At 54.9% G+C, this 56,031-nt stretch carries 60 protein-coding genes (2 of these 60 running past the window's edge); 42 read left to right on the top strand and 18 right to left on the bottom strand.

The window, feature by feature from the left end; genetic code table 11:
* The 3 genes in view from EQG79_RS13515 to EQG79_RS13505 are tightly spaced (at most 3 nt apart) and all read right to left on the bottom strand, a layout consistent with a single transcriptional unit that may run on beyond the window.
* Positions 1-1,793, bottom strand: partial view of a right-handed parallel beta-helix repeat-containing protein gene (locus tag EQG79_RS13515; protein ID WP_129601824.1) — the 5' end (the start) only. Its footprint begins 2,431 nt before the window's first position; the window shows 1,793 of its 4,224 coding nt (coding positions 1-1,793); the start codon lies at positions 1,791-1,793; the stop codon falls past the left edge of the window.
* A 2-nt stretch (positions 1,794-1,795) separates the two neighbouring features.
* Positions 1,796-2,482, bottom strand: coding sequence for a hypothetical protein (locus tag EQG79_RS13510; RefSeq protein ID WP_129601822.1), 687 nt, complete (start codon positions 2,480-2,482; stop codon positions 1,796-1,798).
* A 3-nt stretch (positions 2,483-2,485) separates the two neighbouring features.
* Positions 2,486-3,163 (bottom strand): hypothetical protein, encoded by a 678-nt coding sequence (locus EQG79_RS13505; RefSeq protein ID WP_129601819.1) that lies wholly within the window; start codon positions 3,161-3,163, stop codon positions 2,486-2,488.
* A gap of 85 nt (positions 3,164-3,248) precedes the next feature.
* On the opposite strand from EQG79_RS13505, the gene EQG79_RS13500 reads away from it, so the two are divergent.
* Positions 3,249-3,671: a hypothetical protein gene (locus EQG79_RS13500; RefSeq protein WP_129601817.1), complete on the top strand. Its 423-nt coding sequence runs from the start codon at positions 3,249-3,251 to the stop codon at positions 3,669-3,671.
* Positions 3,672-3,888: 217 nt separating this feature from the next.
* Here the strand turns inward: EQG79_RS13500 and EQG79_RS13490 are convergent, their stop codons facing one another.
* The 7 genes from EQG79_RS13490 to EQG79_RS13460 all read right to left on the bottom strand — a co-directional run bounded on the left by EQG79_RS13490 (position 3,889) and on the right by EQG79_RS13460 (position 7,056).
* Entirely contained in the window at positions 3,889-4,245 is a 357-nt protein-coding gene (locus EQG79_RS13490; protein ID WP_129601813.1) for a hypothetical protein, read from the bottom strand.
* Positions 4,246-4,255: 10 nt separating this feature from the next.
* Positions 4,256-4,651 (bottom strand): WDGH domain-containing protein, encoded by a 396-nt coding sequence (locus EQG79_RS13485; protein WP_129601811.1) that lies wholly within the window; start codon positions 4,649-4,651, stop codon positions 4,256-4,258.
* Between the two features lie 11 nt (positions 4,652-4,662).
* Positions 4,663-4,932, bottom strand: a complete 270-nt coding sequence (locus EQG79_RS13480) for a hypothetical protein (protein WP_129601809.1) — start codon at positions 4,930-4,932, stop codon at positions 4,663-4,665.
* 80 nt (positions 4,933-5,012) lie between these two features.
* Entirely contained in the window at positions 5,013-5,258 is a 246-nt protein-coding gene (locus tag EQG79_RS13475) for a hypothetical protein (RefSeq protein WP_129601807.1), read from the bottom strand.
* A 174-nt stretch (positions 5,259-5,432) separates the two neighbouring features.
* Positions 5,433-5,711 carry a hypothetical protein gene (locus EQG79_RS13470; RefSeq protein ID WP_129601805.1) on the bottom strand — a complete coding sequence of 93 codons (279 nt, stop codon included), beginning with the start codon at positions 5,709-5,711 and terminating at the stop codon, positions 5,433-5,435.
* Positions 5,708-6,211 carry a hypothetical protein gene (locus EQG79_RS13465; RefSeq protein WP_129601803.1) on the bottom strand — a complete coding sequence of 168 codons (504 nt, stop codon included), beginning with the start codon at positions 6,209-6,211 and terminating at the stop codon, positions 5,708-5,710. The genes EQG79_RS13470 and EQG79_RS13465 overlap by 4 nt, the downstream gene beginning before the upstream one ends.
* Before the next feature lie 338 nt (positions 6,212-6,549).
* On the bottom strand, positions 6,550-7,056 hold the full coding sequence (locus EQG79_RS13460; protein ID WP_129601801.1) for a hypothetical protein: 507 nt from the start codon (positions 7,054-7,056) through the stop codon (positions 6,550-6,552).
* Positions 7,057-7,999: 943 nt separating this feature from the next.
* On the opposite strand from EQG79_RS13460, the gene EQG79_RS13455 reads away from it, so the two are divergent.
* The 7 genes from EQG79_RS13455 to EQG79_RS13425 all read left to right on the top strand — a co-directional run bounded on the left by EQG79_RS13455 (position 8,000) and on the right by EQG79_RS13425 (position 10,518).
* Positions 8,000-8,701 carry a hypothetical protein gene (locus tag EQG79_RS13455; RefSeq protein WP_129601800.1) on the top strand — a complete coding sequence of 234 codons (702 nt, stop codon included), beginning with the start codon at positions 8,000-8,002 and terminating at the stop codon, positions 8,699-8,701.
* 59 nt (positions 8,702-8,760) lie between these two features.
* On the top strand, positions 8,761-9,021 hold the full coding sequence (locus EQG79_RS13450) for a hypothetical protein (RefSeq protein ID WP_129601798.1): 261 nt from the start codon (positions 8,761-8,763) through the stop codon (positions 9,019-9,021).
* A 102-nt stretch (positions 9,022-9,123) separates the two neighbouring features.
* Positions 9,124-9,342: a hypothetical protein gene (locus EQG79_RS13445; protein ID WP_129601796.1), complete on the top strand. Its 219-nt coding sequence runs from the start codon at positions 9,124-9,126 to the stop codon at positions 9,340-9,342.
* 103 nt (positions 9,343-9,445) lie between these two features.
* Complete coding sequence (locus EQG79_RS13440; protein ID WP_129601794.1) at positions 9,446-9,712, top strand: hypothetical protein; 267 nt, start codon at positions 9,446-9,448, stop codon at positions 9,710-9,712.
* 4 nt (positions 9,713-9,716) lie between these two features.
* The gene (locus EQG79_RS13435) at positions 9,717-9,917 is read left to right on the top strand and encodes a hypothetical protein (RefSeq protein ID WP_129601792.1); all 201 of its coding nucleotides are present in this window, start codon (positions 9,717-9,719) and stop codon (positions 9,915-9,917) included.
* A 2-nt stretch (positions 9,918-9,919) separates the two neighbouring features.
* Positions 9,920-10,177, top strand: a complete 258-nt coding sequence (locus EQG79_RS13430; protein WP_129601791.1) for a hypothetical protein — start codon at positions 9,920-9,922, stop codon at positions 10,175-10,177.
* The gene (locus EQG79_RS13425; RefSeq protein ID WP_129601789.1) at positions 10,174-10,518 is read left to right on the top strand and encodes a hypothetical protein; all 345 of its coding nucleotides are present in this window, start codon (positions 10,174-10,176) and stop codon (positions 10,516-10,518) included. The genes EQG79_RS13430 and EQG79_RS13425 overlap by 4 nt, the downstream gene beginning before the upstream one ends.
* Before the next feature lie 18 nt (positions 10,519-10,536).
* On the opposite strand, the gene EQG79_RS13420 is transcribed toward EQG79_RS13425, so the two are convergent.
* Positions 10,537-10,959 carry a hypothetical protein gene (locus tag EQG79_RS13420; protein WP_129601787.1) on the bottom strand — a complete coding sequence of 141 codons (423 nt, stop codon included), beginning with the start codon at positions 10,957-10,959 and terminating at the stop codon, positions 10,537-10,539.
* Positions 10,960-11,095: 136 nt separating this feature from the next.
* On the opposite strand from EQG79_RS13420, the gene EQG79_RS13415 reads away from it, so the two are divergent.
* The 9 genes from EQG79_RS13415 (at position 11,096) to EQG79_RS30975 (ending at position 14,646) form a co-directional block, all read left to right on the top strand.
* On the top strand, positions 11,096-11,608 hold the full coding sequence (locus EQG79_RS13415) for a hypothetical protein (RefSeq protein WP_165358885.1): 513 nt from the start codon (positions 11,096-11,098) through the stop codon (positions 11,606-11,608).
* Complete coding sequence (locus EQG79_RS13410) at positions 11,605-11,859, top strand: hypothetical protein (RefSeq protein WP_129601783.1); 255 nt, start codon at positions 11,605-11,607, stop codon at positions 11,857-11,859. Before EQG79_RS13415 ends, EQG79_RS13410 begins: the two co-directional genes overlap by 4 nt.
* Positions 11,860-11,911: 52 nt before the next feature.
* On the top strand, positions 11,912-12,127 hold the full coding sequence (locus EQG79_RS13405; RefSeq protein WP_129601781.1) for a hypothetical protein: 216 nt from the start codon (positions 11,912-11,914) through the stop codon (positions 12,125-12,127).
* The gene (locus EQG79_RS30980; protein ID WP_165358884.1) at positions 12,124-12,261 is read left to right on the top strand and encodes a hypothetical protein; all 138 of its coding nucleotides are present in this window, start codon (positions 12,124-12,126) and stop codon (positions 12,259-12,261) included. Before EQG79_RS13405 ends, EQG79_RS30980 begins: the two co-directional genes overlap by 4 nt.
* An 11-nt stretch (positions 12,262-12,272) precedes the next feature.
* On the top strand, positions 12,273-12,908 hold the full coding sequence (locus EQG79_RS13400) for a hypothetical protein (protein WP_129601779.1): 636 nt from the start codon (positions 12,273-12,275) through the stop codon (positions 12,906-12,908).
* Between the two features lie 72 nt (positions 12,909-12,980).
* On the top strand, positions 12,981-13,223 hold the full coding sequence (locus tag EQG79_RS13395; RefSeq protein ID WP_129601777.1) for a hypothetical protein: 243 nt from the start codon (positions 12,981-12,983) through the stop codon (positions 13,221-13,223).
* Between the two features lie 46 nt (positions 13,224-13,269).
* A complete protein-coding gene (locus EQG79_RS13390; protein WP_129601775.1) occupies positions 13,270-13,938 on the top strand; it encodes a hypothetical protein in 669 nt (222 codons plus the stop codon).
* Between the two features lie 106 nt (positions 13,939-14,044).
* A complete protein-coding gene (locus tag EQG79_RS13385; RefSeq protein WP_129601773.1) occupies positions 14,045-14,494 on the top strand; it encodes a hypothetical protein in 450 nt (149 codons plus the stop codon).
* Entirely contained in the window at positions 14,491-14,646 is a 156-nt protein-coding gene (locus EQG79_RS30975) for a hypothetical protein (protein ID WP_165358883.1), read from the top strand. Before EQG79_RS13385 ends, EQG79_RS30975 begins: the two co-directional genes overlap by 4 nt.
* A gap of 80 nt (positions 14,647-14,726) precedes the next feature.
* Here the strand turns inward: EQG79_RS30975 and EQG79_RS13380 are convergent, their stop codons facing one another.
* A complete protein-coding gene (locus EQG79_RS13380) occupies positions 14,727-15,983 on the bottom strand; it encodes a site-specific integrase (RefSeq protein WP_129601771.1) in 1,257 nt (418 codons plus the stop codon).
* Between the two features lie 225 nt (positions 15,984-16,208).
* On the opposite strand from EQG79_RS13380, the gene EQG79_RS13375 reads away from it, so the two are divergent.
* The 14 genes from EQG79_RS13375 to metF all read left to right on the top strand — a co-directional run bounded on the left by EQG79_RS13375 (position 16,209) and on the right by metF (position 32,257).
* Positions 16,209-16,457 (top strand): 4a-hydroxytetrahydrobiopterin dehydratase, encoded by a 249-nt coding sequence (locus EQG79_RS13375; RefSeq protein ID WP_077919654.1) that lies wholly within the window; start codon positions 16,209-16,211, stop codon positions 16,455-16,457.
* A 61-nt stretch (positions 16,458-16,518) separates the two neighbouring features.
* The gene (gene rsmI, locus EQG79_RS13370; protein WP_129601769.1) at positions 16,519-17,247 is read left to right on the top strand and encodes a 16S rRNA (cytidine(1402)-2'-O)-methyltransferase; all 729 of its coding nucleotides are present in this window, start codon (positions 16,519-16,521) and stop codon (positions 17,245-17,247) included.
* On the top strand, positions 17,231-18,457 hold the full coding sequence (locus tag EQG79_RS13365) for an Lnb N-terminal periplasmic domain-containing protein (protein ID WP_129601767.1): 1,227 nt from the start codon (positions 17,231-17,233) through the stop codon (positions 18,455-18,457). The genes rsmI and EQG79_RS13365 overlap by 17 nt, the downstream gene beginning before the upstream one ends.
* A 98-nt stretch (positions 18,458-18,555) precedes the next feature.
* Entirely contained in the window at positions 18,556-19,842 is a 1,287-nt protein-coding gene (locus EQG79_RS13360) for an acetylxylan esterase (protein WP_129601765.1), read from the top strand.
* 122 nt (positions 19,843-19,964) lie between these two features.
* Complete coding sequence (locus EQG79_RS13355; protein WP_077919650.1) at positions 19,965-22,679, top strand: DNA gyrase/topoisomerase IV subunit A; 2,715 nt, start codon at positions 19,965-19,967, stop codon at positions 22,677-22,679.
* A gap of 23 nt (positions 22,680-22,702) precedes the next feature.
* Complete coding sequence (locus EQG79_RS13350; protein WP_077919649.1) at positions 22,703-23,398, top strand: SanA/YdcF family protein; 696 nt, start codon at positions 22,703-22,705, stop codon at positions 23,396-23,398.
* 88 nt (positions 23,399-23,486) lie between these two features.
* The gene (locus EQG79_RS13345; protein ID WP_077919648.1) at positions 23,487-24,182 is read left to right on the top strand and encodes a LytR/AlgR family response regulator transcription factor; all 696 of its coding nucleotides are present in this window, start codon (positions 23,487-23,489) and stop codon (positions 24,180-24,182) included.
* Positions 24,183-24,339: 157 nt separating this feature from the next.
* Entirely contained in the window at positions 24,340-24,897 is a 558-nt protein-coding gene (locus EQG79_RS13340; RefSeq protein WP_077919647.1) for an RNA polymerase sigma factor, read from the top strand.
* A gap of 70 nt (positions 24,898-24,967) precedes the next feature.
* Positions 24,968-25,195: a hypothetical protein gene (locus tag EQG79_RS13335; protein ID WP_077919646.1), complete on the top strand. Its 228-nt coding sequence runs from the start codon at positions 24,968-24,970 to the stop codon at positions 25,193-25,195.
* Between the two features lie 104 nt (positions 25,196-25,299).
* Positions 25,300-26,427 (top strand): histidinol-phosphate transaminase, encoded by a 1,128-nt coding sequence (gene hisC, locus EQG79_RS13330; RefSeq protein ID WP_129601763.1) that lies wholly within the window; start codon positions 25,300-25,302, stop codon positions 26,425-26,427.
* A gap of 26 nt (positions 26,428-26,453) precedes the next feature.
* Complete coding sequence (locus EQG79_RS13325; RefSeq protein WP_077919644.1) at positions 26,454-26,984, top strand: hypothetical protein; 531 nt, start codon at positions 26,454-26,456, stop codon at positions 26,982-26,984.
* A gap of 57 nt (positions 26,985-27,041) precedes the next feature.
* Positions 27,042-30,401 (top strand): UvrD-helicase domain-containing protein, encoded by a 3,360-nt coding sequence (locus tag EQG79_RS13320; protein ID WP_129601761.1) that lies wholly within the window; start codon positions 27,042-27,044, stop codon positions 30,399-30,401.
* A 22-nt stretch (positions 30,402-30,423) separates the two neighbouring features.
* Positions 30,424-31,284: a phosphatase PAP2 family protein gene (locus EQG79_RS13315; protein WP_129601759.1), complete on the top strand. Its 861-nt coding sequence runs from the start codon at positions 30,424-30,426 to the stop codon at positions 31,282-31,284.
* A gap of 13 nt (positions 31,285-31,297) precedes the next feature.
* Complete coding sequence (gene metF / locus EQG79_RS13310) at positions 31,298-32,257, top strand: methylenetetrahydrofolate reductase [NAD(P)H] (RefSeq protein WP_129601757.1); 960 nt, start codon at positions 31,298-31,300, stop codon at positions 32,255-32,257.
* A gap of 48 nt (positions 32,258-32,305) precedes the next feature.
* Here metF and EQG79_RS13305 read toward each other — a convergent pair whose 3' ends face one another.
* From EQG79_RS13305 to EQG79_RS13295, 3 genes are all read right to left on the bottom strand, one after another.
* Positions 32,306-32,860, bottom strand: coding sequence for a type 1 glutamine amidotransferase domain-containing protein (locus EQG79_RS13305; protein WP_077919640.1), 555 nt, complete (start codon positions 32,858-32,860; stop codon positions 32,306-32,308).
* A gap of 141 nt (positions 32,861-33,001) precedes the next feature.
* Positions 33,002-34,195 (bottom strand): formaldehyde dehydrogenase, glutathione-independent, encoded by a 1,194-nt coding sequence (fdhA, locus tag EQG79_RS13300; RefSeq protein WP_129601756.1) that lies wholly within the window; start codon positions 34,193-34,195, stop codon positions 33,002-33,004.
* Positions 34,196-34,271: 76 nt separating this feature from the next.
* A complete protein-coding gene (locus EQG79_RS13295; protein WP_077919638.1) occupies positions 34,272-34,673 on the bottom strand; it encodes a GlcG/HbpS family heme-binding protein in 402 nt (133 codons plus the stop codon).
* 266 nt (positions 34,674-34,939) lie between these two features.
* Here EQG79_RS13295 and EQG79_RS13290 point away from each other — a divergent pair, with 266 nt between their 5' ends.
* The 4 genes from EQG79_RS13290 (at position 34,940) to EQG79_RS13275 (ending at position 40,955) form a co-directional block, all read left to right on the top strand.
* A complete protein-coding gene (locus EQG79_RS13290) occupies positions 34,940-35,479 on the top strand; it encodes a hypothetical protein (protein ID WP_077919637.1) in 540 nt (179 codons plus the stop codon).
* Between the two features lie 373 nt (positions 35,480-35,852).
* Entirely contained in the window at positions 35,853-37,901 is a 2,049-nt protein-coding gene (tkt, locus tag EQG79_RS13285) for a transketolase (protein ID WP_129601754.1), read from the top strand.
* A gap of 88 nt (positions 37,902-37,989) precedes the next feature.
* Positions 37,990-39,372 carry a DUF4403 family protein gene (locus EQG79_RS13280; RefSeq protein WP_129601752.1) on the top strand — a complete coding sequence of 461 codons (1,383 nt, stop codon included), beginning with the start codon at positions 37,990-37,992 and terminating at the stop codon, positions 39,370-39,372.
* Between the two features lie 62 nt (positions 39,373-39,434).
* Positions 39,435-40,955, top strand: coding sequence for a GH3 family domain-containing protein (locus EQG79_RS13275; protein WP_129601750.1), 1,521 nt, complete (start codon positions 39,435-39,437; stop codon positions 40,953-40,955).
* Here the strand turns inward: EQG79_RS13275 and EQG79_RS13270 are convergent.
* On the bottom strand, positions 40,950-41,585 hold the full coding sequence (locus EQG79_RS13270; RefSeq protein WP_129601748.1) for a hypothetical protein: 636 nt from the start codon (positions 41,583-41,585) through the stop codon (positions 40,950-40,952). The genes EQG79_RS13275 and EQG79_RS13270 overlap by 6 nt on opposite strands.
* A gap of 313 nt (positions 41,586-41,898) precedes the next feature.
* Positions 41,899-43,617, bottom strand: a complete 1,719-nt coding sequence (locus EQG79_RS13265; RefSeq protein WP_129601746.1) for a glutamine--tRNA ligase/YqeY domain fusion protein — start codon at positions 43,615-43,617, stop codon at positions 41,899-41,901.
* A gap of 194 nt (positions 43,618-43,811) precedes the next feature.
* On the opposite strand from EQG79_RS13265, the gene EQG79_RS13260 reads away from it, so the two are divergent.
* The 7 genes from EQG79_RS13260 to treZ all read left to right on the top strand — a co-directional run bounded on the left by EQG79_RS13260 (position 43,812) and on the right by treZ (position 55,079).
* Positions 43,812-45,155 carry a TolC family protein gene (locus tag EQG79_RS13260; RefSeq protein ID WP_077919631.1) on the top strand — a complete coding sequence of 448 codons (1,344 nt, stop codon included), beginning with the start codon at positions 43,812-43,814 and terminating at the stop codon, positions 45,153-45,155.
* A gap of 13 nt (positions 45,156-45,168) precedes the next feature.
* On the top strand, positions 45,169-46,275 hold the full coding sequence (locus EQG79_RS13255; protein ID WP_077919630.1) for an efflux RND transporter periplasmic adaptor subunit: 1,107 nt from the start codon (positions 45,169-45,171) through the stop codon (positions 46,273-46,275).
* Positions 46,276-46,348: 73 nt separating this feature from the next.
* Positions 46,349-49,543 carry an efflux RND transporter permease subunit gene (locus EQG79_RS13250; protein WP_129601744.1) on the top strand — a complete coding sequence of 1,065 codons (3,195 nt, stop codon included), beginning with the start codon at positions 46,349-46,351 and terminating at the stop codon, positions 49,541-49,543.
* A 441-nt stretch (positions 49,544-49,984) separates the two neighbouring features.
* Entirely contained in the window at positions 49,985-50,887 is a 903-nt protein-coding gene (locus tag EQG79_RS13245) for an SDR family oxidoreductase (protein WP_129601743.1), read from the top strand.
* Between the two features lie 129 nt (positions 50,888-51,016).
* The gene (locus EQG79_RS13240; RefSeq protein ID WP_077923537.1) at positions 51,017-52,171 is read left to right on the top strand and encodes a zinc-dependent alcohol dehydrogenase; all 1,155 of its coding nucleotides are present in this window, start codon (positions 51,017-51,019) and stop codon (positions 52,169-52,171) included.
* A gap of 12 nt (positions 52,172-52,183) precedes the next feature.
* Entirely contained in the window at positions 52,184-52,678 is a 495-nt protein-coding gene (locus EQG79_RS13235) for a hypothetical protein (protein ID WP_077923538.1), read from the top strand.
* A 358-nt stretch (positions 52,679-53,036) separates the two neighbouring features.
* Complete coding sequence (gene treZ / locus EQG79_RS13230) at positions 53,037-55,079, top strand: malto-oligosyltrehalose trehalohydrolase (protein ID WP_129601742.1); 2,043 nt, start codon at positions 53,037-53,039, stop codon at positions 55,077-55,079.
* Between the two features lie 303 nt (positions 55,080-55,382).
* Here the strand turns inward: treZ and EQG79_RS13225 are convergent, their stop codons facing one another.
* A protein-coding gene (locus tag EQG79_RS13225) for a maleylpyruvate isomerase N-terminal domain-containing protein (protein WP_077923540.1) crosses the window boundary here: on the bottom strand, positions 55,383-56,031 show its 3' portion. It continues 194 nt past the right edge of the window; only the last 649 of its 843 coding nucleotides appear in the window; the start codon falls outside the window, past its right edge — the gene reads right to left on this strand; it ends in the stop codon at positions 55,383-55,385.

Here is a 56,031-nt window from a genome sequence, read left to right as displayed (position 1 = left end):
GCCCCGTCATAGCCACCGACCACCCGAAGGTTGGTCATAATATTGTTGTTAACTTCTACATTAGTGTGCGTGTCATACCGGGTAGGACCAACGGAGAAATTGTCTTCTAACCCGATTATATTCCCCCCTACATCGTCGAAGGTGTTGCCGTTTATTTTTATGTTGTTGTTGAGACGGGCGGCTACGGTAGCGCGAATAGAAACCCCGTTTTCGCCATGCAGAAAGCGGTTATTGGTAATCTCAATATTTTTTGACGTAGCCGCCAGATGCACGTATATGAAGTGATTAATCCCGTTCAGGAACGTGACGTTGTTGACCCGCCATCCATCCAGTGCAACGCCCATCGACTTAATAGCAGCCAACCGGGTGGTGTTGGAACTCATGTCCAGGGTTACATCTTCCAGCGCAACATTGTTGGCTGACATCGTTATCCAACCCGTTACCTGACTTGGATAACCAAAGTCAGGGTTAGCTTGTCCTACGATGCTGGCCGACGGGCGTAACACTGATTTACCAGGAACACCTCTCAATTTTTTTCCGGCCGGGATACTGAACTGGTTGGCTGTGTATGACTTGGCATCAAGCAACAAAACAGGGTCCGGCGAAGTCAGCGCGTTTACGATCTGCTCGGTATCGGTGGCACCGGGAAACCACTTCACCAGCGCATCTCCCGTATAGACTCGCTGGTAAAACGCACCACCAGCCCCAGCAACAATCGTGCCCCCGTTGGCCGAGAATGAGCCCGACTTGCGCACCCATTCGGAGCCGTCAAAGAAAACCTTTGACTCCGTTGCATAGGCAAACGCGTTAACGGAAGAGAGCGAGGTAACCTTCGTTGAGAGCTGATTGTCAATCTGCGCTTTGGAATAGACGTTTCCGATCTGCGCTGCTGCCTCTCCCGACAGCAGCGGCAGACTAATTCCCCAGTATGCATAGGGGTGGTAGGTTGTTTTGGTGACGAGGTAGGTGGCAATTCCGCCACCGGCACTGTTGAGTACGTGAACGATGTAGCCCTTACCTTCTTCCAGCGTAAGTTGGTAAGCAGCCAGTGCGTTCATGTCAGGAAGGGTAGGGATACCGGCATCGCCTTTGGGGCCGGGAGGGCCAGGAGGGCCGGGTAGTCCGGCGGCACCCTGATCACCTTTGGTGCCGGGTAGCGAAATGATGTTTCCAACGGTAGGCATAAGTCCTGTCTCTGGGGGTGAATAGGGTTCGGTATAGTGAAGACCGCCCGGCAGGCGCGACATGCGGTAGGCCAGCAGGTTTTCTTTCTGGGCCTGGGTCATCATCTGCACCCGCCCTCTGGTCCAGCCAATGAGCCGGTCGGCTTCGGCTTTCAGGGGCTGGTAGAGGTTGACGGTGCCCTGCGAACGGGTCTTTTTGTCCAGTCCCATCCGCCACGCCCAGCGGGCCATCCAGCTTTTCTGGATCGCGGCTTCGGCCATCTCGGGAATCATTAGCCGACCGGCTCCGTCGAGGGGCATGGAGTCGTAGCGGATGGTGATCTCTTTGTGGCCACGGGCGTAGATGCGCGATCTGGCCCGGTCGGGGCGGATGCTGGCGTCCATGCCGTAGTCGATGACCCGGACGCAGTCGGCGGGCATATCGGCGAAGCTGTCGATCACCGGCAGCTTTGTCTCCATGATGGTGCAGAAGGGCTCCATGCCAATTTCGGTCAGGGTGTCTATTGCCCAGCTCTGCAGCAGGGGCAGGTTCTCGTCGGGCATGGGGCCGTCGTCGCCGGGCCACTCCTCGCTGAAACGGTAGATGCTGTCGGTGATGGATAGATACATGGCTATGGGTTGGTGCCGTTATTGACGGGGTCTGGGGTTGTGGACAGTATGGCCTTGCCTTCTGCCGACAACAGCCGGAGTCTGATCTGACGTATCCACCGGGCCGGGATGGGCAGCGTCTGGTAGGACGGCACCATCTCCCAGGGTTTGGCGGGAATGTACTCGCCTTCGATCCGGTCGGGCAAGCCCATCTCGGGTGAGTAGGCGATCAGCAGCTTGCCGGTATTGGCCGTGTCCGCTTCGTAGCAGTAGGAGATGTGCCAGTCGCTGCCTTTCCAGCGGCCCCAGCCCGACTGGCCGATACCGGCGTAGAGTCGCTGGCGGGACGAGACGGCCGACAGAAAGGTGCCGGCTCCGTTGTGGAGGTCTTTGAGCCACACTTTGCCGGTCGCCGACAGGGGCTTGGGGATCACCCCTTCCGAGATGGCCACCCCGCCCTTGCCGAAGTTGATGGGCGTAAACTCGCTGACCGAGAAGGTCTGGTAGAGGTCGGGGTTGACATCCCGGTTCTGCTGAGCGGCCAGCAAGACTTCGCCGTCCATCAGCTCGGCGATGGCTGATCCGATCCAGAGCGACACCTGCCGGGTATCGACGGGCTCGTCGTCAGTTAGCTGACCACCCCCGCGCATCAGCAGCAGCAGGTCGTATATAAGCCCGTCCATCGAGTCGGGTGCCGGTATCTGTTCCATGCGCTATATGCTTTCGTAAAAGTCACGGGCTTTGGCCTGACGGACGTTGCCCTTCTTATCCTTACTGAGCCGGAAAATCTCGATGCGCAGCTCTTCGTACTCCTGTGCGTAGGCCTTCTGGGTGAGCAGCAGAGCCTTGAGCATGTCCGCCTGGTCCTTGCTGGTTACCAGCTTGGGCTCGTCGCTGGCATCTTCGGGAAACTCGTCGTCGTCCTCGAAGTCATCGTCTTCATCCTCGAACCGGCGACCGCGCTTCTTCTTGGTTTTCTTCCGCTTGAACATCTCGCCCAGGTCAAAGCAGACGGGCGTGTTCTTGATGGCCTGGGTGAACTCGTCCAGCTTGTCTTCGAGCATGATGAGCCGGTCCCACTTGGGGTCGAACTGCAACTCGCGGAATACCCGCTCGGCCTCTTTGAACACCGGCAGGTCGAGGTGACGCGCCATTGGTCGCAGGGTGCTGCTGGATGACCAGCGACGGGGGAAGTCCTCGATGACCTTTGCTTTGCGCTCGGCGTAGCTGATGCGGTTGTAGGGGGAGCGGTAGGCATTGAGCAGCACGACGACCAGGGCGTAGTCTTTATGCCCCAGTACGGTAGCCATCTGCTCGAACTCGGGCAGGCTCCACCAGGATCGGTCGATCACGGGCATACCCTTGTCGTCAAAATCTATCAACCGTACCATCGTATTACCAGCAGCAACTAATTATCTTTGGATCAAGGTATTCATAACCGATCAAAGATAGAAAGTCAACTAATGTAAACCAATTATGCAGAATAAAAAAAAGGGACCCCGGCTGGGCAAGGTGCCGCGCATCAACCCCACCATGATCACCAGGGCGATAGGAGATCGCTGCGATCCGCCCGTTCCGTTCACCGTTGTGTATCAGGTGCTCATCGCCACGGGGCAGGAGATCGTCTTCCGGCTGCTGTCGGGGCAGGGGGTGGTGGTGATACCCGGCATGGCCCGCTTCAAGCTGAGCCGGCAGCGGGGCAACAAGGGGCTATACGTCTGGGCGATCAGCAGCTGGTTCGGCACGAAGGTCACCAACCTGTTAAACCAGTTTCTGCCCCCCACCAAAGAGGAGGGGGTCGCCTATCAGAAGCAGCAGTACGCCAAAGCCGTCGAGGCATTTACCCAACTCAAGCGTGAGCAATCAGAGAAACGTCCGAAGAAAGAAACGCTGGGGTGATGACGACTTTACGCTCAAGCCAGACGTGGTGCACCCCTGCCAGAAGAAGACTTACGACAGCCGCGAGGCTGCCCAGCGTCACCTTAAAAAGATACTGGGTAGCCGGGGTCGAAACAAAAAGCCCTGCCGGTCCTACCGCTGCGAGTGCTGCGGACGCTGGCACCTGACCAGCCAGCCCCATTAAAAAAGCCCCGTCATCACTGGCGGGGCTTTTCGTTTAATCTCTCTCCGGGGTGGGCAAGAGGCCCAGAGCCTGTCTGACTTTTTCTTCGGCAATGTCGCGCAAAAAGCCTTCTTCGGATAATAGCTTTCTGGCCGTCCTGGCAACCATCTCTTTAAAGTTCAACTCCCTGAGTATGTCCTCAACGGCACTTTGAAACACGCTGTCGATGGCCCAGTTCAGTGACCGCTCAAACTGGGACTCCTGGTTTTTGAACAACGGTCGCTGAAAGAACTCTTTGACCGATGTTTCCATGTCTTCCTTTCTGGCTGACACCGATGACAGGATCGCCTTGCTGACAATGTCTTTGACTGTGGCGGCAATCTCTTCGGGTTTTATAACAATGGCTTCCATTGATAGGGATTTAAAGTAAACTGCTCAACTCTTTAATCCGGGCTAGTACATCGGATGAAGTGTGCCCATCGTACTCTGGTGCCTTTTCCAGTGTCCTAGCAAACGAACACTCGTCCCACTTTGACATGGGCAGGTGGTAGGTCATCTGCTTGCCGGGTTCGGTCATCAGGCCCAGAAGAAACCAGCCATCCCATTCGGAGCTGTCCGAGTGTGCTTTGCTGCGCCAGACAATGTGCTCGTAGCAGTATTCATCCCGGTCTTTTACTGTCTGGGCGATCTCGCACAGGGCGATCCACAGGCAGATGCGATGCTCATAGAGTTCGCCAAAGGTGTGGTATCCGTCTGACACCTGGTTGGAATCTACGAGCTTTATCTGCTCGTTAATCTGTTCGACTGTTGGTTGCATAATTGCTGGTTTTATAAGCTAAGTTCTTTCTTTACGTCTTCCGAAGTGATTCTGGTTTCGTCAGAGGATAGCCGCTCAAGGGCCAGTAGTCCATCCTCCTCGTCTTCGCGCCGTCGTTCTGCCGGCGTGGGCATTGGCGGGACTTTAGGCTCGACGGGCTTGTTGGCCGGCGAGGCAAAGCCAATGCGACGGGCTTCTTTCTGAACGGATTTGAGCGGGGCGTTGGCGTAGAGCTCAGCCAGCGTAGCCTCTTCGCCCGTCTGGTCTATATTGAGTGACATACGGATGCGGTCTGACTTAGAGCGAGAGAGTTTACCGAAGGTGTACTGTGCGATCAGGCGACCGGGGCGCACATGGCTGGCTACAGTAGGCTTGATAAGTATCGTTTGATGCTATAGTAGAGTCTGACGACGGCGAACCACAAGTCCTTCCTGGCCTCTTCTTTGAGTGATTTGTTGAGCGCATCCTCCATGATGTTGTAGCGACCCGTGTGTTCAAGGCTCCGGTTAAACGATATTTCGTAGGTGTAGCATTTGCTTCCATCGTCGTAGACCTCACGACGAACGAACTTGGTTGATCTGATACGAAACTCTTCTTCTGGATTCATTGTGCTGGTTGATTTAAGTTGTCTGACTTCATTGATCGTGGACTTCGGACGAAGGCCCAATCGGTAATGGTGTTGTCGTTATAGGCCCAGCCGGTCTGGTTCCATGTTTCAAAATGAATCTTGTCGCACTTCTCCCGGTAGACCAGATAGCGTCCATACACGGTGGGTCGAACGTCAGGGTATGGGTTCCATATTAAGACTGTCTCCATCTGTGTGCGGGCTTGGTAGTATGTCGTTGATCAATTCAGCTACGGTTTTGTAGTTCGGCGTGGAGAAGTTGAGCCCACATCCGTTAACGTGATAGGCTTTTCGCACGTATTTGATGTGAACCGTTCCCTTGCCGGCTACCTCAACCCTTGCTGTCCATGCGCTGATCTGCTGGCCAAAGCTGACTTCCGCTTTTATCGCCAGCAACAGAGGCATATGTTTGTCGTCTGGATTGTCTGTATTCATGGCTTGTCTGGTTGTGCGTGAACGGCGAGCCCCTGTTGTATCCATCCGTTACAGTCTACGGATATGGAGCGTAGGTAGTCGATGAGGCTGGCCCATGCAAGAGGAGCGTGCAACTCGCAAAGCTGATCGCTGTATTCCATTGACGACATCTCCCCGTTTTGGAATATGAGGTACGACATTTTTCCCGTTCGCTTGCCATCCTGATATGGAAGCGTAATCTGAGTACAGTTTGCATCACGATCTACGGTTATGCTATTACCGAAAAAGACTACCCACTCCTCATCTGTCACCTCAAGCGGTGTGCGAAGTACGGGGCGGACTTGGTGGTGGCGGAACGTGTGATAATTAAATACCTTTGTCCTGACGTATGCGTCAATGGCACTCACGCAGACCAACGCGCCGACCTGATCATGGACGGGGCTATATGGCACGTCCATCTGCACTGTTTTGTCTATGAAAGCCCCCAGTTGCTGCGGGGTGAGTTGTTTGATTTCGCTCATTGTATGATTTGTTTATATCGGCACTGATTTTAACACGCGGGCTTTGAGTCGCAGTACTGAAACGGGCATCCGTCCAGCGAGTTGGACGCTGGCGATCCGGTAGCTACCTGACTTCTGGGCTGTAGCTTTTCATCCGCTTTAGGGGCCGTAGCGTTTATGGCTATTTTCAGGCGTTCGAACAAGTGTTCTTTTCTCTCAGACCACCGCCTTTCCTGAATATCAGCTGATACACGATCTCCTGTGCCTACCCAGTCAACCGGTAAATCACTTATCAATTCTTCTAATTCTTCTAATATAGACATCTCCTCTCCCCGCTTACCGCCCGGTCGGCGTTGGGTTTACTGCTTTACGAGTTTGGTTCTGTCGCCATTAAAGAAGGCGTCAACGTTGATAAAGTAGGTGTGATCGTAGCCCCGCTTTCGGGCGATGAGCTTATGACTCAACAGGTCGGCGATGCCTTTGTAGTAGGGCATCTTACTGCGCTGCCCGTTCTCACTGATGCCGTAGTCGAAGTGATCCAGAAAACTGTCCACGACGATAGTAACTTCATCCCCCCCCGGCTTTAGCTTCATCATCATATAGACGAGTACCTTTAGCCCTGGCACCGTCAGGTCGCCCACGCTGGTCAGGGACTCCTGGAATAGTTTGATAAAGGCTTTGGGGTCGGTGATGCGTGTGACGGATTCATCAGCCACCCGCATGGTAACGACTTCGCCCGTCTCTTGATTGATAAACACCCGCTCGTCTTTCTGCCGGATAAACCGCTTCGACTCCATACCCGATGGTGAGTAGGGGTTCTGGTCATAGGTAGAGAAGTCGGTAATCCCCACTGATTGCTTTTTCATTTCCCGATAGTCTGTCGCAGGCCGCCCTGCCACTATAGTATCATTATGAATACCTGTATCAAAATTAGATAATATCCATGAGTCAACCAAAGTCAACCCAAAAATATCCTTTAAATATTCAGATAGAATTAAAAACGTATTGATTAAGAATATGAATTAGTGCTAGTAATCAGAGAGTTGTGGCGATCTATTCTTAGTACTTATTAGGACGGGTTTATTTGTTTGATTTGACACCACCTGCTGCTGCTCTCAGAGGTAGACAGGGGGCGGAAGGTGTGCTGATGTCGCATATCGTAATTGTGAGTATAGCCCCCCAATCTTCGACCCCTGCGTTTCCCTGGGCAACCCACCCCCGGCTACCTGTGATTTCTGGCCCAGCCTTTTTGTACCCCATACCCCTATACATATCAGTATTCTGTCTATACGTGTCGGTATATACGCTATCTATTTCCCCAATTTTCTACCCGTACCAATCTGCTTACATATCGGAATAATACAATTACCCGTTTGTCTACGTTGGGTACAGTTTTAGTCCGGTATAGTGGACGAATAGTTTATCATGTGTTATGTAAGTGACTGATAATCAATTCCTTTTCCTTTCTCACCTCAACACACGCGCCCGCGTAGATGCGTACACACACGTATGCGGTTCCTATGTTCGGCGAAGTAGTGTCCCGACATGCTGTCAACTATTTTTAAGCGAGTAGTTGTTTTTTAAAATATTACTCGTATCTTTGTCATGTTCTCAATCGGCAACGACAACAGAACGGACCTGACCACCAACGGTCTGACAGTATCGGCCCTGATAGACCGAAACAAACGGAACGGGTGTGACATACTCGTCAGCCGGCTTACAGTCAACGGAACCCGCACTATAGCGGTAGTACTGATAGGTAGGAGTCTGACCAATCATATTGGTGCGAAATGGCTCTGAACGGTGTAGATGAACGATAGGCAAGTCGGAGTTAGCCGGAATAAAAAACAACAATACTTTTTACCAGACCAGCAACGGCCCGCCGTTATTCGGATTCGTTATCCGACTGGTCGCCATTGTCCCGTTGGGACTTTTGTTTTCAACTTTTATCAACCTTTAAATTATACGATCATGGAATTTTTCAATGGAGTACGTCAAAACGGCGAAGCCGTAGAAATCAAAGTGAATGGCGCAATGGGCGTAACCTTGTCTAACGGCTATTCACGGCCAAAAGACGCCGGACGCTGGATCAAGGCCAATGCCAGTCTGCCCAAGTATCTGCAACTTTTGTTGGCCCTAAAGTCTGAGCCGAAAGTCTCGTCTGAACTGGCCTTTAAAGCGGCTACCAAATCATTCCTGGCAGATGAGAAAAGCCATGCCATTACCCGGCTCGTGCCTGAGGGCGCGTATAATGCGGCTGCTACACTCGCAGCTATTGACCAGGCATACAACGAACTGGCTGACGCCCGTAAAGTAGTCCGTGAAAAAGCCGGTGAAGTAGCCGGCCTTGTAGCGTATCGGGCCAAAAATGAAAAGCCCGCCAAACCCGTTCGGGAAAAGAAAATGACCAAAACAGAAGCCATGTCTTTGGTTCGCACCGAGCTGGCAGCTGGTCGCGTTCCTGCTGAATCTATCCTCAAAATCGCCGGCCTGACACCAGTAGCAAAGTAGACCATCAACCTTTGTCAAATAACCATTAACGCTGCGCTATCGGCATAACGGGCAAGTTTATGGTGATTCTAACAATGACTTCGGCTGAATATGGTGAAGAAACTTTCGAGTACGATACTGTTGACGATGCAGTCAACGGCCAAATGAGAATTGAAGAAAAATCCAGAGAGCTAAATGACGGGATACTCAGGACTTTTAAAATAACGGATGAAGTTGAACACGAATACCAACAGTATAAAGACGAGGTTAAAGACCCGGTTGAGTTTGAGGAGTTCACAAAATACTATAACAACGGTGAGCTATTTCTCATATGGGAGTAGTCAACCTTTGTCAAATAGCCTGCCTGATGAGCTCTAGTGAGAGCGAAACGACCTTTCGGGGTCGTAGTAGGATACCTACACAACCAAAAACCATCTATAGCCATGCTATCCGTAGATGAGCGCGTTGAGAAAATCCGCGCAATCCTGGACGAACATTATGAAGAGTCCGATGAGCAACCCGTACAGGCAGGCACAGACCTGCTCACCGATCTGATGCACTTTTTGTGGCGTCAGGGTGCTTCGTTTACCGAAGTCAAAGAAATGGCCCTCTACAGCTTCAATGAAGAGAGAGACAATGACAAACTCAATGGGGTCAACTAATGTCAAAGGAACTGCATAAGCTCAAAAAGCAGTCAGAGCTGGTGCTGCGGATCGCCACCACCCTGATTGCGCTGGCCCTGCTGGCCGCTATCCTGCTCAGCCAATGAATAAGCCCTGCCTGCCGGCCAGTATCAACACCCTGACCGACGTACACCTGATGATCGTACACTTATACGACATCGACCGTGTTTGTTTTCACCCCGACGATTCCTTTAAGGACACCGTGAGGGAAAACCAGCCCTTCTATACGCCCGAGATGGCCGGCCGGCTCGACGCCCTGATGGAACAGGCGTTTGAGCTGTGCCAGAGCCGCCGGGTAGACCTCTACGGTATGTGCCTGCTCGAATGGAATCTACGCTTTCAAGAGTAACCCCATGAAAACCGAAATCACAATCAAACTCTGCATCGTCTTTGACGGCGACATCAACGGCTATCGACTGCAAATAGCCCGAAACATACTGGGCGTACTGGATACCGAAGAAAATAAGGCCGCCATTGAGACGGGACACACCCTGGTTTCGTCCATCCACGTAACCGAGTTAATCTCTGACAGAACCCTATCAACCCTTGATTAGCCATGAAAAAAGCCATCCTTATCACCCTGTCCATGATTGGGCTCGGTGTGGCCGTGTATCAACGTCCCAACGCCCTTAAAGTGTGGCACCACGGACAAACCGAAGTCGTCCGGTGGCCCAACGCCCATGCCTTCAATGAAGGCGACATTATCTATATCCCACTCGAAAACGGGATGTACTGGCACGCTACCGTAATAGAACCCGTATCCGTCGATCAGCACCCCATTGACGACGAACCCATTTACTTTCCAGAGCCATGACCAACACACAGGAAATACTGCAAGCCTACAAGGCTTGCGAAGCCGTCACCAATGAGATGCTTGAGAAATCACTTGGGACATTAGATAAAAGCAAATGGTGGTATCACCAGTACAAGGAAGATAGCGAGGGTGTGGTCCTGCCAGACTCGCCGGACGATATACTCTATAACGGGATGCGAGTCAATGCCCAACCCATCGTGCGTATATTCTTTGACGGAGAGGAATGGGTTGCCGCAGAAATAAACAACGACCTGATCTACGTTGACGACCTCGACCTGCCCACCAAATGCGCCCTGATTGACCATATCAATTACGGTGCCTTTGCTACGACCAAACCATAGTTCTGTCCACGCTCAATGCTATTCCGGATCGGAAATCATGGAGACGGTCAGTAAGCCAGCGGCCACACTGAAAAGGACTGAGTACAACACTATCCATGTGTCATAACTATCCTGCATCGTCCAGATGCGGTGCACCATATAGAACAGGTTGAATAAAAGTCCCCATACACCGACGCCGGATAGTAACGGCCCATAGGTAAAGCCGGACAAGGCATACGTAAACGCCATCTCAGATGCGCGGACGTAGTAACGCCACAAGAGCCGGTAAAAAAGCACCGCTGTAGCGAAAGCCAGCAACGTGTTATACGCAGCCACATATAGAAAACCAGCCACTAAAACCTCAAAGAATATAAAATCAATCACCCAGAAAGCCAGAACCAACAACAAAAGAGAAGCAGCGGATTGGAAAACAATCTTAGCGACGGAGGCAAGGTCATGCATTGCAGGATACGGTTGATAGCAGGAACCAAAAATCACCCAGCGGCCAGCCTATACCCATAGAATTTACTATACGGTCATAAAAAAGCCCCGACAACTGCGTGAGACCAGTCGCCGAGGCAAAACAGCATAAAATACTATGCTAAACAAACCTACCCAGAAACCAGCAGGTTTCCAACCCCCAAAAGCGAACACCACCGCTTTTGAGCCATCGGCATCCATGCCGAACACCCCAGCCGGCAACGCGCTGCTCAAACTGTTCCTTCTGGCGTCCGAGTCCGACGACTTTGGCTCAATCTCCAAACAGGAACGCCTTGAGCTATCAAAGCTAATCCGGAAAACCGCGTTGGCCGATTCGGCGCACCGGACGGAGCTGGACCGCACATCAAAGGCAACGCCACAGAGCGTCCCGCTTCGACGGCCCGGCCATGAAATACGCTATACCATGCGTGAATACCTGGAAATGGTAGGCAAGCACGATTGGTTAGACAAAGTCAAAGAACTCGGCAAGATCGCCACAGGCAGAACCAAAGTTGCCGGCGACTATAAACTCATGTACGTAGAAGATGCTACATGGGGCAAACTCGGCCTGTATCCCGAGCCGGTACTTGATGAAATGTATAACCAAATCCTGACCAAACCCAAGCCATGACCCTGTCTATCAATATCTCCGCCTTCCGTGGTAAAAAGCAGTACAGCGAAGCTGAAATGATACTGGCCGCCATGAGCCACTACCGCGACCACCTCATCGACCTGATGAGACAGAACCGCACCAATGCCGACTACATCAATGAACTCTTCGAGCAGCAGCAGCAACTCGGGGAGTCTATTGACAACCTGCACGAAACCGCTCTCGCCCTGCTTAACCAACCAGCAGACCTGTTTGCAGTTCAACACAACTAGTCACATGCCGGAGCATACGTATGCTCCGGCATCAACTTAAATCAACCCTATAATGATCACGACGAGCAAGTTCCACGCAGTAGCGCAACGCTACCCAAACCTCATCCGTCAGGCCATGTTCATCGGCAAGATGACCCACTCCGAAGCCGCATCCGTAGTCTGGGCGGTCAAAAACAAAATCGACTCCCCGATAGCAGCCGATAAGGTCAGGCTCTTCGGCGGTGCCTGTGAACTGATCCAGACCGTAGCCAGATACCGAAACGTATGAGCACACTCCGAAAGCGAAAGTTTACCTGGCTCAACGCCCTGACCGTCTTGATCATCTTAGCCTTCTGCTTAGCATGGCTGTTTCTGATCGGCGGTCAGTTTATGATTCACGTCTACCCATTTCTTCACCAGTAACCCCTACAGTCATGCGTACCATCGAAGTATCGGTATTTACCGTCAATGAGTTGAGCGAAGAGGCTAGAGAGCAAGCTCACATGGACTATATCAAAGACGGCGACAACTACGGTTGGCATAGTGAAAACAAAGAGTCCCTCGAAGCCTTTGCCAAACTCTTTCCCATTAAGATCAAACACTGGGAGTACGACGAAAATGGGGGAGAGGTACGATACGGGTTCCATGATGAATGGCACCACGATGTTGACGATGTGGCCCACCTGTCCGGTCCACGACTCGCCGCCTGGCTCTGGAATAACCTGCGCGGCGACATCTACAAAGGCCGCTGGTATTCCAAATCGTTCAACCGTAAGACCAACACCCTGACGCCGGGCGTTGGCCGCGTAGAACGCCGGTCGCGCATCACCTTGGAAACGGGGGGCGTCCTGACGGGCTATTGCATCGACGATTCCCTGCTTGAACCCATCTATGCCTACATGAAGAAGCCCGACCCGTCTGTCACATTGGAAGACCTGCTTGACACCTGCTTTGAGGAGTGGGCGAAAGACTGCGCTGCCGACCTTGAACATGCCAACAGTATGGAAGCCTTTATCGAAGCCTGCGAAGCCAATAACTACGAGTTTGAGGCCGATGGCACCATGATTTAATCCGTCAACCGCTACGGCCGGTACCGGCTCCCCGGACGGGCCGGAGCGGGACCGTCTTAATCAACCACCACTATGTTTAGTCAAATCTTTTTCTTTCAGGGCGAAAAAGCCCAGGTGCTTATCAACATCCGCAATGCCATCGGCAACGCCAAACTGCTGCCCATTCTCATCGAAACCTTCGATGTGCATGACGAGTACGAAACGTCCGACACGCTCGGTAACGGCACCGAAGACGACATATACCATGTGGGCAAGTACTACATGGCATATAACGAGGGCCGTCAATACATCTCGCTCACCAGAAAAGACAACTAGTATAACCCAAACCTGCCGGGGCATAGGTCAACCGGCGTCAACTATCATGTCTGCATACACAGGTGACGTTAACAGTATCATCAACCAAGACATCAAAAGTAAATTCGTTGGCCGTGAAGTATTCTGCAATGTGAATACAATGGTTGACTACATCCTCAAAAAGAGCCACGAAGATGGCGACGCGCCCTTCTCTTACGACGACATCGAAAACTTGATCGGTCCCGAGACGGTAGCCGATAATCAATTTCGCTATACCATTGATCTTGATGAGCGCGGTGAGTTCAAGGCGCACTTCGACCGCATTAACGAGGACGGCGAGGACGGCGATACCATCCTTGAGATAACCAACGAAGAGGCTGCTTTCCTCTCTGACGAGGGCGTTGACATTCGGGATGGCGAAGCCGTAGCCGAGTATTATTTCGACCTCAAGGGTGAGGTGTTCGGCATTAAAAGCTGGGGCAGCATCACCATCCTGGACGCGACCGACGAGGTCAACATGGAGGCCGGCGAAGAGTACGAGGTTTACGAGTGGTGGGCCGTCTCCGGCTGGCTGTATCGCAAGCTAAAAGCTGCCGGCTATCCCGTCCTTGATGGCGGCAGTGTCTACCTGTGGGGCCGCACGACAACGGGCCAGGCTATCTTGCTCGACTCGGCAATCAGTCAGATTTGTATTGAGATGGGTATTCTGGAAGGCCAGTCAAACCAGTGGACATAGTCAACCTATGGCAACTCGCAAACGCTACCACCTGACCGCGCTATCTCCCTCACCGGGGAACAGAAACCAAACCGACAACTGTTCCCCGGTGGTCAGCCGACACCCTATGCAAGCAACCGATACCGACCCCCTGCTGCTGCTGCTTGCCAGTAGACAGCTCAAGCTCAAGGTTCTGGGAGAGAACCTGCGCTACCCGACCCTGCTCAATAACGTGGTCAACGGCTATAAGAAGCCCGACAAATACAAGAAGTACATCCTCGACGGCCAGACGCGCCACACGCTGCTGGCCTTTCTTGCTGGCATCGTCGCCGAGTTCCGCGCTCTGGGCAAACCCAGCGATACGGTAGCCTACGCCGATGAGCTGCGCCACTTTCTGGACCGGCCCGAGATGTCGGTCAAGACCCTGCTGCATGACCAGCTGAGCCCCTACGAATGGGGGCAGTGGCAGACCTACCAGTATAACGACCGCCCGGCACCACCCTACGAGGTAGTGTGCAAAGTGCATACCATCCTGGATAAGTTCGTTCAATCACTCGAAACAATTACCAAACCATGAAATCAATAACCTACTACGAAGGACTGGACGACGAACAGCGAAAGGCCATGATCGCGGAAGCAACAACCAAGGGTGGTGGCTACCCTGGCTGGCGTCCGTACTGCGCCAAGTGTAGCACCATGCGACGAATGGACGAAGAAAGCTATGGCTAGTGCTGCTCCAACTGTGGTAACATGATAGGGTGGGACTTGACGAGGGTGCAGGAGTCGCCATTAAACCACCAACCATACTCTCATCTACCCCGAAAGGCTGCAAACACCTCGTCCATCGCGGCATCAATGTCCTGCTGGCGCAGGTCGTCCAGATAGTTCTCCGTCTGGGCGAAACGGGTATGGCCCAGTGCCCCCGCAATCTTGCGCTTATCAGCAACCGTCTCGTCGGCCAGCCGGGCGAACGTATGCCGGGCGACGTGCGTAGTCAGATGCACCGTGAAGCCACACGCTTTGGCGATGTCCTTCAAGTCCTTGTTCACCCTGGCACTGGCCGACTCCACCGCTTTGTTGAGAAACTTACGATGCTCATTGGCCGACCATGTCGGATCGGCCGTGAAGCGCACCAGCGGCAGCAGAAATGGATAGCCCGGCGTATGCCTGGCCCGGTAGGATTGCAGCAGGGTAGTGGCCTCGGCGTGGAGCCGGATGGTACGCACCGCCCCGGTCTTCTGCTCAACAAAGCCGACCACCGCCCGACCCTCGCCATCGACGTGGCTGATGTTCGACGCCTGCAGCTGCAGCACGTCGCTGATCCTGGCCCCGTAGAGATAGTACTGCAAGAGAAAACAGTCGCGGCTCACCGCCAGCCGGTCGGGCAGGGACGCATCCCGTAAGACATCCAGCTGCGCCCTGGTGAGCCGGGGCTTTCGGGTTCTTACCTCGGCTACCTTACTGTCCGGACATGGCCAGACGCTGATGACACCCCGGCGATGCGCTGAATGTAACAGGGTCTTGATGAAGTCGAACCGCTTGGCGATGGTGTTGGGGCTGTTGCCGCGCTCACTCACCTCCCAGCGTCGCCAGCCCGTCACGAAGCTGTCGTCTACCTCATCCAGCGGGATGTCCTGCCGGTTGATGCTGGCCAGGTACAGACCGATAACCGTCAGGTGCCCGTCGTATTTCTCGGCGGTGCGCAGCTGGCGGCCGTCGCGCCGGGCGTCGGTGTACTGCTTGCCCCAGGCCAGTAGACCCGGCACAGTAACAGGCTTGGGCTCTTCGATGGGGTCGCTGCCCACCGCCTGCCGCGCTGTGATGCCTGGAGTGGTACGGATCAGGTTCTCGGCGGTGCGCCGGGCCACGTCCAGCCGCTCGTTGATGAGCCGGTAGTCGGGATGCGTCGCCCGGACGCAGTGTTGCTTTTCGTTCCAGTGTTTGGGGTTGATGCGGTCGAGTACCCGAAAGGCTTTCTCGCCCGGCAGGATGACGCGCAGCATGATCGGCACGGTGCCATCTTTATAGGTCTTGTTGGGATGCTGCAGGATTTTAACGGAAGGCATGGTATAACCGGGTTATAATTTTTACGCTCACGATGGGGCTTATCCTTACCCCATACAAAGGAATCTAATGCGCTGACGTACTTATGGGGTAGGACTGGAAAACCAGATGGGTTCTCTCTAGTCTCTTCCTCTCTGCAAAAGCCCCAGCCTCAGGTTGGGGCTTTTTTATTTCCTTTTGCGCCAAATTCGGCTCACTTTTGCCTAAATCAACCCTGCTCAATGCGTATGTGGACCGAAGCCGATAACCAACTCACCCGCGACTTTACGTTTGCTGACTTCTCCGAAGCCTTCGCGTTCATGACCCGCGTAGCGCTGCTGGCCGAAACAATGAATCACCATCCCTGGTGGTCGAACGTCTATAATCAGGTCACGATCCGGCTGTCGACCCACGATGCGGGGAACACGGTTACCGACAAAGACCACAAACTGGCCGCGGCTATCGATGCCCTGCTTCATGAACGGGTGAGTGGGTAAGGGCGGGAGCCCCCTGCCGGTATTACCTGCCATTCACTCTTCAGCGCGTTCGCTTCTGACCATGAAACTCTACCTTGTACCAACCCCGATCGGCAATCTGGACGACATTACCCTGCGGGGCATCAAAGTCCTGCAGCAAGTCGATGCCATTCTGGCCGAAGATACGCGCACATCGGGGGTGCTGCTCCGGCATCTGGGCATCAGCAAGCCGCTGCACAGCTACCATATTTTTAACGAACACCAGACCGTACAGCGACTCGTCAACCAGCTTAAGGAAGGCAAGACCTTCGCCCTGGTATCGGATGCGGGTACACCCGGAATTTCGGACCCTGGCTTTTTATTGGTCCGCGCCTGTATCCAGCACGATATTCCGGTCGAATGCCTGCCGGGCCCCACGGCCTTCATACCGGCCCTGGTCAACTCCGGTCTGCCCAACGACCGGTTTACCTTCGAGGGGTTTCTGCCGCACAAAAAAGGAAGACAGACGCGCCTGGCCGAACTGGCCGGTGAGGAGCGCACTATGGTCTTTTATGAATCGCCCCACCGGCTGCTGAAAACCCTGGGGCAGTTTGCTGAGGTGTTCGGACCTGATCGGCCCGCCAGCGTGTCGCGCGAACTGACCAAGCTGTTCGAAGAAAACCGACGCGGGCCGTTGTCCGAACTAATTGCGTATTTTGCCGAAAAAACGGTAAAAGGTGAACTCGTTATTTGCGTACAGGGTCAAACAGGTAAGAAAGAAAAAAAGGGAGCAGGCCGCCGAGAACCCGACAACGATGAAGAAGACGAATAAGTGGAGCTGGCTGCTCACGACCGTGGTCCTGACCGGACTATGGGTGCTGAACGGGCTGGGGCCGATCGAAGCCCGCGGTCAGACGCTGACACCTGCCGCCCGGATTAGTCTGATAACGGTGTCGCCCGGTTCGGAGTTGTATTCCAGCTTTGGCCATACCGCTATTCGGGTCTATGATCCGGGGGTGGGGCAGGAGCGTATCTTCGGCTGGGGAACCTTCGATTTCCGGACCGATAACTTTTACGTCAAGTTTTTGCGGGGCACGCTGCCGTATACCATCTCGGTAACCGACATCTATGCCATGATGTACGAGTACCAGATCGAACACCGCACCCTGCGCGAACAGGTACTGAATCTGTCTGCCGCACAGCGTCAGCAGCTGTTCAATCTGCTGATGGAAAACTATCAGCCCGAAAATCGTACCTACCAGTACAAGTTCTATTATGACAACTGCGCCACCCGCCCCCGCGACAAAATCGCTCAGGTCTGTGGGGATAGTCTGACGGTGCCCACCCGCACCCGATCGACCGGTAAATCGTACCGCGACTGGATGAATGACTACCTGGGCGAGAAACCCTGGGCGCAGCTGGGGATGAACCTGGCCCTGGGAACCCCCGCCGACGTAATCACCACGGGCTGGCAGGCCATGTATCTGCCCGACCAGGTGCATGATCAGCTGGCCCGGTCCACCGTCCGCCAGGCCAATGGTCAGGTTGTGCCGTTGGTGGCATCCGACACCACCTTGTACCAGGCGCCGAATACGGTAAAAAAGGAAGTCCCGTTCATCTTCGACCCGAATGTTGTCTTTGCTTTCCTGACCATCGGACTGACGTTCTTTACCATTCGTCGCTACCAGCGGGGGCGGGTCGATCGCTGGCTCGACAGGCTGTTGTTCGGTACGGCCGGGGTGCTGGGCTGGTTTTTGTTTTTGCTCTGGGTCGGCACTGACCACGGCGTTACGGCCTGGAATCCGACCTTGCTGTGGCTGATGCCGCTTCATATGCCACTCATCTACTGGGCTACCGGGCCGGGTACCACAGCCCGCCGGCGATCCGTTTATTTCGGTCTGACCGCTGTGCTGATCCTGGTCGGCATGGTGGTGTCGAAGGTGCCGGGGGGCGTTGATATTCTTTTCCCGATGGCCCTGCTGATTCGCTGCCTGGTCAACCTGCAGCTAAGCCGCCGAAAAGCGTTGATCCCGGTCGTTTAATGTCTTATCCTGAAAAGTAGTCAGGTGGCTCAGTAGGCAGAGCTGCCCGGCTACTTATGCCCCTGAATCCTTCTCCCACGAATAGCTGTCATGCGCTTATGAAACGTTGTTTACTGCTGCTTGTATTGATCTCCACCAAACTGGTGGCGCAACCCGCCGAACGCCTGGTCAAGCTGGTCGTTACCCCTGACCATACCGACTGGCTCTATAAGACCGGCGAACCCGTTCGGTTTACCATTACCGCCTACCGGGAAAACGAACCGCTGAAAGGCACCAAAATGCGCTATGAGGTCGGCCCCGAAAAAATGCCGCCGACCCAGACCGAAACCATTACCCTGACTGATAAACCGGTAGTCGTAACCGGCGGAACTATGAAAACGGCTGGCTTCCTGCGGTGCGTGGCCACGGTAGAGATCGACGGTAAGGAATACCGCGGCATGGCGACGGCTGGTTTTGAGCCGCTCACCATCAAGCCTACCGTAGCTAACCCCGCCGACTTCCAGGCGTTCTGGGAAAAAGCAAAGGCCGATCTGGCCAGGATTCCCGTCGATGCGCGTATGACGCTCCTGCCCGAACGCTGCACCGAACGAACAAACGTATACCACCTGAGTCTGCAAAACATAAACAACTCCCGCTTTTACGGCATTCTGTGCGTTCCCAAAAAAGAAGGGAAGTACCCGGCCATTCTGCGGGTACCGGGGGCGGGCGTGCGGCCCTACGGCGGTATGATTGCCGAAGCCGAAAAAGGGTTTATTACCCTGGAGGTCGGCATCCACGGAGTGCCGGTTACCATGGATCCTGCGGTGTATGACAACCTCAGCCGGGGGGCGCTCAACGGGTACCAGGCCGCCAACCTCGACGATCCGGATCGGTACTATTACAAGCGGGTCTACCTGGGCTGCGTACGGGCCGTCGACTTCCTGGCGGCCATGCCCCAATACGACGGGCAGAACCTGGGCATTACCGGCGGGAGCCAGGGGGGCGCGCTATCGATCATTACGGCTGGACTCGACAGCCGGGTCAGGTGGCTGGCGGCTTATTACCCCGCGCTATGCGACGTAACGGGGTACCTGAACGGCCGGGCTGGGGGGTGGCCCCATCTGTTTGCCGGCGACAATCTGGCCTTCAATAATAAACCCGACCGGATCAAAACCACCGGCTACTACGATGTCGTCAACTTCGCGCGGCTGGTAAAGGTGCCAGGCTATTATTCGTGGGGCTACAACGACGAAACCTGCCCGCCAACCTCCATGTACGCGGCCTATAACGTTATTCCGGGCGCCAAACAGCTGGAGCTCTACCGCGATACCGGCCACTGGACCTACCCCGAACAAACCGAAAAAGCAACCACCTGGCTGCTGACGCAGCTGACTACGGGCCGGTAGACAAAAACCGCCTAAAACGCACGTATATCCCGTTTTTTTTGTATCTTTAAGAGACCAAACACCAGTGAAGATCGGTTGGTCAGCCCGCCTTTTTATCCACTGAAACAGTAGTGTAGCAATTCATGATGAACGAAGAAAATCAGGAACCGATGGAGGAATTCCGGCTGCCCGCCAGTGACAGCCAACCGGACGGAAGCGTACCGCTGGCCGACGACACCGACCCTGATGACCAGCCAACCAACACACCGGAAGAAGTTCTGCATGACCAGACGGTCGTATCAGGACTGTATGAAAACTATTTCCTGGATTATGCCTCGTATGTTATTCTGGAGCGGGCTGTCCCCGCAGTAGAAGATGGGCTGAAGCCCGTACAGCGACGTATCCTGCACGCCCTGAAAGAAATGGACGACGGGCGTTTCAACAAGGTCGCCAACGTCATCGGGCAGACGATGCAGTTCCACCCCCACGGCGATGCGTCGATTGGCGAAGCGCTGGTCAATATCGGTCAGAAAGAGCTCCTGTTCGATACGCAGGGCAGCTGGGGAGACGTGCGCACGGGCGATGGCGCGGCCGCCCCCCGTTATATCGAAGTCCGCTTGTCGAAGTTTGCGCTCGATGCCATCTATAACGATAAAACGACCGAGTGGCAGCTTAGCTACGATGGTCGTAAGAAAGAGCCGGTAACGCTGCCTGTCAAGTTCCCGCTGCTGCTGGCGCAGGGCGTGGAAGGAATTGCGGTCGGCCTCTCAACCAAGATTCTGCCCCACAATTTCAACGAGCTGATCGACGCTTCGATTCAGATCCTGAAAGATAAACCCGTATCGCTGTTCCCCGACTTTCAGACGGGTGGACTCATCGACGTCAGCAACTACAACGATGGCCACCGGGGCGGTAAAGTGCGCGTACGGGCCCGGATCGAAGAGGTCGATAAAAAGACACTCGCCATTCGGGATGTGCCATTCGGGGTCACCACCTCGCAGCTCATCGAGTCGATCGTCAAGGCGGCCGAACTCGGCAAGATACGCATCAAAGCCCCCAGCCGGAACGTGGCGGCTGTCATCGACAATACCGCCCGCGACGTTGAAATTCTGGTGCATCTGCAACCCGGGGTTTCGCCCGACGTGACCATCGATGCGCTATACGCCTTCACCGACTGCGAGGTCAGCATCTCGCCCAACGCCTGTGTCATCATTGGCGATAAACCCCATTTTGTCAGCGTAACGGATATTCTGCGGGTCAATACCCACCAGACGGTACAGCTGCTGCAGCGGGAGCTGGAGATCCGGCGGGGTGAACTTATGGAGCGGTTGCTGTACAGCTCGCTGGAGAAGATATTCATCGAGAACCGCATCTACCGCAAAATCGAGGAGTGCGAGACGTTCGAGGCTGTACTGTCAACGATCGATAAGGCGCTCAAACCATTTAAGAAACAGTTCTACCGCGAGATCACCGAAGATGACCTGATCCGGCTGACGGAGATAAAGATCAAGCGGATTTCGAAGTATGACGGTTTCAAGGCCGACGAACTGATGCGCCGGCTGGAGCAGGAACTGGAAGAAACCAACGATAACCTGGCCAATATCACCCGCTATGCCGTTGCCTATTACAAGGAACTGCAGAAGAAGTACGGCAAAGGACGCGAGCGCAAAACCGAAATCCGGGCTTTCAACACCATTGCGGCCAGCGTCGTAGCCGCTGCTAACCAGAAACTGTACGTAGACCGTGAAGGCGGGTTTATCGGGTACGGGCTGAAGAAAGACGAATACGTCAGCGACTGTTCCGATATCGACGATATCATTGTGTTCAGGCGGGATGGCAAATGCGTTGTTACCAAAATTCAGGAGAAGGTCTTTGTTGGCAAGGATATTGTTTACGTGTCGGTGTTTAAAAAAGCCGACGAGCGGAAGATCTACAACATGGTTTATCTGGACAGTAAATCGGGTATTTCGATGGCCAAACGGTTTCCGGTTACGGGCGTCACCCGCGATCGGGAGTACGACCTGACCATGGGTAACCCAAAGTCGAAGATAACCTATTTCAGTGCCAACGATAACGGGGAAGCCGAAGTGATTACGGTTAACCTGACGGCCCAGAGCTCAGCGAAGATCAAGCAGTTTGATTATAACTTCGCAACGGTCGGCATCAAGAACCGCTCGGCACAAGGAAATATCCTGACCAAATATCCGGTTCGAAAAATCGTTCAGAAGACAGCGGGTACGTCGACGCTTGGCGGAGTCGATATCTGGTATGACGAGCATCTGGGCCGGCTCAACCGCGACGAGCGGGGTAGGCTGCTGGGTAATTTTGACGCCAAGGATAGTATTCTGGTCGTGTATAAAGATGGCCAGTATGAACTGACCAGCTTTGACCTGACCAACCGGTACGAACCGAACGATATTGCCGTGCTGATGAAGTTTGATCCGGATATGGTGTTGTCGGCCATCTACTACGAAGCCAACCAGAAGTCCTGGTACGTAAAACGATTCAAGGTAGAGACCACCTCCCTGGACAAAAAATTTAGCTTTATCGGCGATACAAAAGGCTCTAAAAACCTGGCAGTCACGGCTGATCGGTATCCTCGAATCGAGATTGTGCATCAGGTCAAAGACCGGGGCCCGCTGGAGAAGATGGTACTGGAGCCGGAAGGCTTTATCGAGGTCCGTGGCTGGAAGGCGTTGGGCAACAAACTGCCTTTTGCCCGAGTTAAGGAAGTAAAGCTCCTGCCTCCCAAAGTAGTCAGTGAATTGCCGAAAAAAGAGCAGCCCGAGGCTTCCGGTACGCAGGTCAGTACGGAAGCTGAAGATAAAGAATCAGTGCAGTTAGGGCTGTTTTCATAGTCCTGGCGCAGAACCTGTAACTTATGGACTCTACCTTGGCCAGCGATTACACGAACCAGTCTCCCCGTGAAGCGGTTGGCGTACGCGTGGTCAAGGGAGTCATAAAATTCAGTATCGCCGTTGCGTTCGTTGGCGCAACGGTAGTGCTGATTTGTAACTGGTGGGTCGTTCAGAACACCCGAAACCAGATTTACTTCAATCTTCAGGAGTTGCCCGCCAATGACGTAGGGCTGGTACTGGGGACCAGTAAATTTGTTCGAACCGGCAAAGAGAATCTGTTTTTCCGGTATCGAATGGAAGCAACTGCCAGACTCTGGAAAGAAGGCAAGGTAAAATACCTCATACTGAGCGGAAATAACGATTCCGAATACTACAACGAGCCTGCTGATATGCAACGGGCGCTGATCAGGCTGGGTGTACCAGGTTCGGTCATGACGCTGGACTATGCCGGTTACCGGACGTTCGATTCGGTCGTGCGGTGCAAGGATGTATTCAATCAGGAAAAAATCACGATCATCTCCCAGAACTTTCACAACGCCCGGGCGCTGTTTATCGGTAACCATGAAGGTATAGAAGCGATTGCCTTTGCGGCTCAGGATGTGCCTGATGGGTACTCGCTAAAAACCCTGGTCCGTGAATATCTGGCTCGTCCTTATGCCATACTTGACGTTTTTGTTCTGCGACCACAGCCGGAAAAGGGGAACTGGCCCCGCCGATAGCCGGGATCGTGCATTTTCAAATATATGCTACTTTTCAAATAGTATATTTAGGATTGCCGTACCTTAGCTGCCAATCCCGCCTACCTTTATGCATCTGTACCGAACATTAATCATTGAAGACGATACAGTTGAAAAACAGCTGTTGCAACATCACCTGAGTCAGTTGCCTTACCTGACGCTGATCGGTAGCTTTGACAATCCGTTGAGTGCAGTATCGCTTCTACACCAGGAACAGGTTGATATATTGTTTCTGGATGTCAATTTACCGGGTATAGATGGGCTTTCGTTTTTGTCAACCTTACAACGCCCGCCACGGGTCATACTGACAACGGCTGATCCCGCCCACGCCCTCAAGGCGTTTGAAGTAGGAGTGGTTGATTATCTGGTAAAACCTTACACGTTTGAACGGTTACTACGGGCAGTTAGCCGGGTGCTCGGTGCCAATGATCCTGCTTTTTCGCCAGGTGCAACGCCAACACATATATTCCTGAAAACAGGTCGTGAGTCGGTGCGGGTTGCTGTCGAGGATATCCTGTATATTGAAGCTTTTGGGGCTATCAGTAAAGTGTACACCAAAACATCAGTTCTGGTTGTCAGCGAGCTATTAGCTGATCTTCACCAACAGTTGCCAGCGGGTGCCTTTATCCGGGTACACAAATCCTACATCGTTTCCCGGCAGTCAATAACCCGTATTGGATCCAAACATGTTTCCGTACAGCAACATCAGATTCCGCTGGGAGCTACCTATCGGGAGCAGGTAGAGAAGACCCTTTGGGGTAGATAGGTGTTACTATAGGCAAAGTAGGAAAATCTATTTTATTTGATAAAACGCCCGTTCATTCAGTAAGTTGATCGTTCATTAACTAGGAGTCGTAGTTACCAAAAGCGAGAAATACAGTCGGTTATATTTGTTCAGATGTAACCACCGTAACTCTTAATAGATGCGTCACTTAACCGACCAAGAACTAGTTTCTCTTTATCTGGACACTAACAATGAACGGTACTTTGGGCAGCTTTACACACGCTATCGTCAGTTAGTATATCAGAAATGCCTTTTCTTTACCGGAAATGCGGATGATTCGGAAGATTATGTTCAGGACATTTTCGTTCGCCTAACGATGAAACTCCGAGGCTTCAAGGGCGAATCAAAGTTTACCACCTGGCTGCATACCGTCACGGCTAACTATTGCATCGATCAGCTTCGGAAAAAACAACAGCATCAAACACTCTGGCGCTCCTACATGCGTGAGCAGGAGACGCTTGATGAGCAAAATCCTACGCTCGACGAGTCCTATTTCCATATTTTTGAACGGGTTCTGAACCAGTTGCCTCATCACCAGCGGGAGTTGCTACTGGCTAAATATGAAGACGGTCTGCAGATCAACGAGCTGGCCAGTAAGCAGGATCTGACCTCCAGTGCCATAAAGATGCGCATCAAGCGGGCGCGGGATCGGGCCCGAAGTCTTTATGACCGGATTCGGATGGAGGAGGAGTGCTGACAGTAGAGGATGTATGAGAAAACCAGACTCCTCAGACCCTACACCATTCCATCAGTATAAACAGTTGGCCATGGAAGACCAACTGTTTATCGTTTATCTGGAGGGAACATATCTGCTTGCCGGCCAGAAACAACTGTTTTACGACACGCAACTGTTTAGCCTGTACGATTTCTTCGTGGAAGTATGGTACGAGAAAAACTCGGATCAGATGACTATGGTACGTGCCTTTCAGGAGTTGCACCGGCTCGATCCATTTTTGGTGACGGTCTCCCTGCGGGAACTCCTGCCGGACCGCTGATAAGCCGTCAGACGCGCCGTGTCGCCATGCCCATTGGTGGGGTTGGAACCTATCTTTTTAGCGTAACAATGCACAGTTTGGCAGTCCGTTGCTAACTTGCCGCAATGATTGCTTTAAACCAACTGCTCCGCCCGCATATCCTGTCTCTGACACCCTATTCATCGGCTCGCGATGAGTATACAGGAAGCGTCGGCATTTTTCTGGATGCCAACGAAAACCCCTTTGGGTCGGCATCCGGGTCAGGCAACTACAGTCGTTATCCGGACCCTCACCAGGGGGCCATCAAGCAGCGCCTGGCCGGCATCAAAGGCGTTCGGCCCGGCCAGATTTTTCTGGGAAACGGGTCCGACGAACCCATTGATCTGCTGGTGCGTGCTACCTGCCGGCCAGGTCAGGACTCCATATTGATTATGCCCCCTACCTACGGCATGTACGAAGTGTCGGCGGGTATCAACGACGTGAACGTGATCAAGGTACCGCTCACGCCCGATTTTCAGGTAGACACGGATCGGGTGCTGGCCGCCATTACCGAAAACACCAAGCTGATCTGGCTCTGCTCACCCAATAATCCGTCCGGCAACCGGCTTCAGGACCAGGCTATCCATACCATCCTGGAGGCTGCCGATCAGTCGCTTGTGATCGTCGACGAAGCGTACATCGATTTTTCGGATGCTCCTTCCTGGACCACGCAGCTCGACAGGTATCCTAACCTGGTAGTGTTGCAAACGTTCTCGAAAGCCTGGGGACTGGCTGCCTTGCGACTGGGGATGTGTTTTGCCTCGGAAGAGCTGATTCATGTACTCAACAAGATCAAGCCGCCCTACAATATTTCGGCTCCAACGCAGACACTCGCCCTCGAAGCGCTCGATCACGAGACGGATAAAAACGAGTTCGTACAGCGGATACTCGCCGAACGGACGTGGCTGACGAATGCCCTGCAAACCTTGCCGTCTGTTCGCCTTATTCATCCATCGGACGCCAATTTTCTACTCGTTCAGTTCGACGATGCGCCGGGTACCTTTACCCATCTCATTGACCAGCAGGTCATCGTCCGGGATCGCTCGAAAGTGGTTCTGTGCGAGGGGTGCCTGCGGATTACGGTCGGTACCCGGGCCGAGAATGAGCAACTGATGCATGTGTTACGGCACAAAGACGCCCCGGTGGCTTCCGCTGACCTGCCGCTCGGAACGGGCGAGGAAGCTCAGCGCCCTGAGGCCGTATCGAATGCCTGAATGGTCTGTTTTTACGACTGAATTTCATGAGAAAACTAACTTTCTTCTGCATGCTGGCGCTGAGTATCGGGCTGGCAACCTCGAACCAGGCACTGGCTCAGTACAACAACTGGTCGGTCGGCTTTCGGATTGGTGAACCCTCGGGTCTCAATGTGCGCAAGTACTTCGGCAGTAATCACGCATTTGATCTCAACATCGGGACGTACGGCGGCCTCTATGGCACCCGGCGCAGCTACCGATCCGGCGATTACAAGAGTGTCGGGCTGAGCGTGCAGGGACACTACATCTGGCACAAAGCCCTGACCAGTAGTGAGAGCCTGCGCGGCTACTACGGATTTGGCGGACAGATAAACTCCCGGCGCTACTATCCGCCCCGGTTGAATGGCGAGTACGAAAATGCGCTATCGCTCGGTGGGTCCGGTATTGGCGGGCTGGAGTATTTCCCGGCCGGCAAACCTTACTCGTTTTTCCTAGAAGGGGGCGTTTACGTGGAACTCCTCCAGGCGCCGTTCTTTCTCAACCTGAATACAGGTCTGGGGATACGGTACAATTTTTAATGAAAGGAACTGAATCGGAGCCGTCGCGTTTCGGGTTCAGTTCCTTCTCCCGTCCTCATGTTTAAAATATACAGTTCTTCGGCTGGGTCTGGTAAGACATATACGCTTACCAAAGAGTACCTCAAGCTAGCGTTGCGGCCGGGGGCGGAGGACAGTTATTTTCGGCATATCTTGGCTGTCACCTTTACCAATGCCGCGGCCAACGAGATGAAAAACCGAATCCTAGATCGGCTGCGTGACATCGCCGATGGTAAGGATTCGCCCCTCTTGAACGACCTCGTTACGGAGCTGTACGGGATTCAGGCCACCGAAGATGCGCACCAGGAAGCATTCCAAATTGCCCGCGACGAGCTCCGGCAGAAAGCGTCGTCGGTGTTTCGGACCATCCTACACCGATACGCCGATTTTTCCGTAACAACCATCGACTCGTTTACGCAGCGGGTGGTGATGGCTTTCACCGACGAACTGGGTTTGCCTTACTCATTCGAGGTGGAGATGGATACGGACGAAGTGCTTGAACTGGCCATCGACAACATGATCGAAAAGGCTGGAGTCGAGGAAATGGAGGAAATTACCACCATCCTGAGCGAGTATTTCACCAACACAGCCACCGAAGGCAAAAGCTGGAACCAACTGCCCGAATTACTGAAAGAGTTTGGCTACAACCTGACTTCCGATCAGTTTTATGAGTCAGTCAATGCCGCCCAGCAGTTGTCGCCCGGTGCGCTGCGGGCCATTCGGGAGCAGCTAAAAGCCCATAACGAGCAGCTGGAAACGGATATCGTAGGCCAGGCCCAGCGGGCCTGGCAACGAATTACCGAAGCAGGGTTGAGCGAAGCCGATTTTCATTACGGTATCGGTGGGGTGGGCGGTTTTCTGAAAGCGGTGGCAGCCGGCGAAGCCCGGAAGGATATCGGTGCCCGAGTCAATAATGCGGTCAACAATGGCGAATGGTACGGCAAAAAGACGCCCATGCCGGTTCAGGGCCTGATTGACAGTATGGTCGACGAACTGGGCGACTGCATTGGTCAGATCATCGGTCTGCGCGAAGAACGGGGGCGTCAGGCAGCGCTCTTCGATTGTCTGCTGCCTCATCTGCAGAAGCTGGCCCTCCTGAAGCAGATGCGGATCGAGTTTGATGAGCTGCTGCGGAAAGATGGGCGGGTGCATATCTCTGAGTTCAACAAGAAAATCCTGAGCATTGTCGCGTCGGAGCCCGTGCCGTTCCTGTACGAGCGACTCGGCGATAAATATAACCATATCCTGATCGACGAGTTTCAGGATACCTCCCGGCTCCAGTTTGCCAACCTGCTGCCCCTGATCGAAAACGCGCTCGGCTTTCAGCATTTTAACCTGGCAGTGGGGGATGGTAAACAGGCCATTTACCGGTTTCGGGGGGGCGATATGGACCAGATCGTAGCGCTGCACCGGCAGGACCTGGTCAGCCTGAAGCAGGCGCATGGCCCCGACACCTGGACTGCCGATCGGATCGGGATGCTGGAAGGGCATCTGGAAGGCGAATTTCTGGATACCAACTGGCGCAGTGCAGCGCCAATTATTCGGTTCAACAACCAGTTTTTCGAGCATACCGCCCGTTCCTTCGAGTATCAGTACCCGAAAGTGGCCGATGTATTCGATGCCGAGCAGCTATTTCATCAGAAAGTGTCGCCGAAGGCAAAAGAGCAGGGGCATGTCCAGATCGACTTTGTCGCTAAAGACACCGGTACGGGTAAGGATCTGACGGCCGTCATGCTCGAAAAAACCATCGACCACCTGCAGAAAGCGCTGGCCGACGGCTATCAGTATGGTGATATTGCTATTCTCTGCCGGAAGCGGAGTCACGCCAAAGCGCTGGCCAGCGAGCTGAACGCTCGTCAGATTCCGCTGGTCTCGGCCGACTCACTGTCGCTGGAGTTTTCGGACCCGGTCAAGTGGATCGTCACGCTGATGCGACTCCTGATGCGGCCCGATCATAAGCTGCTTCGCTACGAACTGCTGTACCTGTTTCATCGGGTAGTCAGGGGTGTTTTCCCCGACGATGCGCTGACGGAACAGTTGCGGAGCGTTGCCGAAAAAGGGGCCGACGCCGTATATGCGTATCTGACGGATGAAGGTTACCCGCTTGACCCGTATGCCCTCGGGCAGCTGAATCCTTACGAGCTGGCCGAGCGGCTGACGGCTCAGTTCGGGCTCTTCAGCCAGGCTGAGAACAACCCCTTCCTGTTCCGATTTCTCGACGAGGTGCTGACGTTCAACCAGAAACGCAGTGGCCACCTGGCCGATTTTCTGCTGTACTGGGATAGCGTCCGGCAAAAAGTATCGGTCGAAGGGAACGCCCGAAATGCCGTCAGTATTCAAACGATTCACCGGTCCAAGGGCCTGGAGTACCCGGTGGTGATTATTCCGTTTGCCAACTGGGCGGTAACCCCCAACAGCCGGGGAACGATCTGGCTCGATCTGAGTGCCGTACCCACGGACCAGCTTACTCACCAGGCTCATACCGGTGAACTGACTCGTCTGCTTAGCGCCCCCGCCCATCCGAACAGCAGCCTGGATAAAACCCCGGAGGTCGTGCGGTTGCAGTATGTGGAAGAGATAACCCGGACGTTTCTCGAAAACATGAACCTGCTGTACGTGGCGTTTACCCGGCCAACCGACCGACTGTATGTGATTGGCGAACTGACTGATTTCAGCAAACCGGGCGAACAGAAAAACGTGAGCTACTGGCTGCACGCGTTCCTGCGCGATAGCGAACAGGCCCGGCTTTGCGGCTGCGTGTGGCAGGAAGGACGGTCGAGTTACGAAGTCAGCCTCTGCGCCGATGCCTTCACCCATCGGGTAGATGAGCAGACCGACGAGGAAATCCTGCTGGACGATATCCGAAGCGGCCATCGGCAACAGGAACTAAACCTGCGTCGGCAGGCTGACCGGGTGTTCGACGTGGCTACGTTTCAGCGTAACCGGGAGCGCGACCGCAAACTTTGTGCTGCCCTCAGTCTGATCAAAGGCCCCGACGGTATCGACCGGGCGTTGCGCCAGCTGGTGCGGGAGGGCCTTATCCGGCACAGTGAAAGCAACGACCTGCGCGGGCGACTGATGACGATTGTGTCGCATCCGGCGCTGGCCTCGCTGTTCGATTCAACCCTGCGGATTGACACCGATCGGAGTATTCTGAGCAGCAAACGCATGCACGGCGCTCCTCACCGGGTCGTGCATTACCCCGATGGCCATATCGTACTCGTTCAGTACGAATCGGCACCCGGGCCGGCCTCGTCTTCGGCGGTTATACCTGACGCTGACCCGGCTGTGACCAGTAGTCTGCTTTACTTTTCCAGACTTTATCGGGAGATGGGCTTTCCGGAAGTGGAAGGGCGGCTGGTCATTCTGGCCGACGAACCTACTGTACTCACCGTGTAAAAGCGCCCAAATCACTCGCTCTATGAATCCTTACCTACGCGCATCAACCACAGCAAATAGCCTGCGGGCTATCCTGGCGGGCTGTCTTGTTCAGCTGACCCTGATCACACCCGGCTTCGGCCAGTCACCATACCGTCTTCAGACGGGGCGCGAACTGGGCCTGCTGGGGGTAGGGGGCGTCGCGGCTGGTACTGCCCTTGTGCTGGAATCCAGGGTCGAGCCACTAACGATCGCGGATCTGGCCAGCCTGGACCGGACCAGAATCCCCGCCTTCGACCGGGGGGCTATCGACCGGTACAGCACCACCGCCGACCGGTTGAGCGATGCGTCGCTGGTGGGCAATGTGGCGCTGGCGGGTTTGTTAACGATCGGGACGAAGCCCATGCGGCAGGATATCAAAACAATTGGGGTGATGTATATCGAAACGGTGCTGCTGGCCAACGGTCTGCAGCGATCCGTTAAAAACCTGACCCAGCGTAACCGGCCTTTTGTGTATAACCCCGTGGCTCCGCTGGAGGAGAAGCTGGAACGCAGTGCCCGTCAGGCCTTTTTTTCCGGTCATGCCACCAATGCTTTTGCCACGGCGGTATTTACCGGCGAGGTTTTTCGGCATTACTTTCCCGAATCGAACTGGAAACCGGTGGTCTGGGTTGGATCATTAGGACTGGCCACGGCAACCGCTGTACTGCGGTACGAAGGCGGGCTGCATTACCCCACGGACCTGCTGGCCGGAGCCGCATTTGGTTCGCTGATCGGCTGGGGCATTCCCAAACTACACGAGGTGAAAAACAAGGGCGAACTGGGAAAACGACTCGACATTCAGCCCTGGAGCACGGGGCAGGCAAATGGAATTTACCTGCGCCTGACCGTGTTTTCGCGTTAACTTTGACCCCGCAATGACAAAGATTACCGATCATATTAAGGCTGCGAACGGCAAGCCGATTTTTTCCATTGAAGTTATCCCACCCATCAAGGGCGATACCCTGAAAAATCTGCTCGACAATATCGAGCCGCTGATGGAGTTCAAGCCCCCGTTCGTCGACGTGACGTATCACCGGGAGGAGTACATCGAACGGCCGTTACCCGACGGTACCATTCAGAAGATCGTTACCCGCAAACGCCCCGGAACGGTCGGCATCTGTTCGGCCATTATGCATCGGTTCGGCGTCGATCCGGTGCCGCATGTGCTGTGTGGTGGCTTCAGCCGGGAAGAAACCGAAGACTTCCTGATCGATCTCCACTACCTCGGTATCGATAACGCGCTGGTATTACGGGGCGACCCGGCCAAACCTTTTACGACCTTTAAAGCCAAAGAAAACGGATACAGCTACGCCAGCGAACTGGTCGAGCAGGTGGCCAACATGAACCGGGGTGTTTATCTGCACGAGGAAGATACCGCCCTGGCTCCGAGCAATTTCTGCATCGGGGTAGCGGCTTATCCCGAGAAACACTTTGAAGCCGAAAACCACGACATCGATTTCGAGTACCTGAAGCAGAAAGTAGACAAAGGGGCCGATTACATCGTAACCCAGATGTTTTTCGACAACCGAAAGTATTTCGATTTCGTGGAACGGTGTCGACAGCATGGTATCGATATCCCGATTATTCCAGGACTGAAGCCGCTGAGTACACGCCGGCAACTGCAAATCCTGCCCAGACTGTTTCACCTCCACATGCCCGAGGAACTGGTTGCCGCCGTAGAGGCCTGCGAGAACGACCAGCAGGCTCGCCAGGTGGGTATCGAATGGGGTATACAGCAATCGCGGGAGCTGATGGCTGCCGGAGCGCCCGTTCTCCACTACTACACCATGGGCAAGGCCGACAACGTCATGCAAATTGCCCGGGCAGTATTTTAATCATAAAAAAAGAGGGCGCCACAGGGCGCCCTCTTTTTTTATGTCAGGTTACCGACTGGCGGTAACGCCTGCCGTGATGAGTTTGATAAAGGCCTCGTTGAAGGCTGGAATATCGTCGGGTTTGCGGCTGGTAACCAGGTTTCCGTCGGTTACGACTTCCTGGTCTACCCAGTTGGCGCCTGCGTTCACCAGGTCCGTCTGTATGGAAGGGTAGGACGTCAGCGTACGTCCCTGCACTACGTCGGCTTCGGCCAGCAGGGTAGGCGCATGGCAGATGGCCGCAACCGGTTTTTCTTCGTCGAAAAACGATTGGATGAACTGCACGGCTTTCTGCTCGGTACGCAGCTTGTCGGGGTTCATGACCCCACCGGGTAGCAGCAACGCATCGTACTGGCCGGGATCGGCCCCGTCCAGGGGGAGGTCAACATCGAATGAATCGCCCCATTCGGTATGGTCCCAGCCTTTTATCTCCCCGCCTTTGGGAGCGATGAGGTGTACCGTGGCACCAGCGGCTTCGAGTGCCTGCCGCGGCTCTGTCAACTCTACCTGTTCAAAGCCCTCTGTCATCAGAGCGGCTATCTTTTTTCCCTGCAACTCATTCATAACGTTTGTGATTGTATTGTATACTACTGGAATAAACTGCTATTCGACCGGAAGGTTACCCCGTTGGTCAGCAAAAACACCGCAAACAAAGCCCATTGGCTCACTTGCGGTGTTTTTTCAGATCAATCTGGGTTGCGGAGGCTAGGCCGGAATCAGGCCATGCGGGTTGATGACAAATTTCTTGGCCACCCCGCTGTCAAACTCAGCATAGCCTTTTGGTGCCTCATCCAGGCTGATCACTTCGACATTGACCGCTTTGGCAATCTGCACTTTGTCGTACAAAATCGACATCATCAGCTGCCGGTTGTATTTGATAACGGGAGTCTGGCCGGTAAAGAACGAATGGCTTTTGGCCCAGCCCAGCCCGAAGCGGATGGACAGGTTTCCCGTTTTTGCGGTCGACTCTTCGGCGCCGGGGTCTTCGGTAACGTACAAACCCGGAATACCGATTGCACCGCCTGCCCGGGCAATCTCCATCAGGGAGTTTAATACGGCGGCCGGTACTTCTTTCTGGACCTCTCCACCATGCCCGCGGGCCTCAAAGCCGACACAGTCGACAGCGCAGTCTACTTCGGGAACGCCCAGGATCTGGGTGATCTGATCGGCCAGCGACGCATCTTCGTTCAGATCAACCGTTTCGCAACCGATGGAGCGGGCGTGGGCCAGTCGGGCCTTGTTCATGTCGCCCACGATGACCACGGCAGCCCCCAGGAGCTGGGCCGAAGCCGCAGCGGCCATACCGACCGGACCGGCTCCCGCAACGTATACGGTAGTGCCCGGCCCGACGCCGGCGTTGACCGCACCGTGGAAACCCGTCGGGAATATATCACTGAGCATGGTCAGGTCGCGGATCTTGTCCATTGCCTGCTCTTTGTCGGGAAACCGCAGCAGGTTGAAATCGGCATAGGGAACCATTACGTACTCGGCCTGGCCGCCAATCCAGCCGCCCATGTCCACGTACCCATAGGCACCGCCGGCCCTCGACTCGTTCACGTTCAGGCAGATGCCGGTTTTCTGCTCTTTACACGTCCGGCACCGGCCACAGGCCACGTTGAAGGGTACGGAAACCAGGTCGCCCACGTTCAGAAACTCGACGTCAGACCCTTTCTCGATTACTTCTCCCGTTATCTCATGGCCCAGAATCAGACCCGGTTCGGCGGTTGTTCGGCCACGGACCATGTGCTGGTCGGAACCGCAGATGTTCGTCGATACTACTTTTAAAAGAACCCCGTGGTTGATCTTTTTGCCTTTGGGGTTAACCAGTTCCGGGAAATCAATAGTTTGTACTTCGACTTTGCCGGGACCGGTGTATACGACACCACGATTGCTTGCCATAGTGAGTAGCGGGTTTAGATGAACAGAGAAAATAAAAGAAAGTCGGGGAGGGGAACCAGCCAGACAGGTTCCGCCGTCAGGAGATGGCCTCGACCCCAGCCTGAGCTACGGTATGATCGTTCTCGACCGTACTCCCCGAAACGCCGATGGCCCCGATGATGGTGCCTTCCGCATTTTTGATGGGAATACCACCCGGAAAAGAGATGAGTCCACCGTTAGAGTGCTCAATGTTGTAGAGAGGGCCGCCGGGTTGCGAAAGCTTTCCAATTTCGCCGGTTGGCATGTCGAAGTAGCGGGCCGTTTTGGCTTTTCGGATGGAGATATCGATAGACCCAAGCCAGGCCCCTTCCTGACGGGCAAAAGCGGCCAGGTTAGCACCCGAGTCGACGATAGCAATGTTCATCAGGGTGCCTATTTCGATCGATTTTTGTTTGGCCGCTTCGATAGCCTGCTGGGCCTGTTCAAGGGTAATAGTCATGCGTTCTGGTTGAGTTATGCTGGTTTATGTAGATTAAACCGGTAGGGTATTAAACTGTTCTGGCACTTGCATAATTTCTTACTGATATAGTATTTAATGTAGGTAGTGTGTACTTACAGATAAGTTCGTTGCTCATGTTAATAACTAAGTATTAGCGTTAACAATATTTTGCATAATTTTAGGAAGCGGAATAATCTATTGCTTAACAAACAAATAGGTTCGTTTGCCTTCAGGAAAAGTTTTTCAGCCTCATAACTTGTACTCTGATGAATACCATTGAGATTAACCTAGACGCCCTGTTACGTTACAACATCACGCCTAATCAGTACGTATTCCTGTTTCTGACCCATACGCGTCAGTATGCCGCTTTGTACCGGTTTGGCCAGGAAGGCCCCAGCTTTTCGGCCGAGGAAATCGGTAATCTGGTCGACCGGGGTCTTATCCTTAACCTGAACAAAGAGGGTTATTACTATCTCGACTTCTTTGTGCTGACTGATGAAGTAGGGCGCGACCTGTTCGATCAGAACCGCGAAAAAGCGGCCCTCGAGTTCTGGAATGCCTATCCCATTCTTCTTCGCGATCCGCATACGGGGGAGAACTTCTCGCTGCTGACGACGGATAAAGATCAGTTTCTGAAAGATTATTACTCCCGGGTGGGCCACGCCATTCCGAAGCACCGGCGGGTGATGGACGCCCTCGAATACGCGATCGACAAAAACCTGATCGATATGACCATCCGGCAGTGGCTCGACTCTGAACAGTGGACTATGATGTGGGAACTCATGGCCATTGAAGCCATTCAGTAAAGCAACGCTTCCCCAACTCATTTACCCGTATCCGGTGCAAACCAGTCGGTTGGCAGCCGGTCTCTACGCTGTTTTATTCCTGTATACGCTGCAGGAGTAAAACAGCGTTTTTTATCCCGGTCATTCCAGTCCCGATAAAACAGGTTGGCTGGAGGCCAGCTTTAGTGCCCGGCTGCCTGACTGGCGGTCGGCTGTTCTCGTAAAAAAAGAGCTGACCTGTTAGTTATAACTAGTTGACTGAAAGTGAGATAGATGATTAGTAGTCAACTTTTTTTATCTACTTTCCCTTATTCCGGGTTATGATACATAACCGGTTTGCCCAGGTATGGCAGATCGGCGTTTTTGTATTGACTGCAATCAATCCTTTCTTACGATGACAAACCAGGCAACCTCAATCGACGAACGTAGCATCAACACCATCCGGCTGCTGGCGGTAGACGCCGTGCAGCAGGCCAACTCCGGTCATCCGGGTTTACCGCTGGGCGCAGCGCCAATGGCCTACGTACTCTGGTCCCGACATCTGCGATTCAATCCGCAGGACCCGCACTGGCCCGACCGAGACCGGTTTGTTCTGTCGGCCGGCCACGGCTCTGCGTTGCTTTATAGTATGTTACACCTCTACGGGTATGATCTCTCCCTCGACGATGTAAAGCAGTTCCGGCAGATGCATTCCAAAACACCCGGCCATCCAGAATCCAATCTGACAGCTGGTGTAGAGGTAACGACAGGGCCGCTTGGGCAGGGGTTTGCCAATGGCGTCGGCATGGCAATGGCAGAAGCCTTTCTGGCTGCCACCTACAACCGGGAGGGCCACACCATCGTTGATCACTACACCTACTCGATTGTCAGCGATGGCGATTTGATGGAGGGGATCGCGTCTGAAGCGGCTTCCCTGGCGGGCCACCTGAAGCTGGGGAAATTGATCTACCTCTACGACGATAACCTGATCTCGCTCGACGGCCCCACTAACCTGGCGTTTACGGAAGACCGGATGGCGCGCTTTGCGGCCTACGGCTGGCATACGCAGGAAGTAGCCGATGGTAACGACCTTGACGCCATTGACCAGGCCATCCGGGCGGCACAGGATGAGACCGAGCGCCCGTCGATCATTGCCGTTCGCACGGTGATCGGCTATGGCAGCCCGTTGGCCGGAACCAGCAAGGTGCATGGCAGCCCGCTGGGCGACGAAAACCTGCGGGCAGTGAAGACCTATTTTGGATTCGACCCCGACCAGTCGTTTGTGGTACCCGATGGCGTTCGGGAGCATCTGAGCGAAGCGGGACAGCGGGGTCGCCAGCTTCAGGCCGACTGGCAAACCCGGTTCGATGCCTATAAAAAGCAGTTTGGAACAGAAGGGGCAGAGTTTGAACTGGCTTTTGCTGGCAAGTTACCCGATGGCTGGGATGCCGGCTTGCCAGTTTTCACGGCCGATGATAAAGACATGGCGACCCGGCAGGCCTCCGGCAAAGCGCTGGAAGCCCTCAAGCAAAACGTCCGGTTCCTGTTCGGCGGATCGGCCGACCTGGCTTCGTCCAACGATATGCCTACCAAAGGGGATGTGAGTTTTCAGCCGGGGCATTACGACCACTCGAACGTATGGTTTGGCGTTCGGGAGCATGCCATGGGAGCAGCCCTGAACGGTTTGTCGCAACACGGGGGCATACATCCGTACGGCGGCACATTTCTGAACTTTTCGGACTATATGCGGGGGGCCATCCGGCTGACCGCCCTGGCCGAATCAAAAGCTACCTTTGTCTTTACCCACGACAGCATCGGCCTGGGCGAAGACGGCCCTACCCACCAGCCCGTCGAGCAAATCGTATCCCTCCGAACCATTCCGAACTGTATCATAATCCGACCGGCCGATGCCAATGAGACCGTCGAAGCCTGGCGTGTAGCCATGTTACAGCCTAAATCGCCGGTGCTGCTGATTCTGTCGAGGCAGAAGCTGCCGGTGCTCGACCAGGGAACGTACGGCTCGGCCCGGGAGGGTGTCGAAAAAGGGGCTTATATCCTGAGTGAGTCCGAAGGCACTCCGCAGCTGATCCTGATCGGAACCGGCTCCGAAGTATCGCTGGTGCTGAAAGCGCAGGCCGAACTCAAGAAACAGGGGATTCAGGCGCGGGTTGTCAGTATGCCTTCGTGGGAGCTTTTTGAAAAGCAGGATCAGGCTTACCACCACAAAGTACTGCCGCCTTCCATCCGCAAACGGCTGGCGGTAGAAGCGGGCTCGCCCATCGGCTGGCACAAGTACGTCACCGACGAAGGCACAACCATCAGCATGAACCGATTCGGGCTGTCGGCCCCCGGCGACGAGGTGATGGCCTATTTCGGATTTACGGTCGACAACGTTATAGCCACGGCCAAAGCGGTGCTGGACGGTAACCCGGACGGTATCGAGAAAAAGGAAGTGTTGTCGTAGCCCATTCGATGATTTGTAACACACGGGCGGGGGCAGGGGGTGAGGAAGCGAAGCCCGTGTGTTACTACCAATTCCACCAGATTGCCTGATGAAACCATTGCTACTACACTATTTCATGGGTTTGGTGCTGATTGTCAGCCTTTCGGATTGTCAGCATGTAGAAACAAGCCCCCCCAAAGCGGAAGGGTTCGACCCGCCGATATCAACTACTGTTTCGCACGTGGCCGGATCGATTGAGTTTCCGATCCGTGAACTGGAAGAAAAAATTAACCGTGAACTTGACCCGCTGCTGGTCGGTAAAGGCGCGCCCGGCGGCAAACGGGGGGGCGTGTTCCCGTTCAGGGTGGCGCGGTCGGGTCGGGTCCGTATTCAGTACGAGAATCAGCAGCTCCGGTTTTCGACCCCGCTTCAGCTCTGGATTACCAAGCCGTTCAGTAAGGACAAAACCCCTCCCGACAAGCCGTTCTGTTCGCTGCATATCAATTTTCAGAGCCCACTGACGGTAACGCCTGACTGGCGCCTGGCCAGCCGGGTGAAATTCACCAGCTTTGACTGGATCATAAAACCGGAGATCAAAATTCTGGGGCAGGAGATTCAGCTGACTGATTTTGTGCGAAATCTGCTCGACCGTTACCAGCCCGCCATCGAGTCGGCTATCGACACCGCTATCTACAAAGAACTCCGGATCGACCAGATTGTCGGACCGATCTGGCAGGATATTCAGAAACCCTTGCTGGTCAGTAAAGAGTTCGGCCTCTGGCTGCTCCCCAAGCCGGTGCGGGTTGAAACCAGTCCCATCAGCGGAGGAAACGGGTCGATCATCACCCACCTCCGAATTGCGTTGAATACGGAGACAAAGCTGAAACCTACCACACCGGCCTACACCCCGACCCAGTTACCAACCCTGGAACGGAAAGAACAACTCCCGCTATTGTCTGACCTGCGACTGGTGAGCGACCTGCCCTATGCCGACATAAACCGGGTGTTGAACCTGACCCTCAGCCAGCAAAAAAAACGGCTGCTCTTCGGGGCGGTAACGATCCGGAACGTGGCCGTCTACGGCGGCCAGCGCACCTTACTCGTCAAAACGGAGGTTGGTGGACTGATGGACGGGGTGATCTACCTGCGGGGTCGTCCGGTCTTCGATACGCTGACCAATACTCTGCGGGTCAGCAACCTTGATTTCGATGCTGCCAGCCAGAGCGGTATGCCCCGCTTCGTGAGTTCGCTGGTGCGGAAAAGTCTGTTGAAGCTGGTCGATGAGTTGCTGGAAATTTCGCTGGGCGACGAGATCAATAAACTGCCGCAGAAAATTACCCAGGCTTACGAGAAAGGTGGAGCAGGCAAGAAAACCGATCTGGTTATCCAGTCATTTCGGTTCACCCCCGAGCAGATCGCCATCCGGCCCACCGGCATACAGACGCTGATTCACGTGCAGTCGAAAGTCGGTTTACGGGTCAGGCAATTGTAATCATCAACAAAGTCGGGCCGATCTGGTTAAGCCGATAGCAAATCCATCCGAAAAAATTACCCATGGCAGTTATTGGCGAGTTATTAAAAAGAGCAATTGATGTATACGGCTTTATTGTGTCGGACCCCGATCCGGTCGCAGCGCAGCGGGAGGTGTTACTTCAGCTGATTAAAAAAGCGAAGCTCACCGCATTCGGCAAAAAATACAACTTCAGTCAGATTCTAGCCAGTGATGATCCCGTACAGGCCTTTCAACAGGCCGTGCCGGTACATGATTACGACAGGATGAACGCCGACTGGTGGCATTACCTGCTGGAAGGCCATCAGAACGTTACCTGGCCCGGCGGACAACAGTATTTCGCCCTCAGCAGCGGCACGACCAGTACCAGCAAGGCTATTCCGGTTACCGACGATATGCTGGAAGCGATTCGCAAAGCTGGTATTCAGCAGGTGATGAGCCTGAAAAACTTCGATCTGCCCTCCGACTTTTTCGAAAAACAGATCATGATGCTGGGGAGCAGCGTAAGCCTCATCGAGAAAGACGATCATCAGGAAGGCGAAATCAGCGGCATCAGTGCGGCTAACATACCGGGCTGGTTCAGCGGGTATTACAAGCCCGGTGTTGAGATTGCGTCGATCCAGGATTGGGACGAGCGGGTGCACCGGATTGCGCAGGAAGCCCCATCCTGGGACATTGGTAGCCTGAGTGGTATTCCATCCTGGATTGAAATGATGCTCAAGGAAGTGATTGCGTACAACCGGCTGAATACGATCCACGACATCTGGCCCAACCTGCAGGTATACACCACGGGTGGGGTAGCGTTCGAACCGTACCGCAAAAGTCTGGAGACGCTGCTGGCCCGGCCGCTCACCTACATCGACACCTACCTCACATCGGAAGGGTATCTGGCCACCCAGAAACGGCCCGACACGTCGTCGATGGCGCTGATGGTCGACAATGGTATCTTCTTCGAGTTCGTGCCATTTGTTGACGCCAATATGGACGAGGCCGGGCGGGTCAGAGAGGACGCCACGATTCTGTCGCTGGCCGAAGCCGAAGAGAATACCGACTATGTGCTGCTGATCTCTACGGTATCGGGGGCCTGGCGGTACATGATTGGCGATACCGTCATGATCACCGACAAGAAGCGGGCCGAGATACAGATTACCGGCCGTACCAAACATTTTCTGAACATTGTTGGAGAGCAGCTCTCGGTGCATCAGATGAACGACGCCATGCAGCTCATGCAGCAGCAGTTCGACATCGAAATTCAGGAGTTTGTGGTTTCAGCGGTGCGGAAAGAGGGTGAATACATCAACAAATGGTACATCGGCTCCAACCGAACCGTCGACAACCAGACGTTTGCTGAATCACTCGACCGAGAACTTCGCCAGGCCAACAAAAACTACAACGTGGCCCGGACCAAAGCGCTGAAAGGCGTGGAGGCCGAGGTGATTCCGGTCGAACAATTCTACCGCTGGAGCGAGGAATTCAAAAAGCTGGGCGGACAGGCAAAAATCCCGCGTGTGATGAAAGAAGCTGATTTGCTGGAGTTCGGGGAGTACATAAAAAGCCTGTCATAGGGCTTTTTTCTGGCGGTCGAGTTTTTCTTCTTCCAGCTTCTTCACCTGCTCAACAATCTCTTCGGGCGAGACGTACAGACGCGCAATCTTGTCCTTGTAGGCCTGGGGTAACTCGGCATGGTCGAGAATAAACCGTTTCGTTTCGATCAGGTAATGGCCGAGGCCGTGGTTGACCGCAAAACTGTCGGCAATCCGCTCGGCCTTTTTTACGTAAGCCGCCGAGAAAACGTAGCCAAGCCCAAACCCCACCAGCTCGAGGTTGGTCCGGCGCTCGTAATCCATGATATGCCCCAGTTCGTGGCCAATCCACCCGATCATGATAGCATCGGGCAGCTGATGGATCGGGATGGCCGTGTGCGTCAGGGTAAACAGCGCACTGATATTGATTTGGTACGCCCGGTTGGCCCGGGGGCGCAGCAGGGTCTGAAAAACCGGCTGCGCCTGCATGACGGATGAGTTGATCCGTTGTTTGAAGACAAAGCGAATCGGTGTCTGCTGCAGCGCCGGAAAAAAAGACAAAGCGGTCAGTACGTTTTTCTCGATGACCGACGGAATCGCTTTATTGGTTCGGAACCGGGCCAGGGCCGGCGAAACGGCCTCCGGCTGGTCGATACGCTTGTTGAGCTGCATACGGATACACGTCGTTGGTACTACCTGTCAAACGAGATGCCTGCTTATTGGTTTAGACGAACCGGCCTGGTCGCTCGTTGCGCCTGTACAGCCCGTGAAGTGCCGATTGGTTGAGCGTCGTAAAAATGCTCGTTATATCTACTCAGGGGCGGGAGGGAAGACCCTTTAGAATTGTACTCATTCGATTGATATCAGCGCATCGAAAAAGGAAAAATAGATGACGTATATACTTAACGGGTAGCCCCGCTACCTACGCCGGATTACGAAGAATCGGTACGTACAGAGCGGGGCTACCTGGTATCGGTTGAAAAGCTTATCCTTTTTTGACTTCTCCTTTATTCTGTTCTTTGGCCCAGGCATCTTTCAGGGTTACGGTCCGGTTAAAGACCGGACGCTCCGGGGTCGAGTCGGCATCGAGAATAAAATAACCTTTCCGCATGAACTGCACATTGGTCAGCGAGCCCGACCGGGATGCGTCAACCAGAGCCGGTTCAACGAACGCCCGTACCACCTCGAGCGAAGTTGGGTTGAGTAGCTCCTGGAAGTCGCGCTCGTCGGCGGCCGGGTTTTCGACCGAGAAGAGCCGGTCGTACAAACGAACCTCAGCCTCAACGGCATGGGGAACGGATACCCAGTGAATCGTGCCTTTCACGTTGATGCCCGATGTGTCGGAACCGCTCCGGCTTTCGGGGATGTAGCTGCACCGCAGTTCGGTTATCTCGCCGGTCTCGTCTTTGATAACCTCGTCGCATTTGATAATGTACGCCCCTTTGAGCCGGACCATGCCGCCCGGAAAAAGCCGGAAAAACTTCTTCGGCGGCACTTCCATGAAGTCGTCGCGCTCAATATAGACATCGCGGCTAAACGGTACGTCGCGTTCGCCCGAGCTGGCATCTTCGGGGTTGTTTTCGATGCGCATGATCTCTTCGCGGCCTTCGTCGTAGTTGGTGATAACCAGCTTCAGTGGCTTCTCATCCAGTACGGCCATAACGCGGGGGGTCGTTTTGTTCAGCTCCTCCCGGATGCAGAATTCCAGCAGCCCCACATCGATCAGGTTATCGCGCCGGGCCACCCCGATCCGGTCGCAGAAATCGCGGATGCTGGCCGGCGTATAGCCCCGGCGCCGGATACCCGCAATGGTTGGCATCCGCGGATCGTCCCAGCCGGTAACGTGCCCTTCCTCGACCAGTTTCTTCAGCTTTCGCTTACTCATGACGGTATACGTCAGGTTAAGCCGCGCAAATTCGTACTGGCGGGACGGGAAAATGTTCAGTTGCTCGATAAACCAGTCGTATAACGGCCGGTGAGGCACGAATTCCAGCGTACAGAGCGAGTGGGTGATCTGCTCGATGCTGTCTGACTGGCCGTGGGCAAAGTCATACATCGGGTAAATGCACCAGGTGTTGCCAGTACGGTGGTGATGAGCGTGCTTGATGCGGTAGATGATCGGGTCGCGCAGCTGCATGTTGGGAGACGCCATATCGACCTTGACCCGGAGTACTTTTGCCCCGTCGGGGTACTCACCGGCGCGCATCCGCCGGAAAAAGTCGAGGTTTTCATCCACGCTCCGGTCGCGGTAGATACTCAGGCGGCCGGGTTCGGTAGGCGTACCTTTCTGGGCGGCAATCTCTTCGGAGGTAGAGTCGTCTACATACGCCAGCCCCTTCAGAATCAGCGCTTCGGCAAACTGATAGAGCTGTTCGAAGTAATCGGACGCGTAGAGTTCGTTCTCCCAGTCGAAGCCCAGCCAGCGAACGTCGTTCTTGATCGAATCAACGTATTCGGTGTCTTCGGTAACCGGGTTGGTATCGTCGAAGCGGAGGTTGGTTTTGCCACCGTATTTGTCGGCCAGACCAAAATTCAGGCAGATCGACTTGGCGTGGCCGATGTGGAGGTAGCCGTTAGGTTCGGGCGGAAACCGCGTATGCACGCGTCCGCGATGTTTCCCGGAGGCAATATCGTCTTCAACGATCTGTTCGATAAAGTTCAGATGACCGCGGTCGGTCGAGGATTCATTTGGGGCTTCAGTCATCGTTGCAGGCTGCTGATAAAGCCCCGAAATTACGGCGTTATCATGGGTTTGGCAAACGGACGAGGGCGGGTCTACGCGAAGGATTCAGCTTAATTAGTTTATCAATCGAACAAAAAGGGAGCTGTCCGTAGTTAGTAGGTGGTACACTCTGTTGACTATCGTTCGACAGCGTGCTGTTGTCTGCTACCGCGGTTATGAAAAATAGTTGGTTACCGTTACTCCTTTTTATGGGCACCTGGGTGATGACACAGGTAGCCTTTGCTCAGAAAAATACAGATGCTCTGGCCCAGCAGGCTCCCCTGGCCGACTGCATTCAGTTCGCCCTGGAGAATCAGCCCCTTATTCGTCAATCGGCCATCGATCAGGAGATTGCCGATCGGTCGGTGCGCTCGGCGCTGGCTGCCTGGTATCCCCAGCTGAACGCCGGCTACGGGCTGACGCACTTCCTGCAACTGCCCGTTACACTGATTCCGGATGCCACAACGGGCGAACGACGGCCGGTAGCTTTGGGCGCTAAAAACACCTCGACGGTATCGTTCTCACTGACCCAGTCGGTCTTTAACCGGGATGTGCTCCTGGCCAGCCGGACCGCCGATGCCTACCGGGCACAGGCCAGTCAGGTTACCGTGCAGAACAAAATTGACGTGGTGGTCAACGTGAGCAAGGCCTTTTACGATGTGATCCTGACCCAACGTCAGGTCGACATTCTGGCCGAGGACATCAGCCGACTCCAGCGTAGTTTGCAGGATGCGACCAACCAGTACCAGAGCGGGGTCGTCGACAAAACCGACGCCCAGCGGGCACGTATCGCTCTCAACAACACCCTGGCCCAGCGGAAGCAGTTTCAGGATCTGGTCGGGGCCAAGCAGCAGACCCTCAAACAACTGATGGGATACCCGCCCAACGCGCAGCTGAACCTGGCTTACGATACCCTGCAGCTGGCGACCGAAACAGCGCTGGATACCACCCTGCTGGCTAACCCGGTCAACCGGATCGAATACCAGCTTCTGCAAACACAGGGGCGGCTACTGGAGTCGAACGTCCGCTACAACCGCTGGGCCTACCTGCCCATCGTGAATGCCAACGCCAACTACAATCTGTTGTATCAGAACAACTCGTTCGGGCAGCTCTACAGCCAGTCGTTTCCGAACTCGCTGGTAGGGCTGTCGGTGTTTCTGCCCATTTTTCAGGGTGGCCGCCGGGTACAGCAGCTGCGCATTGCGGAACTGCAGGTCAGGCGGCTTCAGTGGGATCTGGCGGCCCTGACCAGTGCCGTTGATGCCGAATACGCGCAGGCTCTGTCTACCTACAAAGGAAATCTGGCCAACTATTTTGCCCTGCGGGAAAACCAGGCGCTGGCTCAGGATGTCTATCGGATCATCAACCTACAGTACCGGTCGGGTATAAAAACCTACCTGGACGTAACCGTGGCCGAAGCCGACCTGCGAACGGCTCGCCTGAATGTATTTAACGCACTGTATCAGGTATTGATCAGTAAGCTGGACGTGCAGCGGGCACTGGGGCTTATTCAGTTTTGAGATTTGTAAAACGATGAACATACAGGTAAATACACTTTTACTAGGCGCTACCGTGCTGGTGCTTACGGCTTGTGGCGGTCAGAAAGACGAACAGCAGCAGGGACCTCCACCACCAACTCCCGTTTCGGCCGTAAAGGTGATGAAAGGAAGCGCGGTCTATTACGACGAATTTCCGGCTACAATTACCGCCCTGGTCGAGGTAGACGTACTGCCGCAGGTGGCTGGGAATATCACCGGCATATTTTTTCAGGATGGGCAGCCTGTTCGGCGTGGACAAAAGTTGTACACCATTGACCCCCAGCAGTACCGCGCCGGTTACGACCAGGCCGTGGCGAACCTGAACGTGCAGAAAGCCAACCTGAACCGCGCGCAGAAAGACGCCGATCGATACAACACGCTGGCGCAGCAGGATGCTATAGCCCGGCAGGTGGTCGATAATGCATCTGCCACCCTCGAAGCCGCCAAAATGCAGGTTGCTGCCGCCGAAGCCAGCATCCGGGCAGTAGGGACGAACCTCAAGTATACTACCATTTACGCCCCCCTCGACGGTACGATCGGGATTTCTCAGGTACGGATCGGGTCGGCGGTAGCCCCGGGTTCGGCACCGCTCAACACGATCTCATCCGACAATCCCATCGCGGCCGATGTGCAGGTCGACGAGGCCCAGATCCCGCGCTTCTTAGCCCTTCAGAATCAGAAAAACGGCGTCCGGGATTCGGTACTGACGCTGGTCTTACCCGACGGCAGTGTGTACCCGTATCCGGGCACGGTACGGATTGTTGACCGGGCGGTCGATCCGCAGACCGGAACGCTGCGGGTTCGGGTGGCTTTCCCCAATCCGAAAAAACAGCTCAAAGTCGGCATCAACGCCAACATACGGGTCAAGAACAATACCGGACAGCCGCAGCTGCTGATTCCGTACCAGGCCGTTACCGAGCAAATGAGCGAGTACTTCGTTTACGTGGTGGGCGACAGCAGTAAGGTAACGCAGAAAAAGCTGGTGCTGGGCGCGCGGATCAACGACAAAGTGATTGTGAAAAGCGGCCTGAAGGAGGGCGAGCTGATCGTCACCGAAGGCACGCAGAAAGTCCGGGAAGGCGCTAAAGTAAACGTTAATTAACGATGGGGTGATTGAGTGGATCGGTTTCTGATCAGTCACTCAATCGCTCCATCGGTATCACTCAACAGAACCGATGTTCGCAGAAATTTTCATCAATCGGCCCGTAACGGCTATCGTCATATCCATCGTCATCGTGGCGCTGGGTGTGCTGGCGTTGCTGAGCCTGCCCGTTAGTCAGTACCCCGACATTACGCCCCCGGTGGTGCAGGTAACGGCTACCTATACCGGTGCCGATGCCCAGACCGTTGAACAGACCGTAGCTACCCCCATCGAAACGCAGGTAAACGGTACGCCGGGCATGGCTTACGTGCAGACCAATGCCACCAACGACGGACGTATGAGTATGAACGTCACCTTCGATGTCGGTACCGACGTGAACATCGCTGCGCTCGACGTACAGAACCGGGTCGGTATTGCCCAGCCCCAGCTGCCCGAAGAGGTGACCCGCCTGGGCGTAACGGTCCGGAAGCGGAACCCTTCGCTCTTTATGCTGGTCGCGATCTACTCGCCGAAGGGTACCCACAATGTGTCGTTTCTGGACAACTACGCCAACATCTACATTCGTGACGCGCTGTTGCGGGTAAAAGGAGTGGGGGACATTTTCAGCCGTGCCGATGACTTCAGCATGCGGATCTGGATGAAGCCCGACCGGCTGGCCCAGCTCGGCCTTACCGCCGACGATGTCGTAGCGGCTTTGCAGGAGCAGAACCTGCAGGTTGCCGGCGGATCGGTAGGGGGACCACCCCAGCCAACCTCGCAGGCGTTCGAGTACACGGTATTTACCAACAGCCGGCTCAGCAAGGAAGAAGAGTTCAACAACATTGTGGTCCGGTCAGACCCGGCGCGTGGTTCGCTGGTGTACCTGAAAGATGTGGCGCGGGTGCAGCTCGGTAAGTTCTCCTACGCCAGCAACTCCTTCGTTGACGGCAACCGTGCAGCTTACCTGCTCGTTTACCAGCTGCCGGGCAGTAACGCTCTGGCAACAGCCGAGGGGGTATACGCGGCCATGGAAAATCTGAAAAAAACATTTCCGAAAGATATTGATTACGTAGTGCCGTTCGAGTCGGTGTCGGTGATTCAGGTGTCGATATCGGAAGTGGTCAAGACCCTGCTCGAAGCGCTGGTGCTGGTTATTTTAGTGGTCTTTTTGTTCCTCCAGAGCTGGCGCGCTACGCTGATTACCCTGCTGGCTATTCCCGTATCCATCGTCGGAACGTTTGCCCTGTTCGTGCCGCTCGGGTTTACGGTCAATACCCTGACACTGTTCGCCTTTGTACTGGCCATCGGTATTGTGGTCGATGATGCCATTGTGGTGGTGGAGGCTGTTCAGGCGAATATTGATAAGGGCATGTCGCCCAAGGAAGCAACGGTAGAGGCCATGCGGGAAATTTCGGCGCCGGTAATTGCCATCGCGCTTATTCTGGCGGCTGTATTTGTGCCGGTCGGCTTCATACCGGGTATTGTGGGTCGTTTATACCAGCAGTTTGCGATCACCATTGCGGTGTCGGTACTGATCTCGGCTTTTGTGGCGCTGTCGCTCACCCCCGCACTGTGTACCATGCTGCTTCGGCCCATGCACATCGATGAAAACGCGAAGGGGCTTAACCGGTTTTTCTACAAGTTCAACCAGTGGTTCGAACGGGTAACGAATGCCTATTCTAACAGTGTTAAGCGACTCATCAAGGCCACCCCGCTGGTGCTGGTGGGCCTGGCTGTGGTGTATGTAGGAACCGGATTGCTATTCAAAGCCAAACCCACCGGGTTTATCCCGACCGAAGATGAAGGCCGGCTCATCGTGACCTACGAGATTCCGGAAGCGGCTTCGACCTCGCGGAGTCTGGTGGTGCTGAAGAACATCATGGGCATCCTGAAGCAGCAGCCCTACGTGGCTCACTTCTCGGCGCTGGGCGGTCTGAATGCCATTACCTTTGCCTCCAAATCGAACAGCGGTACGGTATTTATCCAGCTGAAACCCTGGGAGGAGCGCACCGGGCCGGGTATGCAGGCCGACTCGCTGGTGCCTAAACTCCAGCGCGCTTTTGCCGGCTTGACCGACGCGCGGGTGCAGGTTATTCAGCCGCCCGCCATTCCGGGATTGGGGCAGTCGTCGGGTTTTACGTTCGAGATCCAGCAGCGCGAAACCAATGACGACGTGAAAGCCTTCGACGGTGTGGTGCAGAATTTCCTGGCCGAAGCCAACAAACGCCCCGAAATAGGCCGCGCTTTCTCTTACTTTACGGCCAAGGCACCGGCCTACCGGGTCGAAGTGGACCGCGACAAGTGTAAAAAGCTGGGGCTATCGGTGTCCAATGTCTACCGGACGATGCAGACCTTCCTGGGGAGCCAGTACGTAAACGATTTCATTATTTACGGGCGTAAGTTCCGGGTCGTTGCCCAGGCCGATACCATGTACCGGACCGACGTGAAAAACCTGAACCAGTTTTACGTCCGTAACGCCGGTGGTCAGCTGATCCCGATCAGTAACGTGATCAAAACGACGGTGATCGAGAACGCACCGCTCATTTCTCACTTCAACCTGTTCCGGGCGGTCGAGCTGAACGGCGGGGCCAAACCCGGCTTCAGCAGCAGTCAGGCCAACGACGCCTTGCGGGAGGTGGCGGCCAAGGTATTGCCAGCGGGGTACTCATACGATTTTTCGGGGTTGAGCCGTGAAGAGATTAACGCGGGCAACAGCTCGGTCTACATCTTCCTGCTCAGTATCGGGTTCGTATTCCTGTTCCTGGCTGCGCTGTACGAGAGCTGGTCGGTGCCGTTCTCCGTCCTGCTGTCGGTGCCGATCGGGGCGCTGGGGGCTATTCTGGCGCTGGTCATGTTCCCTTACCTGACTAACAACGTGTACGCCCAGATTGGTCTGATCACCCTGATCGGTCTGGCTGCCAAGAACGCCATCCTGATTGTCGAGTTCGCCAAAGAGCGCGTCGATCGGGGCGAGGACCTGCTCGAGTCGACCATCGAAGCGGTGCGGCTGCGGCTGCGCCCTATTTTAATGACGTCGCTCGCGTTTATCCTGGGGGTGGTGCCGCTGGCTATTGCTACCGGCGCGGGCGGGGTGGCCCGGGCTACCATCGGCCGTACGGTGTTGGGAGGGATGCTGGCTGCTACCTCGCTGGCCATCTTCGTAGTGCCGGTGTTGTACGTGGGCATTACCCGACTAGCCTATGGTAAGAAAGGCCTCGAAGCCCTGAAAAACAAAGCCCGGGAAGAGAACAAACCGGCTGAACACCAACCACAGGTTATTGATAAATAAACAGCAGACAGCTGTTCGAACGCCCGGGACCTGATGTCAGGCCCCGGGCGTTCTTTTTTTGCCGGTGGGCGATGCCCTTCCAGGCTGTATACTCCGGTTAAGTGATAAACCTGGCAACCTCTTAGGGGGCTGGGCAAGTCGGTTGATAAGGAGATAAAGCCGTGAGGAGACCGTATTTTATACCCCCCAGCCCCCTAAAGGGGGAGCCGTCCGCGCCGAATGGGCTCCCCCTTTAGGGGGCTGGGGGGCGAAACGGTAGCCATTCGAGTTAGTAGAATGCACCTAAATTTCTCCCCCAAACAACCCGTTGCGACCCCTTGCTGTCCGGACAGGGGGGGCGGCCGTTGCCTAACTCAGGAGGGCAGGTCGATAACTGTATGGGCTCCGGGAGAGTATATCATTATAGTTTATAAATACTATAGACTAAACTGATATAACGTTATGAATACAACGGATAGAACGCCTGAAGAGGTGCAGACAGACCCACTCACCAAACACCCTCAACCTCCCTTTCCCGATCAGAAACAGGACGTACCCGGTGTAGAAGCCGACATGCAGCCCAAAGCCGATCATGGTGAGACATCATACAAGGGGTCGGGAAAACTAACCGGCCGCAAAGCCCTGATTACGGGTGGTGACTCCGGCATCGGTCGGGCCGTGGCTATTGCGTTTGCCCGCGAAGGGGCTGATGTCCTGATCTCATACCTGAACGAAGAGGAAGATGCACGCGAAACAGCCCGCTACGTGGAAGACGCCGGCCGAAAAGCGGTGCTGGTACCGGGCGATATCAGTGACGAAGCCCACTGCCAGGAACTGGTCAGCCGGGCGGTTGCGGAGTTAGGTGGTCTGGACATCCTGGTCAACAACGCAGCCTATCAGATGGCCCACGAATCGTTGCAGGACATCACCGCCGAAGAGCTGGACCATACGTTCCGTACCAACATATTTTCGATGTTCCACCTCTGCAAAGCGGCCGAAGAACATCTGAAGCCGGGCAGCACAGTTGTCAACACCACGTCGGTCAATGCCTATAAGCCGAGCCCGATACTGCTGGCCTATGCAGCTACGAAGGCGGCTATCCAGAACTTCACGGCCAACCTCGGTCAGGTATGGGCGGAGAAAGGCATACGGGTCAACTGCGTAGCACCGGGCCCGATCTGGACTCCCCTGATTCCGGCAACGATGCCCCCCGAAAAGGTAAAAACGTTCGGACAGGATGTACCACTCAAGCGCGCCGGTCAGCCCGCTGAACTGGCTCCGATCTATGTTTTGCTGGCTTCCGAAGACTCTAGCTACATGACCGGGAGTACCGTACAGGTAACCGGTGGGTCGCCTACCATCTAACAGCGCCATTCGTTGAGAATAGTCATACACCTGCCGACTGCGGCCAATCGCCACGGTCTCTCGGGCCTATGAAATAAAGCGGGCCGGTCTTGTGCCTGCCTGGCCATCACAAATAGAAAGGAAGAATTTATGTTAGCTATGAATTATCGTGGCCCCCGGCGGGTCCGTATTGACCAGAAACCGTTTCCGGAAATAAAGCATCCCGAAGACGCCATCGTTCGGGTTACGCGCTCCTGCATTTGCGGGTCCGACCTGCACCTGTACAACGGAAACGTGCCCGATACGCGCGTGGGTATGACGTTTGGCCACGAGTTCGTGGGCGTTATTGAAGAAATTGGGCCAGATGTTCACAACGTAAAAGTGGGCGACAATGTGCTGGTACCGTTCAATATTGCCTGCGGGAAATGTGCTTTCTGCAAGCAGGGGCTGTACGGCAACTGCCACGAGTCCAACACGCAGGCCACGGCGGTGGGAGGTATTTTCGGCTATTCGCACACGGCCGGTGGCTACGACGGCGGACAGGCCGAGTACGTTCGGGTTCCTTACGCCAACGTGGGTCCCACGGTGATTCCGCCCGATATGGACCCCGACGATGCGGTGTTGCTGACCGACGTGCTGCCCACGGGTTACCAGGCCGCCGAGATGGGTGGTATTCAGCCCGGCGATACGGTGGTAATTTTCGGGGCGGGTCCGGTTGGTATTATGGCGGCCAAATCCGCCTGGCTGTTCGGGGCGGGCCGGGTCATCGTCTTCGACCATGTCGAGTACCGACTGGAATTTGTGCGTAACTACGCTCAGTGCGAGGTGTATAATTTTCGGGAGGTCGACGATGTGGTTGTGTTTGTCAAGAAGCTGACCGACTGGCTGGGCGCCGACGTCTGTATCGACGCCGTAGGAGCCGAGGCTGCCGGTAATGCCATGCAAACCATAACGGGCCGGAAAACGCTGCTGCAGGCTGGTTCGGCCACCGCGCTGCACTGGGCCATCAACTCGGTAAAGAAAGGCGGTATCGTTTCGATCGTTGGGGTATACGGGCCTACGGATAACCTGGTGCCGATCGGTAACGTGGTCAATAAAGGCCTTACGATCCGGGCTAATCAGACCTCGGTGAAGCGCTTACTACCCCGGCTGATCGATCATATCCAGCAGGGACGGATCAACCCAAAAGCGATTATTACCCATCGCGTACCGCTGGAGGAGGTTGCCGAAGCATACCATATTTTCTCGGCCAAGCTCGACAACTGCATCAAACCGGTTCTTATTCCACCCTCAGCCCGATCATAATCCAGAACGACCATGGAGAACTTAGCAGCCAAATACACACACATACCCGGATGGGGAATCGACGCGGACCCGAAGAACGATCCGACCTACCCCATGAAGCACCGCACCGACGAGGAGCAGAAGGGCTATACCTGGGAGCGGCCCGCGCAGCAACCGGAAGATATCGAAATACTGCGCTCGATCGAGCGCCCCAACGTAAGCGCTGTTTTCGGAACCTCGGTTCCGCCCCAGGGACTTAGTGGTCAGATACGGCGGTTCGCGTTCCGATACAGTGAGTCGAGCTACGGTCACTGGCTGCCCTTGCTGGTGGCTGACCGCGTCAACGTGGTAGAAGGTATTCTGGATGACTTCAAACGGGGCCACGTACCGAATATCTTCGCCGAAAAAGGCATGAAAGCCGACTGGAAGTACAATCAGAAAGCCCTGGTGCAGACGGTCGTGGTGGGTGCTTTGATTACTACGGCGGTTGTCGTGCTGTTCAGAAATCGTAAAAACGCGCTATCGTAATTGACAGCCCAGTAGCTGGGCCGTCAGCGATCGAAGCGTAGAAGGTATTTCCAGGAATAGAGGGCCAGCCTGTATAAAGATGGAATCCGGTCGATTCGTTTTTATGGAGACTGGCCCTGCTGGTTAGACGAAAGCCGTTAAACAACCTCGCTGTCGAGGTAAACCAGCAGGCCGCTCAACGTTGACAACTATTATCTGTCGAGCCAGCTGGCGGTTGCTGCCTGGCTCGACAAACTTTAATCAGGGTATGGCACTGACCGCTCACGCCAGTTCATGGGGAAACAGGCAGTCGTTATCTGCAACACTGTCGTCCATCATGTTTGGGGTGAATCCGAAAATGACTATACCACCACAATGTATGAATCAGTCAATAAATTCAGCCGTGTCGGTACGTGTTGGTCCGCGTACCAAAGATGCGCGGCATCTGTACCCGCTAACAACAAAACGTCGCTTACTGGGCGTTAGCTTTCCCGCCGATGGTGAGGCCGACGTGCTGGTATGGGCACCCCTGGCTACGCAGGTATCCATTTGTATTGAGCAACAACCGGATCCCGTTCCTTTGAACAAAGAAGCGTATGGCTACTGGCATCTGCGTACTGATCAGATCCGGCCGGGCGATCGATACACCTTTCGGCTGCGGAATACCGACCCCCAAAAAGAGCCCGATCTGGATGGATCGGCGCTGGAAATGCCGGACCAGAGCGAGCAGGACCTCGACCGGCCTGACCCGGCCTCACTAGCCCAGCCCGACGGGGTGCATGGGCCTTCGCAGGCGGTAGATACCGGCTCCTTTTACTGGGAAGACCAGAGCTGGGTGAACCCTCCGCTGTCGAGTTATATACTTTACGAAATCCATACCGGCTCCTTTACCCCCGAGGGTACCTTTGCCGCGCTGGAGGAGAAGCTCGATTACCTGAAGTCGCTTGGCATAAACGCCATCGAGATCATGCCGGTGGCCCAGTTTTCGGGGGAGCGCAACTGGGGCTATGACGGCGTGTACAGCTACGCCGTACATAACGCCTACGGGGGCGCCCGGGCGCTGCAGCACCTGGTCGATGCCTGCCATTACCGGGGCATGGCGGTGGTACTGGATGTGGTCTACAACCACTTTGGTCCCGAAGGCAACTACCTGACCGATTTTGGACCTTATCTGACCAGCCTGTATCACACGCCCTGGGGCAAGGCCGTCAATTTCGATGACACCTGGTGCGACGGCGTCCGCCGGTACGTGATCGAAAATGCGCTGATGTGGTTCCGGGATTTTCACATCGATGCCCTGCGGCTGGATGCCGTTCACGCCATCAAGGACTTTAGCCCTACGCATATCCTGAGTGAGCTTCGGCAACAGGTCGATGCGCTGTCGGCCCAGACCGGGCGCACGTATTACCTGATTGTGGAAAGTGACCTCAACGACCCGCGGGTGATCAGTCCGCTGGCCGAGCAGGGCTATGGGATGGATGCCCAATGGATCGATGAGTTTCACCACTCCCTGCGGGTGAGCGTGGGCGAAGAGCGAACGGGGTATTATGCCGATTTTGACCGGATCTATCACCTAGCCAAATCCTACATCGACGCCTATGCCTACGATGGGCAGTTTTCCTGGGTCCGGCAGAAGCGCTTCGGCCGTAAGCTCGGGCAGCACCCTGGCTATCAGTTTATTGTTTTTTCCCAAAACCACGACCAGGTGGGCAACCGGAAAGGGGGGGAGCGCTCCAGTCAGCTGTTTAGCTTCGACAGGCTTAAACTGATGGCCGGGGCCGTTTTGGTCAGTCCGTTTATCCCGATGCTGTTTATGGGCGAAGAGTGGGGCGAAACCAATCCGTTCTTCTACTTTGTCCATCACTCGGATCCTGAGCTGATCGAGTCCGTCCGGGCGGGCCGACGGGAGGAGTTCGCTTCGTTCTACACCGGAAACGACATGCCAGACCCGCAGAGCGGAAAAACCTTCCGGCAAACCAAACTGCAATGGCACCTGCTGGAACAGGAACCCCACCGGACGCTGCTGCGGTACTACCAGCACCTGATTGCGTTGCGTCAACAGCTGCCGGCCCTGCATACCCTGAGTCGGAGACAGGTGGCTGTCATTCCTGACGAAGACAACCATACCCTGGTGCTGCACCGCTGGCATGGCGATCAGCAGGTACTTTGCTTAATGAATTTTGCCGACAAGCCGCGAATGATCCGGATGCCGGGCGAGGGCGAATGGCAAAAACTGTTCGACTCGGCCGATCAATCATGGCAGGGTCCCGATGCGCAGAAAATCAGCAAGGCACCTGCCACTGTCTTCAGCGATAGTGGGATAGAGGTGCCGGGCGAGTCGATGGTACTCTACGGTCAGGGACATGAAGCTTATCATCTGGCCAACCCTGCCCCCATGTCGGCCCGGCTGATTACGTCCTGATGCTAACCGGCAGGCCGAAGTTTTAACCAAACTCCGGCCTGCTGGTTAGCCTGGAGGTACTGCCGAAATCATTATGAAAAAATAAGCGATTCACCTCGTCGACTGGGAGCGGATTGTATTCGGGTTAGCCTCTGGCGAGTTCATGCTCGAAGTGCTGATCCGGTTGTTGATCATCTATCCGGTTTTGCCGCTAGTTGGTCATGCAACTGGATGTTATGGCGTTCCTGACCGGCCTTCGTTATCACAACAGCTCCTCTTATTTTGTGTGCTCCGCTAGTCGGCCGTTCTGCCGCAATCGTTAGGTCAGGCCATTACGGAGAGCATCCGTAGAATCGGGGTGCCCAGGGTCTGATCGCCGGATACGGATAGATAGGGCCGTGCGTCATCGGCCAACAAGCCCTTGGTGAACAACCGCCAGGCTATAGCTCCGTCCAGCTTCACGGCTGCCGCGGGTTGCAGACTGCCAGCCCCCTGAACGAGTGCCCACTGCGTATCCTGGCGAAGCAAATACCAGGTATCCCCGCCGGGTCCGGTAACCGTAACGGTAACGAGGGTGCCCGGCTGGGCGCTGACGTGGCGGAAGGTATGGGGCAAGGCCCGCATGAACGTGTCCAGCAGCGGATGATGGAGTTCGGCCGACATCAGTACATCTGTCTGATCGAGGGCCAGCCTGATCTGCTGCTGATGGTGCCACAGCTCGGTATATTCCCGGGCTATGTGAAACCAGTTCAGGGAAGTTTCTTCGCCTGCCCAGGCTACCGGGAAAGGGGCGGCTTCGAAAGGGGGCTGCTGTTTGAACAGCTCATACACAACCGGGCCCGTCTGGGCCAGCCAGTCAATCAGGATGGCAGGACTCAGCCGCCGGGTCGCTACGACCCAGTCCTGGTTCAATTGATTCAGGTACTTGACCAGGCTCTCGTACGAGTCGATCACCGGTAGTTCAGGCGACTGA

The sequence above is a fragment of the Spirosoma sordidisoli genome (genome assembly GCF_004138325.1).
Classification (GTDB): domain Bacteria; phylum Bacteroidota; class Bacteroidia; order Cytophagales; family Spirosomataceae; genus Spirosoma; species Spirosoma sordidisoli.
This window is presented reverse-complemented; position numbering and strand designations above follow the sequence as displayed.

Bases quoted from the DNA above. Each gene is read 5' to 3' on its own strand.
- EQG79_RS13240 (WP_077923537.1), top strand. From the start codon at position 51,017: ATGTTAGCTATGAATTATCGTGGCCCCCGGCGGGTCCGTATTGACCAG.
- EQG79_RS13255 (WP_077919630.1), top strand. From the start codon at position 45,169: ATGAACATACAGGTAAATACACTTTTACTAGGCGCTACCGTGCTGGTG.
- EQG79_RS13340 (WP_077919647.1), top strand. From the start codon at position 24,340: ATGCGTCACTTAACCGACCAAGAACTAGTTTCTCTTTATCTGGACACT.
- EQG79_RS13390 (WP_129601775.1), top strand. From the start codon at position 13,270: ATGTCTGCATACACAGGTGACGTTAACAGTATCATCAACCAAGACATC.
- EQG79_RS13360 (WP_129601765.1), top strand. From the start codon at position 18,556: ATGAAACGTTGTTTACTGCTGCTTGTATTGATCTCCACCAAACTGGTG.
- EQG79_RS13420 (WP_129601787.1), bottom strand. From the start codon at position 10,959: ATGCATGACCTTGCCTCCGTCGCTAAGATTGTTTTCCAATCCGCTGCT.
- EQG79_RS13460 (WP_129601801.1), bottom strand. From the start codon at position 7,056: ATGAAAAAGCAATCAGTGGGGATTACCGACTTCTCTACCTATGACCAG.
- EQG79_RS30975 (WP_165358883.1), top strand. From the start codon at position 14,491: ATGAAATCAATAACCTACTACGAAGGACTGGACGACGAACAGCGAAAG.
- metF (WP_129601757.1), top strand. From the start codon at position 31,298: ATGACAAAGATTACCGATCATATTAAGGCTGCGAACGGCAAGCCGATT.
- EQG79_RS13480 (WP_129601809.1), bottom strand. From the start codon at position 4,932: ATGTCACTCAATATAGACCAGACGGGCGAAGAGGCTACGCTGGCTGAG.
- EQG79_RS13385 (WP_129601773.1), top strand. From the start codon at position 14,045: ATGCAAGCAACCGATACCGACCCCCTGCTGCTGCTGCTTGCCAGTAGA.
- EQG79_RS13450 (WP_129601798.1), top strand. From the start codon at position 8,761: ATGGTGATTCTAACAATGACTTCGGCTGAATATGGTGAAGAAACTTTC.
- EQG79_RS13510 (WP_129601822.1), bottom strand. From the start codon at position 2,482: ATGGAACAGATACCGGCACCCGACTCGATGGACGGGCTTATATACGAC.
- EQG79_RS13395 (WP_129601777.1), top strand. From the start codon at position 12,981: ATGTTTAGTCAAATCTTTTTCTTTCAGGGCGAAAAAGCCCAGGTGCTT.
- EQG79_RS13430 (WP_129601791.1), top strand. From the start codon at position 9,920: ATGAAAAAAGCCATCCTTATCACCCTGTCCATGATTGGGCTCGGTGTG.
- EQG79_RS13400 (WP_129601779.1), top strand. From the start codon at position 12,273: ATGCGTACCATCGAAGTATCGGTATTTACCGTCAATGAGTTGAGCGAA.
- tkt (WP_129601754.1), top strand. From the start codon at position 35,853: ATGACAAACCAGGCAACCTCAATCGACGAACGTAGCATCAACACCATC.
- rsmI (WP_129601769.1), top strand. From the start codon at position 16,519: ATGAAACTCTACCTTGTACCAACCCCGATCGGCAATCTGGACGACATT.
- EQG79_RS13280 (WP_129601752.1), top strand. From the start codon at position 37,990: ATGAAACCATTGCTACTACACTATTTCATGGGTTTGGTGCTGATTGTC.
- EQG79_RS13365 (WP_129601767.1), top strand. From the start codon at position 17,231: ATGAAGAAGACGAATAAGTGGAGCTGGCTGCTCACGACCGTGGTCCTG.
- EQG79_RS13335 (WP_077919646.1), top strand. From the start codon at position 24,968: ATGGAAGACCAACTGTTTATCGTTTATCTGGAGGGAACATATCTGCTT.
- EQG79_RS13445 (WP_129601796.1), top strand. From the start codon at position 9,124: ATGCTATCCGTAGATGAGCGCGTTGAGAAAATCCGCGCAATCCTGGAC.
- EQG79_RS13315 (WP_129601759.1), top strand. From the start codon at position 30,424: ATGAATCCTTACCTACGCGCATCAACCACAGCAAATAGCCTGCGGGCT.
- EQG79_RS13305 (WP_077919640.1), bottom strand. From the start codon at position 32,860: ATGAATGAGTTGCAGGGAAAAAAGATAGCCGCTCTGATGACAGAGGGC.
- EQG79_RS13470 (WP_129601805.1), bottom strand. From the start codon at position 5,711: ATGAATACAGACAATCCAGACGACAAACATATGCCTCTGTTGCTGGCG.
- EQG79_RS13250 (WP_129601744.1), top strand. From the start codon at position 46,349: ATGTTCGCAGAAATTTTCATCAATCGGCCCGTAACGGCTATCGTCATA.
- EQG79_RS13265 (WP_129601746.1), bottom strand. From the start codon at position 43,617: ATGACTGAAGCCCCAAATGAATCCTCGACCGACCGCGGTCATCTGAAC.
- EQG79_RS13350 (WP_077919649.1), top strand. From the start codon at position 22,703: ATGGACTCTACCTTGGCCAGCGATTACACGAACCAGTCTCCCCGTGAA.
- EQG79_RS13505 (WP_129601819.1), bottom strand. From the start codon at position 3,163: ATGGTACGGTTGATAGATTTTGACGACAAGGGTATGCCCGTGATCGAC.
- EQG79_RS13405 (WP_129601781.1), top strand. From the start codon at position 11,912: ATGATCACGACGAGCAAGTTCCACGCAGTAGCGCAACGCTACCCAAAC.
- EQG79_RS13295 (WP_077919638.1), bottom strand. From the start codon at position 34,673: ATGACTATTACCCTTGAACAGGCCCAGCAGGCTATCGAAGCGGCCAAA.
- EQG79_RS13235 (WP_077923538.1), top strand. From the start codon at position 52,184: ATGGAGAACTTAGCAGCCAAATACACACACATACCCGGATGGGGAATC.
- EQG79_RS13440 (WP_129601794.1), top strand. From the start codon at position 9,446: ATGAATAAGCCCTGCCTGCCGGCCAGTATCAACACCCTGACCGACGTA.
- EQG79_RS13290 (WP_077919637.1), top strand. From the start codon at position 34,940: ATGAATACCATTGAGATTAACCTAGACGCCCTGTTACGTTACAACATC.
- EQG79_RS13465 (WP_129601803.1), bottom strand. From the start codon at position 6,211: ATGAGCGAAATCAAACAACTCACCCCGCAGCAACTGGGGGCTTTCATA.
- EQG79_RS13325 (WP_077919644.1), top strand. From the start codon at position 26,454: ATGAGAAAACTAACTTTCTTCTGCATGCTGGCGCTGAGTATCGGGCTG.
- EQG79_RS13490 (WP_129601813.1), bottom strand. From the start codon at position 4,245: ATGGAAGCCATTGTTATAAAACCCGAAGAGATTGCCGCCACAGTCAAA.
- EQG79_RS30980 (WP_165358884.1), top strand. From the start codon at position 12,124: ATGAGCACACTCCGAAAGCGAAAGTTTACCTGGCTCAACGCCCTGACC.
- EQG79_RS13410 (WP_129601783.1), top strand. From the start codon at position 11,605: ATGACCCTGTCTATCAATATCTCCGCCTTCCGTGGTAAAAAGCAGTAC.
- EQG79_RS13380 (WP_129601771.1), bottom strand. From the start codon at position 15,983: ATGCCTTCCGTTAAAATCCTGCAGCATCCCAACAAGACCTATAAAGAT.
- EQG79_RS13435 (WP_129601792.1), top strand. From the start codon at position 9,717: ATGAAAACCGAAATCACAATCAAACTCTGCATCGTCTTTGACGGCGAC.
- EQG79_RS13375 (WP_077919654.1), top strand. From the start codon at position 16,209: ATGTGGACCGAAGCCGATAACCAACTCACCCGCGACTTTACGTTTGCT.
- EQG79_RS13270 (WP_129601748.1), bottom strand. From the start codon at position 41,585: ATGCAGCTCAACAAGCGTATCGACCAGCCGGAGGCCGTTTCGCCGGCC.
- EQG79_RS13475 (WP_129601807.1), bottom strand. From the start codon at position 5,258: ATGAATCCAGAAGAAGAGTTTCGTATCAGATCAACCAAGTTCGTTCGT.
- EQG79_RS13275 (WP_129601750.1), top strand. From the start codon at position 39,435: ATGGCAGTTATTGGCGAGTTATTAAAAAGAGCAATTGATGTATACGGC.
- hisC (WP_129601763.1), top strand. From the start codon at position 25,300: ATGATTGCTTTAAACCAACTGCTCCGCCCGCATATCCTGTCTCTGACA.
- EQG79_RS13260 (WP_077919631.1), top strand. From the start codon at position 43,812: ATGAAAAATAGTTGGTTACCGTTACTCCTTTTTATGGGCACCTGGGTG.
- EQG79_RS13500 (WP_129601817.1), top strand. From the start codon at position 3,249: ATGCAGAATAAAAAAAAGGGACCCCGGCTGGGCAAGGTGCCGCGCATC.
- fdhA (WP_129601756.1), bottom strand. From the start codon at position 34,195: ATGGCAAGCAATCGTGGTGTCGTATACACCGGTCCCGGCAAAGTCGAA.
- EQG79_RS13245 (WP_129601743.1), top strand. From the start codon at position 49,985: ATGAATACAACGGATAGAACGCCTGAAGAGGTGCAGACAGACCCACTC.
- EQG79_RS13320 (WP_129601761.1), top strand. From the start codon at position 27,042: ATGTTTAAAATATACAGTTCTTCGGCTGGGTCTGGTAAGACATATACG.
- EQG79_RS13485 (WP_129601811.1), bottom strand. From the start codon at position 4,651: ATGCAACCAACAGTCGAACAGATTAACGAGCAGATAAAGCTCGTAGAT.
- EQG79_RS13355 (WP_077919650.1), top strand. From the start codon at position 19,965: ATGATGAACGAAGAAAATCAGGAACCGATGGAGGAATTCCGGCTGCCC.
- EQG79_RS13425 (WP_129601789.1), top strand. From the start codon at position 10,174: ATGACCAACACACAGGAAATACTGCAAGCCTACAAGGCTTGCGAAGCC.
- EQG79_RS13345 (WP_077919648.1), top strand. From the start codon at position 23,487: ATGCATCTGTACCGAACATTAATCATTGAAGACGATACAGTTGAAAAA.
- treZ (WP_129601742.1), top strand. From the start codon at position 53,037: ATGAATCAGTCAATAAATTCAGCCGTGTCGGTACGTGTTGGTCCGCGT.
- EQG79_RS13455 (WP_129601800.1), top strand. From the start codon at position 8,000: ATGAACGATAGGCAAGTCGGAGTTAGCCGGAATAAAAAACAACAATAC.
- EQG79_RS13415 (WP_165358885.1), top strand. From the start codon at position 11,096: ATGCTAAACAAACCTACCCAGAAACCAGCAGGTTTCCAACCCCCAAAA.